Origin of the sequence: Parageobacillus thermantarcticus (assembly GCF_900111865.1) — a bacterium.
In the GTDB taxonomy this organism is placed as follows: domain Bacteria; phylum Bacillota; class Bacilli; order Bacillales; family Anoxybacillaceae; genus Parageobacillus; species Parageobacillus thermantarcticus.
Genome location: NZ_FOJS01000007.1, coordinates 1 through 57,671 on the forward strand (window position 1 = coordinate 1; position 57,671 = coordinate 57,671).

At 46.0% G+C, this 57,671-nt stretch carries 58 protein-coding genes, 1 tRNA gene and 1 other RNA gene (1 of these 60 running past the window's edge); 6 read left to right on the plus strand and 54 right to left on the minus strand.

Annotated elements, in window-relative coordinates; translation table 11 throughout:
• The 5 genes from BM278_RS05810 to BM278_RS05830 all read right to left on the minus strand — a co-directional run.
• A partial coding sequence (locus tag BM278_RS05810) for an IS110 family transposase (protein ID WP_143093421.1) occupies positions 1-237 on the minus strand: 237 nt, incomplete at its 3' end.
• 193 nt (positions 238-430) lie between these two features.
• Entirely contained in the window at positions 431-763 is a 333-nt protein-coding gene (locus BM278_RS05815) for a hypothetical protein (protein ID WP_090948431.1), read from the minus strand.
• Positions 764-781: 18 nt separating this feature from the next.
• Positions 782-2,731 (minus strand): DUF6792 domain-containing protein, encoded by a 1,950-nt coding sequence (locus BM278_RS05820; RefSeq protein WP_090948432.1) that lies wholly within the window; start codon positions 2,729-2,731, stop codon positions 782-784.
• Between the two features lie 24 nt (positions 2,732-2,755).
• Positions 2,756-3,340 carry a hypothetical protein gene (locus tag BM278_RS05825; RefSeq protein ID WP_208601757.1) on the minus strand — a complete coding sequence of 195 codons (585 nt, stop codon included), beginning with the start codon at positions 3,338-3,340 and terminating at the stop codon, positions 2,756-2,758.
• Positions 3,341-3,613: 273 nt separating this feature from the next.
• Positions 3,614-4,903, minus strand: a complete 1,290-nt coding sequence (locus BM278_RS05830; protein ID WP_090948433.1) for an EAL domain-containing protein — start codon at positions 4,901-4,903, stop codon at positions 3,614-3,616.
• A gap of 215 nt (positions 4,904-5,118) precedes the next feature.
• Here BM278_RS05830 and BM278_RS05835 point away from each other — a divergent pair, with 215 nt between their 5' ends.
• Positions 5,119-5,421 carry a DUF3784 domain-containing protein gene (locus BM278_RS05835; protein ID WP_190305558.1) on the plus strand — a complete coding sequence of 101 codons (303 nt, stop codon included), beginning with the start codon at positions 5,119-5,121 and terminating at the stop codon, positions 5,419-5,421.
• Between the two features lie 132 nt (positions 5,422-5,553).
• Here BM278_RS05835 and BM278_RS05840 read toward each other — a convergent pair whose 3' ends face one another.
• The 16 genes from BM278_RS05840 to BM278_RS05915 form a co-directional block, all read right to left on the minus strand.
• Entirely contained in the window at positions 5,554-6,117 is a 564-nt protein-coding gene (locus tag BM278_RS05840) for a 3D domain-containing protein (protein WP_090948434.1), read from the minus strand.
• Positions 6,118-6,398: 281 nt separating this feature from the next.
• Positions 6,399-6,753: a transfer-messenger RNA gene (ssrA, locus tag BM278_RS05845) on the minus strand.
• A gap of 174 nt (positions 6,754-6,927) precedes the next feature.
• A complete protein-coding gene (gene smpB, locus BM278_RS05850) occupies positions 6,928-7,395 on the minus strand; it encodes an SsrA-binding protein SmpB (RefSeq protein WP_090948435.1) in 468 nt (155 codons plus the stop codon).
• A gap of 87 nt (positions 7,396-7,482) precedes the next feature.
• A complete protein-coding gene (gene rnr / locus BM278_RS05855; RefSeq protein ID WP_090948436.1) occupies positions 7,483-9,777 on the minus strand; it encodes a ribonuclease R in 2,295 nt (764 codons plus the stop codon).
• Positions 9,778-9,797: 20 nt separating this feature from the next.
• Positions 9,798-10,538 carry an alpha/beta hydrolase gene (locus tag BM278_RS05860; RefSeq protein WP_143093422.1) on the minus strand — a complete coding sequence of 247 codons (741 nt, stop codon included), beginning with the start codon at positions 10,536-10,538 and terminating at the stop codon, positions 9,798-9,800.
• 79 nt (positions 10,539-10,617) lie between these two features.
• Positions 10,618-10,851: a preprotein translocase subunit SecG gene (gene secG / locus BM278_RS05865; RefSeq protein WP_064552117.1), complete on the minus strand. Its 234-nt coding sequence runs from the start codon at positions 10,849-10,851 to the stop codon at positions 10,618-10,620.
• Between the two features lie 176 nt (positions 10,852-11,027).
• Positions 11,028-12,527 carry a carboxylesterase/lipase family protein gene (locus BM278_RS05870; RefSeq protein ID WP_090948438.1) on the minus strand — a complete coding sequence of 500 codons (1,500 nt, stop codon included), beginning with the start codon at positions 12,525-12,527 and terminating at the stop codon, positions 11,028-11,030.
• A 258-nt stretch (positions 12,528-12,785) separates the two neighbouring features.
• Positions 12,786-14,078 (minus strand): phosphopyruvate hydratase, encoded by a 1,293-nt coding sequence (eno, locus tag BM278_RS05875; protein WP_090948439.1) that lies wholly within the window; start codon positions 14,076-14,078, stop codon positions 12,786-12,788.
• Positions 14,079-14,100: 22 nt separating this feature from the next.
• On the minus strand, positions 14,101-15,636 hold the full coding sequence (gene gpmI, locus BM278_RS05880; protein ID WP_090948440.1) for a 2,3-bisphosphoglycerate-independent phosphoglycerate mutase: 1,536 nt from the start codon (positions 15,634-15,636) through the stop codon (positions 14,101-14,103).
• A complete protein-coding gene (gene tpiA, locus BM278_RS05885) occupies positions 15,629-16,390 on the minus strand; it encodes a triose-phosphate isomerase (protein WP_090948441.1) in 762 nt (253 codons plus the stop codon). The genes gpmI and tpiA overlap by 8 nt, the downstream gene beginning before the upstream one ends.
• 37 nt (positions 16,391-16,427) lie before the next feature.
• The gene (locus BM278_RS05890) at positions 16,428-17,612 is read right to left on the minus strand and encodes a phosphoglycerate kinase (RefSeq protein WP_090948442.1); all 1,185 of its coding nucleotides are present in this window, start codon (positions 17,610-17,612) and stop codon (positions 16,428-16,430) included.
• Between the two features lie 123 nt (positions 17,613-17,735).
• A complete protein-coding gene (gene gap, locus BM278_RS05895; RefSeq protein ID WP_003248107.1) occupies positions 17,736-18,743 on the minus strand; it encodes a type I glyceraldehyde-3-phosphate dehydrogenase in 1,008 nt (335 codons plus the stop codon).
• A gap of 45 nt (positions 18,744-18,788) precedes the next feature.
• Positions 18,789-19,808 carry a sugar-binding transcriptional regulator gene (locus BM278_RS05900; protein ID WP_090948443.1) on the minus strand — a complete coding sequence of 340 codons (1,020 nt, stop codon included), beginning with the start codon at positions 19,806-19,808 and terminating at the stop codon, positions 18,789-18,791.
• 125 nt (positions 19,809-19,933) lie between these two features.
• On the minus strand, positions 19,934-20,179 hold the full coding sequence (locus BM278_RS05905; protein ID WP_090948444.1) for a glutaredoxin family protein: 246 nt from the start codon (positions 20,177-20,179) through the stop codon (positions 19,934-19,936).
• A gap of 6 nt (positions 20,180-20,185) precedes the next feature.
• Positions 20,186-21,499: an RNA polymerase factor sigma-54 gene (gene rpoN / locus BM278_RS05910; RefSeq protein ID WP_090948445.1), complete on the minus strand. Its 1,314-nt coding sequence runs from the start codon at positions 21,497-21,499 to the stop codon at positions 20,186-20,188.
• A 381-nt stretch (positions 21,500-21,880) separates the two neighbouring features.
• Positions 21,881-21,952: transfer RNA gene (locus tag BM278_RS05915), tRNA-Arg, on the minus strand.
• Positions 21,953-22,300: 348 nt separating this feature from the next.
• Here BM278_RS05915 and clpP point away from each other — a divergent pair.
• Entirely contained in the window at positions 22,301-22,891 is a 591-nt protein-coding gene (gene clpP / locus BM278_RS05920; protein ID WP_003248099.1) for an ATP-dependent Clp endopeptidase proteolytic subunit ClpP, read from the plus strand.
• Between the two features lie 51 nt (positions 22,892-22,942).
• On the opposite strand, the gene BM278_RS05925 is transcribed toward clpP, so the two are convergent.
• From BM278_RS05925 to BM278_RS06055, 27 genes are all read right to left on the minus strand, one after another.
• On the minus strand, positions 22,943-23,200 hold the full coding sequence (locus BM278_RS05925; RefSeq protein WP_090948446.1) for an HPr family phosphocarrier protein: 258 nt from the start codon (positions 23,198-23,200) through the stop codon (positions 22,943-22,945).
• A gap of 16 nt (positions 23,201-23,216) precedes the next feature.
• Positions 23,217-24,179 carry a DNA-binding protein WhiA gene (whiA, locus tag BM278_RS05930; RefSeq protein ID WP_090948447.1) on the minus strand — a complete coding sequence of 321 codons (963 nt, stop codon included), beginning with the start codon at positions 24,177-24,179 and terminating at the stop codon, positions 23,217-23,219.
• 31 nt (positions 24,180-24,210) lie between these two features.
• Entirely contained in the window at positions 24,211-25,182 is a 972-nt protein-coding gene (locus BM278_RS05935) for a gluconeogenesis factor YvcK family protein (protein ID WP_090948448.1), read from the minus strand.
• On the minus strand, positions 25,179-26,072 hold the full coding sequence (rapZ, locus tag BM278_RS05940; protein WP_090948449.1) for an RNase adapter RapZ: 894 nt from the start codon (positions 26,070-26,072) through the stop codon (positions 25,179-25,181). The genes BM278_RS05935 and rapZ overlap by 4 nt, the downstream gene beginning before the upstream one ends.
• Before the next feature lie 17 nt (positions 26,073-26,089).
• Entirely contained in the window at positions 26,090-26,548 is a 459-nt protein-coding gene (locus tag BM278_RS05945) for an 8-oxo-dGTP diphosphatase (protein ID WP_090948520.1), read from the minus strand.
• Positions 26,549-26,802: 254 nt separating this feature from the next.
• Positions 26,803-27,768: a thioredoxin-disulfide reductase gene (gene trxB, locus BM278_RS05950; protein ID WP_143093423.1), complete on the minus strand. Its 966-nt coding sequence runs from the start codon at positions 27,766-27,768 to the stop codon at positions 26,803-26,805.
• A gap of 56 nt (positions 27,769-27,824) precedes the next feature.
• Positions 27,825-29,306, minus strand: coding sequence for a tetratricopeptide repeat protein (locus BM278_RS05955; protein ID WP_090948450.1), 1,482 nt, complete (start codon positions 29,304-29,306; stop codon positions 27,825-27,827).
• Between the two features lie 112 nt (positions 29,307-29,418).
• Positions 29,419-30,051 (minus strand): bifunctional phosphoribosyl-AMP cyclohydrolase/phosphoribosyl-ATP diphosphatase HisIE, encoded by a 633-nt coding sequence (gene hisIE / locus BM278_RS05960; protein ID WP_090948451.1) that lies wholly within the window; start codon positions 30,049-30,051, stop codon positions 29,419-29,421.
• Positions 30,048-30,806, minus strand: coding sequence for an imidazole glycerol phosphate synthase subunit HisF (gene hisF / locus BM278_RS05965; RefSeq protein WP_090948452.1), 759 nt, complete (start codon positions 30,804-30,806; stop codon positions 30,048-30,050). Before hisF ends, hisIE begins: the two co-directional genes overlap by 4 nt.
• Positions 30,803-31,540 (minus strand): 1-(5-phosphoribosyl)-5-[(5-phosphoribosylamino)methylideneamino]imidazole-4-carboxamide isomerase, encoded by a 738-nt coding sequence (hisA, locus tag BM278_RS05970; protein ID WP_090948453.1) that lies wholly within the window; start codon positions 31,538-31,540, stop codon positions 30,803-30,805. The genes hisF and hisA overlap by 4 nt, the downstream gene beginning before the upstream one ends.
• Positions 31,540-32,181 (minus strand): imidazole glycerol phosphate synthase subunit HisH, encoded by a 642-nt coding sequence (gene hisH / locus BM278_RS05975; protein ID WP_208601758.1) that lies wholly within the window; start codon positions 32,179-32,181, stop codon positions 31,540-31,542. Before hisH ends, hisA begins: the two co-directional genes overlap by 1 nt.
• The gene (gene hisB, locus BM278_RS05980) at positions 32,178-32,765 is read right to left on the minus strand and encodes an imidazoleglycerol-phosphate dehydratase HisB (RefSeq protein WP_090948455.1); all 588 of its coding nucleotides are present in this window, start codon (positions 32,763-32,765) and stop codon (positions 32,178-32,180) included. Before hisB ends, hisH begins: the two co-directional genes overlap by 4 nt.
• Before the next feature lie 13 nt (positions 32,766-32,778).
• Entirely contained in the window at positions 32,779-34,047 is a 1,269-nt protein-coding gene (gene hisD / locus BM278_RS05985) for a histidinol dehydrogenase (RefSeq protein WP_090948456.1), read from the minus strand.
• Positions 34,048-34,061: 14 nt separating this feature from the next.
• On the minus strand, positions 34,062-34,682 hold the full coding sequence (gene hisG / locus BM278_RS05990; protein WP_090948457.1) for an ATP phosphoribosyltransferase: 621 nt from the start codon (positions 34,680-34,682) through the stop codon (positions 34,062-34,064).
• Between the two features lie 3 nt (positions 34,683-34,685).
• Positions 34,686-35,867 (minus strand): ATP phosphoribosyltransferase regulatory subunit, encoded by a 1,182-nt coding sequence (locus BM278_RS05995; RefSeq protein ID WP_090948458.1) that lies wholly within the window; start codon positions 35,865-35,867, stop codon positions 34,686-34,688.
• A gap of 498 nt (positions 35,868-36,365) precedes the next feature.
• On the minus strand, positions 36,366-36,878 hold the full coding sequence (locus BM278_RS06000; protein ID WP_090948459.1) for an acyltransferase: 513 nt from the start codon (positions 36,876-36,878) through the stop codon (positions 36,366-36,368).
• Positions 36,875-37,522 (minus strand): pyrophosphatase PpaX, encoded by a 648-nt coding sequence (ppaX, locus tag BM278_RS06005; RefSeq protein WP_090948460.1) that lies wholly within the window; start codon positions 37,520-37,522, stop codon positions 36,875-36,877. Before ppaX ends, BM278_RS06000 begins: the two co-directional genes overlap by 4 nt.
• Entirely contained in the window at positions 37,519-38,457 is a 939-nt protein-coding gene (locus tag BM278_RS06010; RefSeq protein WP_090948461.1) for a nucleoside recognition domain-containing protein, read from the minus strand. The genes ppaX and BM278_RS06010 overlap by 4 nt, the downstream gene beginning before the upstream one ends.
• Positions 38,458-38,474: 17 nt before the next feature.
• Positions 38,475-39,284 (minus strand): prolipoprotein diacylglyceryl transferase, encoded by an 810-nt coding sequence (gene lgt / locus BM278_RS06015; protein WP_090948462.1) that lies wholly within the window; start codon positions 39,282-39,284, stop codon positions 38,475-38,477.
• A gap of 18 nt (positions 39,285-39,302) precedes the next feature.
• Positions 39,303-40,238: an HPr(Ser) kinase/phosphatase gene (gene hprK, locus BM278_RS06020; protein WP_090948463.1), complete on the minus strand. Its 936-nt coding sequence runs from the start codon at positions 40,236-40,238 to the stop codon at positions 39,303-39,305.
• A 181-nt stretch (positions 40,239-40,419) separates the two neighbouring features.
• Positions 40,420-40,779 carry a phage holin family protein gene (locus BM278_RS06025; protein WP_090948464.1) on the minus strand — a complete coding sequence of 120 codons (360 nt, stop codon included), beginning with the start codon at positions 40,777-40,779 and terminating at the stop codon, positions 40,420-40,422.
• Positions 40,780-40,832: 53 nt separating this feature from the next.
• Complete coding sequence (locus BM278_RS06030) at positions 40,833-41,057, minus strand: hypothetical protein (protein WP_425272965.1); 225 nt, start codon at positions 41,055-41,057, stop codon at positions 40,833-40,835.
• A gap of 30 nt (positions 41,058-41,087) precedes the next feature.
• Positions 41,088-41,414, minus strand: coding sequence for a magnetosome magnetite crystal formation protein family (locus BM278_RS06035; protein ID WP_090948466.1), 327 nt, complete (start codon positions 41,412-41,414; stop codon positions 41,088-41,090).
• A gap of 94 nt (positions 41,415-41,508) precedes the next feature.
• Positions 41,509-44,373 (minus strand): excinuclease ABC subunit UvrA, encoded by a 2,865-nt coding sequence (gene uvrA / locus BM278_RS06040; protein ID WP_090948467.1) that lies wholly within the window; start codon positions 44,371-44,373, stop codon positions 41,509-41,511.
• A gap of 10 nt (positions 44,374-44,383) precedes the next feature.
• Positions 44,384-46,363, minus strand: a complete 1,980-nt coding sequence (gene uvrB, locus BM278_RS06045) for an excinuclease ABC subunit UvrB (protein ID WP_090948468.1) — start codon at positions 46,361-46,363, stop codon at positions 44,384-44,386.
• A 173-nt stretch (positions 46,364-46,536) separates the two neighbouring features.
• On the minus strand, positions 46,537-46,758 hold the full coding sequence (locus BM278_RS06050) for a CsbA family protein (protein ID WP_090948469.1): 222 nt from the start codon (positions 46,756-46,758) through the stop codon (positions 46,537-46,539).
• A gap of 14 nt (positions 46,759-46,772) precedes the next feature.
• Entirely contained in the window at positions 46,773-47,960 is a 1,188-nt protein-coding gene (locus BM278_RS06055) for a PDZ domain-containing protein (protein ID WP_090948470.1), read from the minus strand.
• Positions 47,961-48,193: 233 nt separating this feature from the next.
• On the opposite strand from BM278_RS06055, the gene BM278_RS06060 reads away from it, so the two are divergent.
• From BM278_RS06060 to BM278_RS06075, 4 genes are all read left to right on the plus strand, one after another.
• Positions 48,194-48,682 carry a MerR family transcriptional regulator gene (locus BM278_RS06060; RefSeq protein WP_090948521.1) on the plus strand — a complete coding sequence of 163 codons (489 nt, stop codon included), beginning with the start codon at positions 48,194-48,196 and terminating at the stop codon, positions 48,680-48,682.
• Positions 48,683-48,847: 165 nt separating this feature from the next.
• On the plus strand, positions 48,848-50,518 hold the full coding sequence (locus BM278_RS06065; RefSeq protein WP_090948471.1) for a DUF6044 family protein: 1,671 nt from the start codon (positions 48,848-48,850) through the stop codon (positions 50,516-50,518).
• 18 nt (positions 50,519-50,536) lie between these two features.
• Positions 50,537-51,529 (plus strand): glycosyltransferase family 2 protein, encoded by a 993-nt coding sequence (locus BM278_RS06070; RefSeq protein WP_090948472.1) that lies wholly within the window; start codon positions 50,537-50,539, stop codon positions 51,527-51,529.
• Positions 51,526-51,954: a GtrA family protein gene (locus BM278_RS06075; protein ID WP_341871181.1), complete on the plus strand. Its 429-nt coding sequence runs from the start codon at positions 51,526-51,528 to the stop codon at positions 51,952-51,954. Before BM278_RS06070 ends, BM278_RS06075 begins: the two co-directional genes overlap by 4 nt.
• Here the strand turns inward: BM278_RS06075 and BM278_RS06080 are convergent.
• The 6 genes from BM278_RS06080 to ftsE all read right to left on the minus strand — a co-directional run.
• Positions 51,948-53,390, minus strand: coding sequence for a S41 family peptidase (locus BM278_RS06080; protein ID WP_090948473.1), 1,443 nt, complete (start codon positions 53,388-53,390; stop codon positions 51,948-51,950). The genes BM278_RS06075 and BM278_RS06080 overlap by 7 nt on opposite strands.
• A gap of 282 nt (positions 53,391-53,672) precedes the next feature.
• Positions 53,673-54,377 carry a pirin family protein gene (locus tag BM278_RS06085; protein ID WP_090948474.1) on the minus strand — a complete coding sequence of 235 codons (705 nt, stop codon included), beginning with the start codon at positions 54,375-54,377 and terminating at the stop codon, positions 53,673-53,675.
• A gap of 27 nt (positions 54,378-54,404) precedes the next feature.
• Complete coding sequence (locus BM278_RS06090) at positions 54,405-54,806, minus strand: DoxX family protein (RefSeq protein WP_090948475.1); 402 nt, start codon at positions 54,804-54,806, stop codon at positions 54,405-54,407.
• 219 nt (positions 54,807-55,025) lie between these two features.
• Positions 55,026-56,330, minus strand: coding sequence for a murein hydrolase activator EnvC family protein (locus BM278_RS06095; RefSeq protein ID WP_167359587.1), 1,305 nt, complete (start codon positions 56,328-56,330; stop codon positions 55,026-55,028).
• Positions 56,331-56,364: 34 nt separating this feature from the next.
• Positions 56,365-57,258 carry a permease-like cell division protein FtsX gene (gene ftsX / locus BM278_RS06100; protein ID WP_090948476.1) on the minus strand — a complete coding sequence of 298 codons (894 nt, stop codon included), beginning with the start codon at positions 57,256-57,258 and terminating at the stop codon, positions 56,365-56,367.
• Positions 57,248-57,671 carry the 3' portion of a cell division ATP-binding protein FtsE gene (gene ftsE / locus BM278_RS06105; RefSeq protein WP_090948477.1) on the minus strand. Its footprint extends 263 nt past the window's final position, so only the last 424 of its 687 coding nucleotides appear in the window; its start codon lies off the right edge, out of view — the gene reads right to left on this strand; the stop codon is at positions 57,248-57,250. Before ftsE ends, ftsX begins: the two co-directional genes overlap by 11 nt.

Consider the following 57,671-nt stretch of genomic DNA (forward strand, 5'->3'; position numbering starts at 1 on the left):
GGTCGGTTCCACGGCGACGATCACCTGTGACTTCCCGAACGCTTGCATCGCCTCCTGAATCGCTTCATTCAGCTGCCGAAATCCCTTCTTCGACTGGAGGAACGGGAAGGATTTTCGAAGCACACGCCCCCGGTCATCCACGAAGCAGGCGTAGTGGGTTCGTTTCGCGATATCGATTCCCACGACAAGCGTTTGTTCGGTGACTTGATTGATTTTATGATTTTGTGTACAATTCATCTGAAGTCCTCCTTGGCATGATGGTAGGTGTTGTTTGACACCCCTGCATCATACCAAGAGGGCTTTTTTTGATCAAGTCCCCGGAAAAGCTCCTAACAGGAATGCTTTCTGTTCTTAAAGGTGCCATCTCATGCACGCCTTCTTCCTTTTCCCCCTCGAAACTGCGCCATTCATTTTCCCACGTATATGCATATTACCTTTTCTGTTCTCGAATAATGACATCATAATACAAAGTGATATTTTGTCCTCTCATCTTATTAATCATGTCTGTGTATAGCGAAGCGACGTATCTCATATCATCCCTAAACGTATAATTAATCGATAGGTTATTTTTTTGATACTGTTTTATCGCTTCATTGGTTTTGTCGATGATTTGCCCTCTGCCATATTTCATTTCATGATGAATCAAATGAACCAATTCCGCATCCAATTCACTCATTCTATTTAATTGTTGAATAAACCTGTTCGCTTTATACGTAAAATCCTGCTCTGGACCAAAATGATAGAGCATATTCAGTTGTCCCATACAGAATATCTCCCCTTATCAATACCGCAAATCAAATATTTTGGACACATTTTGGTCCTGCTCAAAAAACTCCTCAAACGATTTTTTAATAGTTTCAATGAGTTCTTTTCCTCTAGAAATTTCATGTTCATAATACAAAAACATCGCTTCAAAGATATATGGAATCCTCGGATCCAACGGGGGAATAGACTCATGAACATCAATGCGGCGTAACGCATACACTTGTTTTGCATCATCGGTAAAATGCCCCAATAAATGCTGATAGGCCCAGGGGTTTTGTTCCATGTCCTCGATTTTCTTCATCAGTTCTCGTTTTTGCATTTCAAAATCTTCTACATATTCATCGAAATAATACTGCTTCATCTTACGCAATACCGCTTCTTTTTCTTCCATAATTTGCAGTCCCTTTTGATATATTCTTACGGCGGAGGAAAGATTCATCCGGATTTCTTGTTCTCCCACTTTCTTGATGAAGATTAAATTTCCATACTCATCATACGTTCTGCCTTTCGAACGGGCGAGAGCCGTGATGACTTCGTTCAAGGTATGGGCATCCACGCTCATGGTGATGGCTTTTTGAAGATTCGCCGTATTTTCTTGGATGATTTGAAGGCGTTTTAAGATGTCCAATACCTTATCCCGAATCTGGAATAACACCTCAATACTAGCTTTCCATTGAAGAATGTCATCAGTTACCAATGGGGTAAGGAATGGAATGGCCATTCTCCAATTCCATGTTTTGCGAAGCAGTTGTTGAATCGATGCGATATCCTTTTCAATTCCCTTGACTTCGCTCAAAACCATTTTCTTTTCTTCTGGAGTAACATAGCCCAACTCCACAAAAACACTGAATATCGGATCCAAATTTTTATACAAAATCGCCACGTTCTTCATAAGTTCCGGAATTTTCACTTTCATATCGTCGAGCATATGATTCGCTTTCGAGACAATGTCTCCTGCATGCCACAAATAGTCCATAGTATCATAGCCCTGAAGCGACTCGATAAAGGCGATATCAACCCCCATCATCGCCTGAACGACCCCATCAAATCCTTTTTCATTGTAAACATCTGAATATTGCGATAAATACATTTGAATTGCTTTTACATCTTTATCGGATATTTTCGCAATCAAATCTTTGATACTAGTAAAATCCTTGTTCGTATCAATGACCTGACGGCTTCCGATATCAATGAATCCCCGCACCCCGCTCACCGCATACAATAGATCCTCTTCGGCGGTTAGATGATGAATCGAACGCTCGTCGATTTGCTTTTTATAGTATTCTTCCGCAAAGGCTTTGAGCTCGGAAGGGGGAAGGGTGTATATAGAGTTGTAGTTCAAAGGATTTAAGTTAAATCTTTCGGCTAAATCATACCAAAAATCAACATCTATTTTTGCTAATTGATAATAACTAGGCGGAGCATCATTAATTACATATACTTGCTCATACTCCTTTGTTGTTAACTGGATAGTAGCAATTAAGTTTCCACCCAAAGAATGTCCTAGTCCTATTTTCTTTAACTTTACTTTTTTATCACATTTATTCTTTTCCAAGTCTTCATCTATTTTTTTAGTTACTATTTCGTCGAAATGCATGGCATCTCTATATTGGCTTTTGTCTTGCCCCACGAAAATACCAAAAGTATTATAAAACCAATCAAGGGGTTTCCATGTATCTTTCTCTGATGCTTCGCTTCCTCTTGTAATGATATACGCTTGATTGATTCCCTTCTCCTCATCATAAAAATGAATCGCTGTTCCATCAAAACCAGAATCAATATGCCTGAAATCTTTAAAATCATCAGAGCGATAAATAGCAATGTGAGCGGGCGGCTCTTTTCCCGTCTCTTCGATATAAATTCTTTTGATTTCTCTTTTGATTTCTCCAATGGTAAGATTTTGATATTCTACATTCATAATCCGCGCACGCAATATATCCGTATTTAGTACTTCTTCATTTGACACAACTCCTTCGCCCCCCAGGTTCACTTAATGCAGGAATTCAATGGATTTCATTAACTTCTTAGCATTTTTTTCTTCCTTTGTTAGGTCAATATTACATTTTTGTTTAAAATTCAAACATGACACTCCGTAAATAAACTCTATTCCTTGATTACTTTTATTAGACTTTATATAACTAAAAAATGTATAAGCTTTACTTTTTCCATTACTTAGAAGTTTTTCATTTTTAGCATAGTAGAATATCTTATCTTCATATTGAAATTCTGTATAATGCCCATTGTAGTTAACAGAATTAGATAATAATTTTAAATTCGTATCAATGTTATTAGTTATTGCTTTATTTTCATATGTTATCCTTACAAAATAAGCAATATTCTCTTTCTTGTTACTTTCTCCGAAATTAATATCTTCGAAATAATCTTTATGTTTTTCATAATACATTTTGTCCATTATTGCATTTTTCGGATACAGCATCGTAAATCCGCCGGTTTTCGACTTGAATAAGTAATATCCTTCCTTCACTTCTTTTGGAGAGACCATAAATTCCCGAGTAAACTTGTCTTGAAACGCCACCGTGTCCGGCAACTTCTCCGGTTGAGCCTTCGAATCCATCTCACACCCCCCGATCAATATCAACGCCAATAGCAGCAAGTTTCTCCATCTCTTAAGCAAAGGACGCTCTCCTTTCCAAATTATCTCCATTCTCTCTATACGTATCATATGATGGTCACTTATTCAATAAAAAATGTTATTATATCTAAATTTAGGAAAATTGAACTATAAAAATATAAATGTGATATCTTTACTTGCAGAACATCTCAAGGGATGACGCCTTTTTTTATTTCAATGCAAAATAAATAAAAAACATGGGTGAAACCCATGTTTTCAGACTATTGAAGAATGTCTTTCAATCCATTCCATCACCGCATCCGAAACTGGCTGTAGTTTCGGGTGTGGTCTGCCTAACAAATATCCTTGACCGAAATGAACGCCAAGCCGTTTCACTATTTCCAGCTCCTCGAAAGTCTCGATTCCTTCCGCAATAATTTGGCAATTAATTTTCTGCGCAAACACTACCAACGTCTCCAACAAAATTTCTTTAATCTTGTCGCGGTCGATATGATGAATAATCGAACGGTCAATCTTAATGTAATCGGGGCGCAATTCGGCAATTGCTTGTAAAGAAGAATAGCCCGCTCCCGCATCGTCAATCGCAATTCGGTATCCCTGTTTTCGATAGTGGCCTAACGCTTTCGTGAAAGATGCGTAATCATCGATGGACTGGCGTTCTGTAATTTCAAACACAACGTTTTGTGGTGTCAAATTCATCTTTTCGAGGAACGCCAAGGTCTGTCCCGGAGTAAATTGCGGGTCGTGAATCACATTGGCATTGAGATTGATGAATAATTTCCAGTTAGAATCACTTGATAAAAATCCCTCAATTGCCCGTTGCCGCGCCGCTTTTTCCAATGCATACAGCTGGTTTTCTTTTTCCGCAAATTCCCAAAGGCGATTCGGCGTCGCAAAATAACTTTCCTGCGGGCCGCGCGCTAACGCTTCATATCCATAGATGCTCCCAGTAGAAAGAGAGACAATCGGTTGATAATGAGCCGTAATCTTATGCCAAGCAAGTATATCTCGAAATTCCATCTGCAAGCGCCTGAATTCAGCGTCCGTTTTGCTTCTCGCTTCGTGAATCGCTTCTTTGATCGCATCATACAGCAAGTTTTCGGCTGTTCGTCCTGTACTAGGATCCAGCACCGCCGTCCCAGTATAAAGTTCAATTGAATCACCAGACAATACCATCGATTCGTTCAATTGCTTTCCAAAGATGGTACGGATCTCATGTGCTAGGCGAAGCAAAACCGTTTTCACCCAATTCGCATCTCCCTGCTCCGTACGGACAAACAACAATACATCGTCTCCAAACATTCGGTGAGTCAACAGTCCGAATGAACCAGCCATTTCTGCTTCTATGATCAATTGTTTCCACACTTGGAGCAGCTTTCGACAAGCGATTTGCCCATGTTTTTTCTCCATCTCCCCAAAACGTTTTATATCTAAGTATATCAGTCCTATAGGATACTTGTTTAAATGTTTAGCAATTTTTTCCGTGAGATTTTCGCTATTCAAACTATCAGCAAGCAGTATAATGGAAGCGAGCTGATCCGCCATCCTTTGGACTCCTTTCAATAAAAAACAACAAACTCCGTATGATGTTCAACATTATACCATAGCTCATACCGATGAATTTTAAACATTTTGTAAATATTTGTCGAGTTTTTTGTAAAAGAGTGTGGAAAGCTGTTTATCGCCTATCAACGAAACTTATCAGGCATTAAGAACGTATTTACATAAAAATATAAGTTCCTATTTTTGGAGGTGACACAATGTATCTTGCAATTATTATTTGCAGTATTGTTAGTTTATTTATGATTCTAATGGGATATTTAATTTGGGCAAAGAAGAAACTATTTCTCATAGCAGGTTACAATGAGGAAACTTTTGTAGGGAATAAAGAAAAATTAGCAAGAACAATGGGCATATTTTCTATATGCACTGGAATACTTAGTTTCATTCTTCCATTTGCTCTTGAGTATATTGGTTCATTCACAGGAATTATATTTGCAATAATCATCGTGTTAGGGACTATTGTAACAGGGATTTATGTAAATATGCTTAATAGAAAGTGAAAAGAGGGAATCGTTATCTTATTTAAACGATTCCTTTGTTAATGAAATTAATTATAGAACATATTGCAAAACGTAAAACGAATGGCACATAAAAAATTATGAAAAAAAGCCGGTATCACTCCGGCTCCTTGATTATCTATATACTCTAACTTTTACTGTTCTGACGCCCCATTGGATAGCTTTTGCTTTTGTAGGCATGAGCACGTCAATTTTGTTTCCTTTGATTCCGACTCCTTTATCCGCTGCAATCGCATAGCCGTAACCTTCCACATAAACCTTTGAACCTAGCGGAATTACCTTTGGATCAACGGCAATTGCTTTAATCGAAGGGTTTTTCTTTAAATTTAAGCCTGTAGCTGTTATTCCGCTGCAACCTTTGCAGTTTACTGTATAAGCATATGCTTTAACGGTGATTGTTTTGTACGCTGCTGTTTTGGCTGCTGCCTTTTTTACCGTAGTTTTAGCAGGCGCTTTGGTTGCCATTCCTGAAATCTTTAAAACCTGTTTTGGTCTGATCAAATCGCTTTTAAGGTTATTCCAGCTCTTTAGCTGGCTGACAGTCACTTTATACTTTTTAGCTATGCCCCAAAGAGTATCACCACTTTTTACCTGATATGTGCCGGCTGCCGATGCAGCTCCTGAAAATCCGAACGCTAGAAAGATTGATGAAGTAATATATAATAGTAGCTTTTTCAAGATACTACTCCCTCCTTGCTTAAATTCGTAACAATAGAATACTTGCTTGGATTCGTACTAGGATTCGTAACAGTATAATATCAATAAAATATAACAATTATGTTTCATAGAGTTAGTAATTATGTTACAAAATGAAGACATAATTGTATCATCTTGTTCTTTCATATAAAAAAAGCGCACTTTATATCAAGTGCACCCGAACAATTGACATAGAACCAATGAAAAAACGGACTTGCCGATAATGGCAAGTCCGTTAATTTATTTTTGAGCGTATGATTATGTAATGGAGACGGTGGGAGTCGAACCCACGTCCAGAGATATCGCCACTTAAGCATCTACGAGCGTAGTCGGTATATTTCGGTTTCGCTGCATCTTCCGCCTACCGACAGGCCTCCGAGCAGCTAGCCTGATTGTTCTCTTCCCTCGTCCTCAGGCGGCGGACTCGGGCGTAGCCCACTCGTTATGAGCCCCTGCACCGCCACGTGGGCGATGGCGGGAGGAGCTAGCTGCGTTTAATTAGGCAGCTAAAGCGTAGTTTTCTTTGCCAGTTATCTTTAAGTGACGTTTTTTACGAGGACGATCCCCTCGGCTCGCAGCTTAAGCGCGACCTATCCCTGTCGAATCCGTATCGTCCCCGTGATGGAGAAGCGATAACGATAAGCTTAAGCTTTGGATAACTGGCTTTTGCATTATTGATTATAACATAATGCATTTAATTTTCAATGATAAAGTTTTGGAATCATATTTTTTGCCGTTTGTGTTATTCATTATAACATAATGCACTTAATTTTCAATTGTAAAGTCTTGGAATTATAATTTTTGCCGTTCGCGAAAAGCACGTTCGATTTCCCGTTGTGCTTCTCTTCGTTTCATGTCTTCGCGTTTGTCATATTTTTTCTTTCCTTTGCCAACGCCTAACAACACTTTGGCAAAACCGTTTTTAATATATAGCTTTAACGGAACGAGCGTATAGCCTTGTTCTTTTGTGTAACCAATCAGCTTATTAATTTCACGGCGATGAAGAAGAAGCTTTCTTGTCCGCAATGGGTCATGGTTATAACGGTTCCCTTGTTCATACGGACTAATATGCATATTATGAAGAAATACTTCCCCTTTTTCGACCTTCGCAAATGAATCCTTTAAATTAACTTTTCCAGCGCGAATCGATTTAATTTCCGTTCCTTGCAGGACAATCCCCACTTCATACGTTTCTTCGATAAAATAATCGTGATGCGCTTTTTTGTTTTGGGCAATCAGTTTCCCTTCACCTTTTGGCATACAACGTCCTTCCTCCTCATATCGTGCAACTATGATTTTAACAAAAAACGTGAAGAAGGAAAAGTCTCTTGCTATCGAGACTTTTCCTTATCGTTTTTTCTTTTTCTTTTTCTTCTTTTTTGCTTTTAGCTGTGGAACGTCTTCGTAAAATTTCTTTGATTTTTTCGCTTTTCCATTTTGTCTATTTGTTTTTTTCCGCTTTTTCCCTTCAATAACGACAGGTGCACTTTTTGCCTCTTTAGGACGGCGGCCTTTCATGCCGACAATTTCAAAGTCGACGATCCGCTCGTCTTTGTTTACGTTGATGACGCGAACCGTGATTTGGTCGCCGATGCGGTACACTTTTCCAGTCCGTTCGCCAATCATGGCGTAACTCCGTTCATCGTAACGGTAATAGTCATCCGTCAAGTAACTGACATGGACGAGCCCCTCGACCGTGTTCGGCAGTTCGACAAAGAGGCCGAAGTTCGTAACAGAGCTAATAATTCCGTCAAACTCCATGCCGATTTTATCTTCCATAAACTCCGTTTTCTTCAAATCGTCCGTTTCCCGTTCTGCTTCGACCGCGCGGCGCTCCATGTTCGACGCGTGTTCCGCAATATCCGGGAGCTTTTCCGCCCATTTTTGTTGCGTCTGTTCATCCATTTGCCCGTTAATCAAATACGTGCGAATAAGGCGGTGCACAATTAAATCCGGATAACGGCGGATCGGGGAGGTAAAATGCGTATAAAAATCGGTTGATAATCCGTAGTGCCCAAGGCTTTCGGCATCGTAACGCGCCTGCTTCATCGAACGAAGCATCACCGTCGATATAAGCATTTCCTCCGGCTCGCCGCGCACCGCTTCTAAAATTTCTTGAAGCGCGCGCGGGTGAATGTGATTTCCCGTTCCTTTTACGACATAACCAAAGTTGGTAATAAACTCGAGAAAACGCTGCAATTTTTCCGGTTTTGGATCTTCGTGCACGCGATAAATAAACGGGACGTTCAGCCAGTGGAAATGTTCAGCGACCGTCTCATTCGCCACAAGCATAAATTCTTCGATAAGCCGCTCCGCCACCGAACGTTCGCGCAACACAATATCATACGGCTTTCCGTTTTCATCAACGAGCACTTTCGCTTCTTTAAAATCAAAATCAATCGCGCCGCGCTTCATCCGTTTATTGCGCAAAATTTCCGCAAGTTCGGCCATCAATTCAAACATCGGCACAAGCGGGGCGTATTTTTTTCTCAGTTCTTCATCTTTGTCAACGAGAATTTTGTTCACATCCGAATACGTCATCCGCTCCGTTGTGCGAATGACGCTTTGGAAAATTTCGTGGCTCACGACTTCGCCGCGCTCGTCGATTTCCATTTCGCATGAAATCGTCAAGCGGTCGACTTTCGGGTTTAACGAACAAATGCCGTTCGACAAACGATGAGGAATCATCGGAATGACGCGGTCGACTAAATAGACGCTTGTCCCACGTTCGTACGCTTCCCGGTCAATCGGCGAGCCTTCTTCGACATAATAGCTGACATCGGCAATGTGGACGCCAAGTTTATAATGCCCGTTTGCCAATTTCGTGACAGTCACGGCGTCATCTAAGTCTTTTGCGTCTTCGCCGTCGATCGTGACGATCATTTGGTCGCGCAAATCGCGGCGGCCTTGCAAGTCTTTCTCTGTAATCGTATCGGAAATGCGGTTGGCGTGCTCAATGACTTCATCTGGAAATTGGAGCGGAAGACCGTGCTTATGAATAATGGATAAAATATCGACGCCTGGATCGTTTTTATGGCCGAGAATTTTAACAACTTCCCCTTCGGCGCTCATTCGTCCTTGCGGGTACGATGTTAGCCGCACGACGACTTTATGCCCTTCCACGGCTCCGTTTGCCGCATGCTTCGGGATGAAAATATCGTTGACGATTTTTTTATCGTCGGGAATGACAAATCCGAAATATTTGCTTTCCGTATACGTTCCGACCACTTCGGTGACGCCGCGTTCTAAAATGCGCACGATCGTTCCCTCTCTGCGCGCACCTGAGGAATCGGCATGCACACGCACTAATACAGTATCGCCATGCATCGCGTTTTTCATCTCGGAAGGCGGAATAAAAATGTCATCGAGCGCCGGATCGTCCGGCACGACGAAAGCGAATCCTTTCGCGTGCCCGGACACTTTTCCGCGCACTAAGTTCATTTTTTCCGGCACACCGTAGCGGTTGCTTCTCGTCCGTACAACAAGCCCTTGTTCCTCCATCGCGACAAGCGCTTTTACAAACTCCTTAAACGCCGCCGCGTCCGTGATGCCAAACGCTTCTTCCAGCTCTTGAACGGTAAGAGGCTTGTACGCCTCATCTCGCATAAACGTTAAAATTCGCTCGACTAACGACTGATCCATCCTTTTCCCACCTTTCACGGTTACCAATCCAATGACTCTAAAAACTCGTAAATATCCTCGTGCAGCTGTTCTTTTTCTTTATCCAGCGTAATGACGTGTCCTGACTCTTCATACCATTTGATTTTTTTCACTGGCGATTCAATACCGTTATAAATAATATTGGCGCTATCGGGATTAATCATTTCATCGTGACGCGCTTGCACGACAAATGTCGGCGCATAAATCAAATCGATATGATCGCGGACGTCGGCAACAAGTTCCTGTAACGCTTTTAGCGTGCGCATTGGCGTCTTTTTAAACTCTTCCATTTCTTTTTCGATTTGCTCCGGCGTTTTTCCTTCGCGCTTTTTATATTCGCGCGCATACTTTAACACACCTTGATACAGTGCTTCCTCGCTTTTCATGTACATCGGCGCGCACATTGAAATAATTCCTACTACAGGTACAGTGTAACCTAATTTAAGGGAAAATACGCCGCCGAGCGATAGTCCAGCGACCGCAATTTTTTCATATCCTTTATTTTTTAAAAATTCATAAGCGTTCATCACATCTTGCCACCAGTCATCCGGTCCGGTATGTACAAGCTCTTCCGGTGGCACCCCGTGTCCTTTATAAATCGGCGCATGGCATGTATACCCTTTTGCTTCAAGAAAGCGCCCCAACATTCTGACATCCGACGAGTTTCCGGTAAAACCATGCAGCAATAAAACTGCGCGTTCTCCTGCTTCAAACGTAAATGGTTTTGGTGGAACAATCTTCATGATGCAATAACCCCTTTCTCTTTTCCAAACAGAAAAGGCAGCCCTAATAAATGGTTGGACCGCCCCATTGTTTTTAATCTTAAAGTTGCATATACGTCACCGCTATTGATAATACAAAAAACAACACTGCCAGCACAACTGTAATGCGCTGCAACACCGCATCCAATCCGCGCGCTTTCTGTTTCCCAAACAGCTGCTCCGCACCGCCTGTAATGGCGCCGGAAAGGCCAGCGCTTCTTCCCGATTGCAACAAAACGATCACAATAAGCGCGATCGAAACAATAACTAACAATGTGACAAGCAACGCATGCATGCCTACTCCTCCTTTAAAACACGCACTACAATATTTTAAATTTTATCATAAACGAGGAGCTTGCACAATAGCGCAAGGAGCAAGGCATTATTCATTATACCAAATTTTTTCTATAAAACAAAAAATATAGCCATCCTTTTCTCGATGCTCAGGACGGCTTTTTCTTGAAACGCATGTTACCTTTCCTTTTTCCAAATTTCCCTTTCTTTTCTGAACGGATCGATTTCTACGCGGCTTGACATGTTAAAAATGATCGCCGCTCTTTGGTGAAAGTCATAAACCGGCCATTCTTCCGATAGTTGATCGCAGTTAGGGTTTCCATTCCGTGCAAATGAAATCCATGCGTTATGCATTGGTTCGGAAATTTGCTGCAAATTCCGACCGTCTCCAATCAAATTGGCAACCCCCGGCTGATGAAGGTTGGCAAATACAAAAGGTATCTCGAGCGCATGGCACGCCTTTAATTTTCCGCCAAGCACGGGCGTTTCATAGTCAAAGCGGTACATCCAAACGTTTGCCCCATGTTTCGTTTGATAATCAGCAGTGCGCAGCATGCCCTGTGTAAATAGGCGGTAAGTCATGATGCGGATCAATTTTTGCCAAGTCGGCTCCGATTCATCTCCCATATGAAGATAATAATCTATCGCTTGCTGCGGAACCGGTCCGACTTCTTTGTGAATGCGCTTGAGAAGTTCTTGTTCGCCAAGCGCAGTCCATGAAGGATCGGTCATCGTGAATAAGTTGTACTCGTCCTTCGTCACGCCGATGATGATCGGAATATCGCGCGCGGTTCCTTCCTTTAATGCTTCAATCGGATGGTTTGGCAATGCTTTCCCATCTATCACCGGCCCGTAAGACACTTGCGGACCAAGTGACAGCGCGGCTTGAAGCAGCTGTTCTCCCGAAATCGCCAGCAATTGGTCGCGATCTCCCGGACGGATGCCGGCTTGATGAAGTATCTTCTCCGCTATTTCACTTGCTCTTGCGGCAGAATTCAACAAAAGCGCCCCCGAACCGCTCTGTAAAATCGCCCGTTGAAACAACCCTTTTGCTTCAGGCATAGCTAGCAGTGCGCCGACGCTTGCCGCTCCCGCCGACTCACCGAAAATCGTGACTTGTTTTGGATCGCCACCAAACGCCTCAATATTTTCCTGCACCCATCGCAATGCCGCGATTTGGTCAAGGAGGCCGCAATTTCCGGAAACAGCATAGTCTTCCCCAAATAAATCCGCTAAATGGAAAAAGCCAAATACATTCATCCGATAATTGATCGTCACAACAACGACATCGCCGTTAGCGGCAAAAGCTGTTCCGTCATACCAAGGGCTCGAACCGGAACCGAACAAAAACGCTCCTCCGTGAATCCAAACCATTACAGGGCGTTTCTTGCCGTCTGCCCCCGGTGACCAAATGTTGAGAAACAAACAGTCTTCACTGCGAGGTTCCTTGATGCGCCCCAATACCCCTCCAAACAGGAAGTCGTCCGGCTGCATCGCAACAGCTGCAAACTTTGTAGCGTCGCGCACTCCCGTCCAAGGCTCAGGCGGCTGCGGCGGCTGGAAACGAAGTTCTCCCACTGGCGCTTTGGCATACGGAACTCCTTTCCAGTAGTAAACGTCTCCACTTTTGCCCCCTTGCAGTTTTCCATAGCGCGTTTCGATCAATGTGCCAGCCATGAAATCCCCCTTTTTTAAACTAGATTATTGTTCATACATATGATGGAGATATTATGGAAATGTCATTTTTTGAATAAAATAAAAAGCACCTAACCGATCGATCGGTTAGGCGCAATCGACCCAATGAAAACATACGGGAGAAGCAGATCCTTTGAAAAAACAAAAATATCCAAATGATGTAAAAACAAAAACAGGAGGCTGCCCTCAAAAGATGTTTTACCAACCTTTTGGGACAGCCTCTTTTGCTTAAATCCTTCATTATTTTTTCAAGTTGTAGAACGATTTAATGCCGTTGTAAATCGCTGTGTCGCCAAGCTGGTCTTCGATGCGGAGCAATTGGTTGTATTTCGCGACGCGGTCGGTGCGGGACGGCGCCCCTGTTTTAATTTGGCCGGCGTTTGTCGCCACCGCGATGTCAGCGATCGTGCTGTCTTCCGTTTCGCCGGAACGGTGGGAAACAACCGCCGTATATCCGGCGCGTTTCGCCATTTCGATCGCATCGAACGTTTCCGTTAATGTACCGATTTGGTTTACTTTAATCAAAATCGAGTTGCCGACGCCTTTTTCGATTCCTTCCGCTAATTTTTTCGTGTTCGTTACAAACAAGTCGTCACCGACAAGCTGTACTTTTTTGCCGAGACGTTCAGTTAATAGTTTATGGCCTTCCCAGTCATTTTCATCCAACCCGTCTTCGATGGAAATGATCGGATATTTCGAAACGAGTTCTTCATACCATGCGACCATTTCTTCCGACGTTCTTACAACGCCTTCGCCTTCTAAATGGTATTTTCCGTCTTCTTTGTTGTAAAGTTCGGAAGAAGCAACGTCCATCGCCAGCATGACTTCTTCGCCTGGCTTGTAGCCGGCTTTTTCAATCGCTTCAATGATCGTTTGTAGCGCTTCTTCGTTCGATTTTAAGTTTGGCGCGAAACCGCCTTCGTCACCAACCGCCGTATTGTAGCCTTTCGCTTTTAATACCGCTTTTAAGCTGTGGAAAATTTCCGAACCCATGCGAAGCGCTTCGCGGAAGCTTTTCGCGCCGACAGGCATGATCATGAATTCTTGAATGTCGACATTGTTATCGGCATGCGCGCCGCCGTTTAAAATATTCATCATTGGCACAGGCAATGTTTTTGCGTTAAATCCGCCGAGGTATTGGTATAATGGCAGATCCAATTCGTCTGCCGCCGCGCGCGCGACTGCCAATGATACCCCTAAAATCGCGTTGGCGCCTAATTTGCTTTTGTTTTCCGTGCCGTCTAGTTCAATGAGCGTTTTGTCAATGCCGACTTGGTCTGTCACTTCAAAGCCGATAATTGCTGGTGCAATGACTTCGTTCACGTTTTCCACCGCTTTTAATACGCCTTTGCCAAAGTAGCGGCTTTTATCGCCGTCGCGCAATTCCACCGCTTCATATTCTCCTGTTGAGGCACCGCTTGGCACTAATGCGCGGCCAAAGCCGCCATCTTCCGTATATACTTCGACTTCCACCGTCGGATTGCCGCGCGAGTCTAATACTTCACGTGCATATACATCTACAATTGCAGACATGTTCACACTCTCCTTTTATTCATTATTTGATAATTAATGATTTTCCTGTCATTTCTTTTGGCTGTGGCAAGCCAAGCAAATCAAGCATGGTTGGCGCTAAATCCCCTAAAATGCCGTCTTTGCGAAGTTCGATTCCTTTTTTCGTGACAATGACTGGAACCGGATTTGTCGTATGCGCCGTTTGCGGTTTGCCATCCGGCGTCAATACTTCATCTGCGTTTCCGTGGTCCGCCGTAATGATCGCGATGCCGCCTTTGGCTAAAATCGCATCGACGACTTTGCCAAGGCATTCATCGACCGCTTCGACCGCTTTAATGGTTGGTTCGAGCTTACCGGAATGGCCAACCATATCCGGGTTCGCATAGTTTAAAATGATTGCGTCATATTTATCTGCTTCAATTTCTTTCAGGAGCGCATCCGTTACTTCATAAGCGCTCATTTCCGGCTTTAAGTCGTATGTGGCGACTTTTGGAGAATTGATTAAAATGCGGTCTTCACCCGGAAACTTCTCTTCGCGGCCGCCGCTCATAAAGAACGTCACGTGCGGATATTTTTCCGTTTCCGCGATGCGAAGCTGGCGCAATCCATGTTGCGATATGACTTCGCCGAGCGTATTATCCAAATTCGTCGGTTTAAACGCGACATAGCCTTTGACCGTTTCGCTAAAGTGCGTCAAACATACGAAGAACAAATTTTTCGGATGTTTCGGGCCGCGGTCGAATTCGCGGAAGTCTTCGTTCGTAAACGTGTTCGAAATTTGGATCGCCCGATCTGGACGGAAGTTGTAGAAAATAATCGCGTCTTCGTCTTTAATCGTCGCTACTGGCGATCCATCTTCACGCACCATAACCGATGGAAGCACGAATTCATCGTAAATGCCATGTTGATAAGAGTCTTCAATGCACTCAAGCGGATCGCGATATGTCGGGCCCTCGCCGTATACCATCGCACGGTACGCTTTTTCGACGCGCTCCCACCGTTTGTCGCGGTCCATCGAGTAATAGCGGCCGGATAATGTCGCGATTTCGCCGACGCCATACTCTTTTATTTTTGCTTGCAATTCTTTAATATATTTCGGCGCCGTTTGCGGACCGACGTCGCGACCATCTAAAAAGCCGTGGATGTAGACGTTTTTGACGCCTTCTTTCGCGGCTAATCTTAACAGCGCATATAGATGGTTAATATGGCTGTGCACGCCGCCGTCGGAGAGAAGACCGAAAATGTGCAAATTCGTTCCTTTTTCTTTGACATGGTTCATTGCCGCTAAAAACGTTTCATTGCGGTCAAATTCCCCTTCGCGAATCGCGATGTTGACGCGCGTTAAACTCTGGTAGACAATGCGGCCAGCGCCGATGTTCAAATGGCCGACTTCCGAGTTTCCCATTTGCCCTTCCGGAAGCCCGACCGCTTCGCCGCAAGCGGTGAGCGTTGCGTGTGGATATTCGTTCCAATAGCGGTCAAAATTCGGCTTTTTCGCTTGCGCTACCGCATTGCCGTATGTTTCTTCGCGAAGCGCAAATCCGTCTAAAATAATCAACGCTACCGGTTTTTTACTCATGTCGTCCAGCCTCCACTAATTGCAAAAATGATGTCGGATCGAGGCTTGCACCGCCGACAAGGGCGCCGTCAATATGTTCTTGCGCTAAAAATTCGCGGATGTTTTCCGGCTTGACGCTGCCGCCATACTGAATGCGTACGGCTTCGGCCACCTCCGGCGAAAAGATTTTGGCGATGACCGAACGAATATGGCCGCACACTTCGTTGGCATCTTCAGCAGTCGATGATTTGCCGGTGCCAATCGCCCAAATTGGTTCATAGGCGATCACCGCTTGTTTCGCTTGTTCCGCGGTTAACCCGGCAAGCGCTTTTTCGACTTGCGCGCCGACGATGTCATTCGTTTTGCCGCTTTCCCGTTGTTCCAGCGTTTCACCGCAGCAGACGATCGGAATTAATCCATGCTTGAAGGCAGCATGCACTTTTTTATTGACGGTTTCATCCGTCTCGGCAAACATTTCGCGGCGCTCGGAGTGGCCGATAATGACATACGTCACGCCGATATCTTTCAGCGCAACAGGGCTGATTTCGCCAGTAAACGCTCCTTTGTCTTCAAAATGCATATTTTGCGCGCCGATTTTTAAATCAGAGCCTTGCACGTTTTGGACAAGGCGGTCTAAAAACAAGAAAGGGGCGCAAATGACAGAGTCTACTTGTTCTGCCGGCGGAACAAGCCGTTTTACTTCTTCCACGAAGCTTACTGCCTCCGGCAATGTTTTATGCATTTTCCAGTTTCCTGCGATAATTCGTTTTCTCATTATTGATCCCTTCCTTTCCCAGAAAGGAGTGAGTGCGTTATTTATCGTTTAACGCCACCACTCCAGGAAGTTGTTTTCCTTCCATAAATTCCAGCGATGCACCGCCGCCGGTGGAGATGTGATCCATTTTGTCCGCTAAGCCGAATTTTTCTACCGCCGCTGCGGAATCTCCACCGCCGATGACCGAATATGTATCGGCAGCGTCCGCTAACGCTTGGGCAACCGCTTTTGTTCCTTCGGCAAAAGCGTCTATTTCGAAAACGCCCATTGGGCCGTTCCAAACAACCAACTTCGATTTCATAATGACATCACGGTAAAGTTCGCGCGTTTTCGGACCGATATCAAGCGCTTCCCAATCGCTTGGAATCGCATCAATCGCAACGACTTTCGTGTTGGCGTCGTTCGCAAACCGATCAGCTACGACAACATCAACTGGCATATAGAAGTTAACTCCTTTTTCTTTCGCTTTTTCCATAAATGATTTGGCTAGTTCGATTTTATCTTCTTCAAGCAGCGATTTGCCGACTTCATGGCCGAGCGCTTTCACAAACGTATACGCAAGGCCGCCGCCAATAATCAAATTGTCCACTTTATTCAGCAAATTTTCGATGACGCCGATTTTGTCTTTCACTTTCGCGCCGCCGATGATCGCCGTAAATGGACGGTCTGGATTGGACAGCGCTTTTCCTAACACTTCGATTTCTTTTTCCATTAAAAATCCGGCAACCGCTGGCAAGTAGTGGGCGATTCCTTCCGTCGAAGCATGGGCGCGGTGAGCGGCACCAAACGCGTCGTTCACATAAATATTCGCTAATTCAGCAAATGCTTTCGCCAGTTCTGGATCGTTTTTCTCTTCCCCTGGATAAAAACGGACGTTTTCGAGAAGCAATACATCGCCTTCATTCATTTTTGAAATTGCTTCTTTTACTGCATCACCGTATGCTTCATCTGTTTTTGTCACATGTTTTCCAAGCAGCTCGCTTAAACGCTCAGCAACCGCATTTAAGCGCAATTCTTCGACGACTTTTCCTTTTGGACGGCCGAGATGGCTCGCCAAAATCACTTTCGCGCCTTGCTCGATTAAATAACGAATCGTCGGAAGTGCCGCGCGAATACGCGTGTCATCCGTAATCGCGCCGTTTTCCATCGGCACGTTAAAATCGACGCGGCAAAACACTCGTTTTCCTTTCACATCGACGTCCCGAACCGTTTTTTTGTTCATGGCGCTATGCCCCCTTTTTGATCGTGTCATTTTCACAAACGAAGAGGAGTGGGGATCACTCCCCGCTCCCCTCCCCATTTTCTTATTATAGACTTGATTTGGCGATAAACACAATCACCATCATTATAAGCCTTTGGATGCGATATACTCAGCAAGATCGACAACGCGGTGAGAATATCCTGTTTCGTTATCGTACCAAGATACTACTTTCACCATTGTTCCTTCAATAACCATTGTGGAAAGCGCATCGATCGTCGAAGATACAGTAGAACCGTTATAATCGCGCGATACAAGCGGCTCTTCGCTGTAAGCTAAAATGCCTTTTAATTCGCCTTCTGCCGCTTCTTTCAATGCTGCGTTGACCTCTTCTACCGTTACTTCTTTTTCAAGTTCCGCAACAAGGTCGACAACAGATACGTTTGGCGTTGGCACACGCATTGCCATGCCGTTTAGCTTTCCTTTTAGTTCAGGCAGCACAAGCGCAACTGCTTTTGCCGCACCTGTTGTCGTCGGAATGATCGACTCCGCAGCAGCGCGTGCGCGGCGCAAATCTTTATGAGGCAAGTCCAAAATTTGTTGGTCGTTCGTATACGAGTGAACGGTCGTCATCATGCCGCGAACGATGCCAAATTTTTCATGAAGCACTTTCGCGAATGGCGCCAAGCAGTTTGTCGTACAAGAAGCGTTGGAAATAATGTGATGGTTTGCTGGATCGTATTTATCTTGGTTGACACCCATCACGATCGTAATATCTTCGTTTTTCGCCGGTGCGGAAATGATGACTTTTTTCGCGCCAGCTTCCAAATGTTTTGCCGCGTCTTCGCGTTTCGTGAAGCGGCCTGTCGATTCGACGACAATATCGACGCCTAATTCGTTCCATGCTAATTGAGCTGGGTCACGCTCTGCCTTTACCACGATTTCTTTTCCGTTTACAACAATATTATTGCCATTCACCGATACTTCCGCGTCTAATTTTCCGTGAACAGAGTCATATTTCAAAAGATGTGCCAATGTGTTGGCGTCCGTTAAGTCGTTTACCGCCACTACTTCAATGTTTGGATTTTTTAATGCCGCGCGAAAGACATTGCGCCCAATACGACCAAAACCGTTAATACCAATTTTTACAGCCATGAATAGCTCCTCCTTTAGAATAGTTGTTATTTATATTAAGGGATGTTACTCCCCTAGTAACGCTTTTGCTGCACCTTCGTCGGTAATAAGAATCGAATGATGTGCCCGTTTCATGTATGCCTGAATGGCTTTTGCTTTGGAAGATCCACCAGCCACTGCAATGACATGTTCGACGCGCGGAAGGTCTTCAAGCTGAATGCCGACCGTCTTCACTTTATGGACTACTTCGCCTTTTTCATTAAAGTAATAGCCAAACGCTTCAGCAACCGCATGCCGCGCCTGAATTTTCTCCATATCTTCATTTGGGGTTTTTCGGCGTTCTGCCATTGTAATAGCATCCCCGATTCCATGCACGACCATACGGCATGATTTAATAAGTTCCAACACTTCTTTCACGGTCGGTTCTTCAATTAAAGATTCATACGCTTCGCGGCTTAAATGGTCGGGAACGTGAAGAAGGCGATAATTTCCTAACGATTTTTCCGCCATCTTTGCGCAAATCGTATTGGCTTGGTTTTCGACATTCTCCCCTAGGCCGCCTCGTGCGGGCACAAATAAAAGATCGTTTAGCTTCGCATCCGGCGTCATCATCTCGGCCACCGCAGCCATTGTGGTTCCTCCTGTCACCGCTACGATGTCGCCGTTTGCCAGCCGTTCTTTCATGCACGTCGCACAAGCTCTCCCCATTTCTTTTTTTACCCAAGGAGAAAGGTCGCTATCCCCGGCGACAACGATCACTTCTTCCACATGAAGTTTTTGCTTTAATTTTGTTTCTAAATCTTTTAGGCCCAACACTTCCCTCATAACATCTTCCAGCGTATGCAGCAATCCTTTTCCTTCCTGCGTCAAGCTCATGCCAGCGGAACTGATGGTGAGCAAGTTTTGCTTTTTTAAAAACTGCACTTCCGAACGAAGCACGCGTTCGCTTATTCCTAAGCTGTTCGACAGCACCCTTCGCCCGACTGGTTGCATGAGAGAAATGTAACGCAAAATGCGATAGCGCTTTTGCATAACTTCAAGAAGGTCGGGCAATAATTTTTTTTGCGCCTCAATTAATGACTGCATCGATTCCCTTCTCCTTATGAAAATACATGGACATAAAATGTCCCGGTATGACTTATTATGTCCCGATTGTACGTAAAAAATTCCCTCCTGCGTCAATTTTATTGTAACAGGAGGATTGACAATGTTCAACTATTTCGCGCCTCAAGCAAGCGCTTTCTTATGACATCTTTTTGAATCATGCCGAAAGCGACTTCTTCGCCATCGATTTCGATGACCGGAATCATCAATTGATATTTTTCGAGCAACGCATCATCTTGATAAATGTCAATTTCCTTGATTTGAAAAGTGAATTCCTTTTGCAGTTCCTGTAGCACTTGTTTTGCTTTATCACATAGCGGACAGTTTGTTTTCGAATATAAATGGATGATCACTTGTTGTCACTTCCCTACATACTGCTTTCGCTTTGCCGATGACGGAATATGCAACTGCTCTCGATATTTTGCGACCGTTCTGCGCGAGATGGCTACGCCATATCGCTCATGCAATAAGTCGGCGAGTTTTTGGTCGGAAAGCGGTCGCTGTTTATTTTCCTGTTCTATTAACTGCTTAATAAACATTTTCACTTTTACCGAAGAAGCTGCGTCTTCATCCGCATAAACGGAAGAAACCGCGTTGGAAAAAAAGCGGCGAAGTTCCACGGTACCAAACGGCGTTTGCACGTATTTGTTTTTCACGGCACGGCTGACAGTAGATTCGTGAATGCCGAGCTCTTCCGCCACTTCCCGCATCGTAAGAGGCTTTAAGGCGGCAAATCCTGATTCCAGACATTGCTTTTGTTTATCAACAATGACATGCATGATGTTTAGCAACGTTTGTTTACGCTGTTCTAAGCTTTTGGCTAACCATAAAAATTGCCGATATTTATCTTTTATAAACGATTGAACTTGCCCGTCGTGATAACCGGAGAGTTTTTGTTCGTATGCCCGATTCCAAACAAGTTCCGGATGCACATCATCATTGCAAAAAATGTACCAATCCCCTTCATCGCTACGTTCAACAATGATATCAGGAACGATGAAATGGGGCATCTCTTTCGTATAATGGATGCCGGGGCGCGGCTCAAGCGTGCGGATTAAATCCCATACACGCTGCAATGAAGCAATATCCACGTCAAGTTGTTTCGCCAATGTTTTCCAAGCTTTTTCGACAAATAGCGAAAAATGGTGTTGCACGATTTGTTCCGCCAACGCATCGCGACGCGGCAAACGCTTTAGCTGCAAATATAAACATTCTTGCAAACTGCGGGCGCCAACGCCAGCTGGCTCTAACGACTGAACGATCTGTAGCGCTTTTTCCGCTTCCTGTTTGGAAATAGCAAGCCGTTCCGCGATCTCTTCGATTTCTACTCGCAAATATCCATCTTCGTCAAGGGAAGCGATCATATAACGCGCTACACGTTCTTCGCGCTTCGAAAGAGACAGGGCTGGAAGCTGTGCGGTTAAATGCGATGAAAGCGTTTCTGAATGAGTGCTTATATTTTCGATCCACCGTTGCTTTTCCTTATCCGACGAGTCGCGATCGCTACGCTTCAACCGATAGTTGCGAATTTCAAGAAACGGATTATCCAACGACTGTTCATATAAAAATGACTGCAACTCCACAGCGGAATATTGCAATAATTCAATTGCTTGCGTCAGTTCTTTTGTCAGCGATAACTTCAGCCGCTGCTCTTGCCATAATTCCGCCCTCATCGTCAAGCCCCCTTTTTTTTATTGTACACTACTGTCGCCTCGACGGTATATAGAAAAATATATAAAACAGGCTGTGGGGGCTTAGCACAATTAGCTCAGGAATGCGCTATCGTCCGGCACAGCGCGGCTAACGAAAAGCAGAAACGTTTAGTTATATATATGCGATTACGCAAAAAACCTGCCGCGTCTCGCAGCAGGTTTTCCTTTATACGCCCCGAATCTCGGCAAGTGGATCTCGCAATGGAGATCTCTACAACGCCAAATAACCGTGCAAAATTTTTTCAAAATCTATATCGAGTTCTTGAAAAATAAAATACGACTGCAAACGCAGTCGTATCAAGGAGTTGATGAAACTCAATCCGAACCTGTCGGATGTTGGAACGCCCTCGGCAGGATTCGAACCCACGCTAAGAGAACCGGAATCTCTCGTGCTATCCACTACACTACGAGGGCATTATGTTCAGTTGCATATTCAATTATATTGAAAACAGCTTTATATTGCAAGAGGGAAAATGGATCAAGTCCGCAAAATTGTGTAAAAACAAAACGGTAAAAAGCGATTTTATTTTCCCATCATCTTATTTACTGTGCTAGTAATGGAATTTTACACAATAATTTGGACTTGACCGGAAAATGCGTTTAAAAAATGGAAAAGAGGTTATGATGAAAAAAGGGATGTCTAATACCGATAGCGAATAATAATTAAGAGTAAGGGCGGTATTTTTTGTTTGACCTTCATTGACCATTTATGTATGATAGAGATACATACGATTTTAAGCGATTGGTAAAGGAGGAAGCTTCATGAATTTAATTCCTACAGTTATTGAGCAAACAAGCCGCGGGGAACGTGCATATGACATTTATTCTCGTTTATTGAAAGACCGCATTATCATTCTCGGCAGCCCAATTGACGATCAAGTGGCAAACTCGATCGTTTCGCAATTGCTATTTTTAGCAGCGGAAGATCCGGAGAAAGACATTTCGCTTTATATTAACAGCCCGGGCGGTTCGATCACTGCTGGCTTGGCGATTTATGATACGATGCAATTTATTAAGCCGGACGTTTCAACGATCTGCATCGGCATGGCCGCTTCGATGGGGGCGTTTTTGCTTGCTGCCGGGGCAAAAGGAAAACGGTTTGCCTTGCCAAACAGCGAAATTATGATCCATCAACCGCTTGGCGGTGCGCAAGGTCAAGCGACAGAAATCGAAATTGCCGCAAAACGAATCCTTTTCTTGCGCGATAAGTTAAACCGCATCCTTTCGGAAAACACCGGCCAACCGATCGATGTGATTGAACGCGATACGGACCGCGATAACTTCATGACGGCGCAAAAAGCGCAAGAATACGGAATTATCGACCGCGTGTTAACGCGCGTAGATGAAAAATAAACCGAGTAAAATGATAGGCTGCTTCGATTTACGCAGAAGCAGCCTATTTGTTTATTTTTCATTTTCCACATAACTTGCTAATTTTTCAATCGCTTCGTTTTCATCCGGGCCGTCCGCGATCAATTTAATGACAGAACCGGTGCTGATCGCGAGGCTCATTAGCCCCATAATGCTTTTTGCGTTCACTCTCTTCCCGTCTTTTTCCAAATAGATGTCGGAAGAAAAGCGATTCGCCTCCTGAACAAATAACGCCGCTGGGCGCGCTTGCAATCCCGTTTTCAACCGCACTTCTACTTGTCTCTCAACCATGCTCCATCTCCCCTTTTTATAATGATTTATGAAAATCAACAGGCTTGCCAGCCCGCAGTCGTTCGGCAATTTCATCAATTTTCCGCAGGCGGTGGTTGATTCCTGACTTGCTAATCTTTCCTCCGGACACTAATTCTCCTAATTCTTTTAACGTTACATCCTGATGCATCATTCGCAATTCGGCAATTTCCCGCAGTTTATCAGGAAGGGCGCTCAATCCGATCGTTTCATCAATATAGCGAATGTTTTCCACTTGGCGAAGGGCAGCGCCAATCGTTTTATTTAAGTTCGCCGTTTCGCAATTGACAAGACGGTTTACCGAATTTCTCATATCGCGCACAATGCGAATATCTTCGAAGCGCAATAACGCTTGATGGGCGCCGATGATATTTAAAAACTCGGAAATTTTTTCAGCCTCTTTCAAATACGTAATAAACCCTTTTTTTCGTTCCAGCGTTTTGGCATGAAGAAAAAAGTGGCTGTTCATTAATTCACATAATGAATCGTTATGTTCTTCGTAAAGAGAAAAAATTTCCAAATGATAGGATGACGTTTCCGGATTGTTTACCGATCCTCCGGCAAGAAACGCGCCGCGCAAATAAGAACGCTTACAGCACTTTTTTTTCACTAATTCCGGCGAAATAACCCGAATTAGTGAAAAGTCCTCCTTCAATATTTTTAAATCCTTTAATAGTTCGTGAGCGCCGTCAACGATTCGCACGATGTACACATTATTTTTTTTCAGGCGCATTTTTTTTCGAACTAACAGTTCGACCGTGACTTCGTATCCTTTCTTTAAAAGAGTGTAAATTCTCCGCGCGATGGCAGCGTTTTCCGTTTGCACATCGACAATCATTTTTTTATTGGAAAAAGATAGCAAACCATTCATGCGGAGAAGCGCGGATAATTCCGCTTTTAAGCAACAAGGTTTCACTTCTAAATTCGTTAGTTCTTTTTTCGTTTCTGACGCAAATGACATGGTTAGTCACCTCCGTAGTTCGTTCATGCCATTAGGAAGAAGGAGGTGCTGTAATAAGCGAAATGAGCAGCGACGCCACTTTTTTCGTGTCATGACGGATGACGTGGTCTTCATAGCTGACGATATTATCGCGAATCACTTTAATCCCCAGCTCCGCAAGCCGATCGCCATCATCCTTCACCGGTTCGGCCAACTCTTCTGCGTAACGCCGTTGAATCTCTTCTGGAATGTGCCCGCTATTGACAACGACGACATCAAGAAATAAGCATCCCATATGGTCATGGAGCGCTTTAACATGATCGCTTACCGTATAGTGCATCGTCTCGCCCGCCTGGGTCATCACGTTGCATATATACACTTTTTTCGCCTTCGCTCGGCAAACCTCCTGACCGATTTTCGGCACAAGCAAGTTTGGCAAAATGCTCGTATATAAACTTCCCGGACCGATGACAATCAAATCCGCGGAACGAATTGCGTCGATCGTTTCCGGAAGCGGCTCAACATTTTCCGGCGTCAAAAATACTTTTTTAATTCTTTTTCCGGAATAAGGGATTTTTGATTCACCGGAAACAATTGCGCCGTCTTCCATCTCCGCATGAAGAACGACGCTTTTATTCGCCGCCGGCAGCACTTGTCCGTGCACGTTCAACACTTTGCTCATCTCGCGAATCGCTTTCACAAAATCACCGGTGATCGACGTCAACGCCGCCAAAATTAAATTCCCTAACGAATGTCCCGACAATCCGTTGCCGTTTTGAAACCGATGCTGAAACAATTCGACGATAAGCGGCTCGACATCGGACAGCGCCGCTAATACGTTGCGCACATCTCCTGGCGGCGGAATGTGCAATTCATCACGCAATCTCCCTGAACTGCCGCCATCATCGGCAACAGTGACAATCGCCGTAATATCAACAGCATACTGCTTCAAGCCGCGCAACAAGACAGGGAGCCCTGTTCCACCGCCGATGATGACAATCTTCGGTTGACTTTTCGCACTCATTTATACTTTTCCTTTCTCCTCTCCATGTCGCGGTGGGACACATGAGTTTTATAATCGTTCGCAAAATGGCGGGCAATATATTCGGCAATCGCCACCGATCGGTGCTGTCCTCCCGTGCAGCCGATGGCGATCACAAGCTGGCTTTTCCCTTCCCGCTTGTAATGTGGGAGCATAAATGTCAATAAATCGATCAATTTTTCAAGAAATTTTTGCGTTTCGCTCCACTTGAGCACATAGGAAGAAACTTCCTCATCCAATCCTGTTTTCGGACGCATATGGTCAATATAGTGAGGGTTTGGTAAAAAGCGAACATCAAATACTAAGTCGGCGTCAATCGGAACACCGTATTTAAAGCCAAACGACATTACGTTGACCGTAAACGTTTGTTGCGCGTGGGAAGAAAACTGTTGCAAAATTTTTTCCCGCAATTCGCGCGGCTTTAAATCGGACGTATCATAAATAATTTGCGCTCTTCCTTTCAATTCCTCGAGCAGTTTGCGCTCTAAACGAATTCCCTCAAGCGGCAATCCGTTCGGCGCGAGCGGGTGCGTGCGTCTCGTTTCTTTATATCGCGCCACGAGCGTCGAATCTTTGGCGTCCAAAAATAAAATTTGCGGCGTTACCCATGACTGCTCCGCCAAGTCGTCAAGCGCGGTAAACAAGCTGTCGAAAAAGTCACGGCTTCGCAAATCCATCACTAACGCCACTTTATTCATTTTATTCCCCGACTCTTTCATCAGCTCCAAAAATTTTGGAAGCAACGTCGGCGGCAAATTATCGACACAAAAAAAGCCCAAGTCTTCAAAGCTCTGAATCGCAACCGTTTTCCCAGCGCCGGACATCCCCGTAATAATCACCATTTGAATCTTGTTAGCCGAACCTTTGCTCATTTTCCCCCTCCTCTTCATCAACTGGGGTCTAACCGATAGGAAAGTAGCTCAAAATCTTCCGTATATATAAACGTTCCGTACATAACATCTGATCCTTTTAGCGCATAATCTAAAATATGGTAATCACCTGGCGCCATTGGTAGCTGGTGGATCGTTTCCAACGGATGCCATTCCAACTTTCCTTCTTCACAATGCGGAACATTTTCGCCAGCAAATTGATCGGCAAAAAAAGTAAACATCATCCATTCAGAAACGGTGTGCTCTTGATCTTTGATGACAATTGTAAAAACTCCTCTAAGCTTCGGGTTTTTTAAATAAATTCCCGTCTCTTCGCGATATTCGCGAATGCATGCTTCACGGACGGATTCTCCTTGTTCCATTTTGCCTCCCGGGGCAACCCACCAGCCCCGCTTCGGCTTTTGTAATAACAATACTTTTCCGTCTTTTACTAAAACGCAATTTGTCACGCGCTGCAACACGCTCACCTCAACATAACTCCATCGAAAATGGTTAAACTTCTATTTATTTTATTATACTATTTCTTACAATTCACTACAACGAAGAAGCCCGATCCGTGCACTTGTCCACGTATAAAAAAGAAGCACGGGAAAGGGTACCCGTGCTTAACAAAAAGATCTATATATAAAAGGGGGTCAATTACTTACTTTTATCATACAAAAAAAATATTTCACACGTGTTACAGCTCGGTTAAGCCTCGATTACGATTTCATTACTTTATGTTTAATTTTTCCTTTAACTCTTCCACATAGTGCTGCGCGCTTTGCGCCGCAATGCTTCCGTCTCCTGTCGCCGTTACGATTTGCCGCAACGATTTTTCACGGACGTCTCCTGCCGCAAAAATGCCCGGCACTTTTGTTTCCATGCGCTCATTCGTCACGATATATCCGTTTTCGTTTGTAATGCCAAGGTTTGCAAACGGCTTTGAAAGCGGAAGCATGCCGATATAAATGAACACGCCATCGCACGGAAATTCTCGTTCTTCGCCTGTTTGCGTATGAACGAGCGTCACGCTGCCAACTTTTCCGTCTTTTTCGTTAATTTGTTTGACGGTATGGTTCCAAATGAAGTCAATTTTCTCGTTGGCAAACGCGCGGTCTTGCAAAATTTTTTGCGCGCGCAATTGGTCGCGGCGGTGAACGATCGTTACCTTATTGGCAAAGCGGGTTAAATATACTCCTTCTTCCACCGCGGAGTCGCCGCCGCCGACAACGACGAGATTTTTTCCTTTAAAGAACGCGCCATCGCAAACGGCGCAATAAGAAACGCCGCGGCCGCCAAGTTCTGCTTCGCCAGGCACGCCGAGCTTTTTATATTCCGCGCCAGTCGCAATGATGACGGCGCGCCCTTTATATTGCTTATCGCCGACGACAACCGTTTTATACGCTTCGCCGTCGATGATTTCTTTGACTTCGCCGTATGCGTATTCCGCGCCAAATTTTTTCGCATGTTCAAACATTTTCGTCGCTAATTCCGGACCTAAAATTTGCTCATATCCCGGATAGTTTTCCACTTCTTCCGTATTTACCATTTGTCCGCCTGGTACACCCCGCTCAATCATCAACGTGGATAAATTCGCGCGAGATGTATAAACAGCGGCAGTCATCCCTGCTGGTCCGGCTCCCGCGATAATGACATCGTAGATTTTTTCCTCTGACACGTCGTTCCACTCCTTCATTGATAGTCTTTCACCATTATCGTATAGAAGTTGCGAATGGGCGTCTATTAATTTGCTCACGATAATAGTTCTTTCACTTTCTTTATATATTTTTTCACCGTTGATAATGAAACATGATATTTATCTGCCATCGATTTTTGCGTTACGCGCTGCCCCTGCCGCTGCCGCCATACATACTCCAGCGCCGCCGACCAAGCAGAATGGTTAGAAAATCGCTCGTTTGTCGAAAACGCGTTCACGACGACGGAAAACCACGCAATATACATGCTCTCATCGGCCCAATCATTTTTCGCCGATAACTCATTGATAATGATATGGCTATTGACGATATGCGAAGGAGACTTCTCCGCCTCGCGAAGCAGAAAATAATCCGCGAATTGGCTAAGGAGCGGATGATCAGCTAAATAACGGCGAATCGCAATGGAAACGGCAGGGTCATTTTTATACGGCGATTCGCTAAACAAATAAAGCCCATATAACATTTCGGCTATATTCGTCCGGTCAAACCAGCGAATAATTTTTTGCAGCTCCGGATCAACGGACGGGCCGGAAAACGCCCACGGTTCTTCTCCACGCTTGTTAGGATTTGCCTCTATGACCTTCTCCCAAACATTTTTCGCTAATTCTTCGCGGCCGGTGTAATAGGCTGCATAAGCAAGCCAATAATAAAAGGCATCATCTCCGTCATAGCGGATTTTATACAAATGGTATAGCCATTTGAAAGCGAGGTCGAAACGGCCGACAAGCGCGAATGTTGCTCCGAGCTTATAACGATGCTCGATAAAAAACGGATGCACGCATGCCAACTGGTCAGAAAGGCGTTTTACTTGCCGTTCGTCGCGCAAATAATAATAAAAGACAAGGCGGTTGCAAAGCGCGTGTAAATTACCTGGGTTTCGCTCCAGCACCTGTTCGATAATTTCTTGCGCCTTTTGCACGTTTCCGTTATAAAAGTAGGCGAGCGCCAAGTTGTTGTGCGCTGACCAAAATTCAGGATAGTTGGCAACGATCGTTTCCAACAGGTGAATCGCTTCCGGAAACTTTTCTTTTTCCAATAAAAACCGCGCCCGCTCTTGCAACGTAATTAAATCGTCTTGTTCATCGCTGTTTTCATCTTCTTGATCGATTTTCAGCAATTCCATCAAATCCTCTGTATCCTCGGCAAAATAGCCGTCTGGATCGTGCGCCAAATACATTTCCGCATACTTCATCGCTTCGCGGAACAATCCAAGATGGGCAAAGTTATTCGCCAAAAAATAAAAACATTCGTGCATCGTTTCATCCAACTCGTGAACGATTTTGAACAACCATTGATTCGAGGCTTGGTATTCTCCAAGCTCGGCGAGCACAGAGGCGAGCTGCAATACACATGTAGCATCGTTTCCGTCATATTGAACGGCTCGTTCAAAATATTTTTTTGCTTTATACAAATCGCGATGTTGATACGCTTGCATTCCCTTTTTGAAATAGTATTCGCCGTTTCGAATAAATGGAATAATTTTTGTTTTTCGCTGTTTCGGCCCTAGTTGTTTTCCCATCGAATCCTCCATCTATGTTGAATTTACCGAAAAAAGTATACCACATTCTTTGCAAAAGCAAACAATAAAAAATAAAAGCTGGCTCAAGAAAAAGCCAGCTCGACGCCATTGTTTATTGTTTGGCGTTGTGCCGCTCCGTTAATACTTGCAACACTGCATCAAGCGGAAGTTTTTGTTCTCTTAGCAGCACAAGCAAATGATACAATAAATCGGCAACTTCCCATTTCAGTTCGTCATGACTGCGGTTTTTCGCGGCAATAATGACTTCGGCCGCTTCCTCGCCGACTTTCTTTAAAATTTTATCGACGCCTTTCTCGAATAAATACGTCGTATACGCCCCTTCAGGTCGTTCGGCATCCCGTTTCGCGATAATTTCCTCTAACGTGTTGATAATCGCAAAACGGTTTGGCGAAGCTTCGCGTTTTTCTCCGTTAATGCGGTTGGAAAAACACGAATAGCTTCCCGTATGGCAAGCTGGCCCAGCCGGCTCGACAAGCACAAGGAGTGCGTCGCTGTCGCAATCATAGCGCATGTCGACAATGCGCTGCGTATTGCCGGAAGTAGCTCCCTTATGCCAAAGCTCCCCGCGCGAGCGGCTATAAAACCATGTTTCTCCTGTTTCCAACGATTTTTTTAACGATTCTTCATTCATATAGGCAAGCATCAACACTTCTTTGCTTTGCACATCTTGGACAATCGCCGGAACGAGCCCTTTTTCGTCAAATCGGATGTTTGCGAGGTTCATCGAACATTTACCCCTCTTTCTTTTAAATACGCTTTTACTTCTTTTACCGATGTTTCTTTATAATGAAAAATCGATGCCGCCAGCGCCGCATCAGCTTTTCCGTCCACGAACGCTTCGAGAAAATGTTCGGCGCTGCCAGCTCCTCCGGAGGCGATGACGGGAACGGAAACCGCTTCGCTTACCGCTCTTGTCAGCGCAATATCAAAACCACTTTTTTCGCCATCGCAATCCATGCTCGTCAGCAAAATTTCACCCGCGCCTCGGCGGACCGCTTCTTTCGCCCATTCGACCACTTCCAAATCCGTCGCGTTCCGTCCGCCGTGCGTATACACGCGCCACGAACCAATCGTCTCGTCATATTTCGCGTCAATCGCAACAACGATGCATTGCGCCCCGAAAAAGTCCGCTCCTTCCGTAATCAGTTGCGGATTGCGGACAGCGGCCGTATTGAGCGATACTTTATCGGCGCCAGCCCGCAAAATCGTCTTTATATCATCCAGCGAATGGATCCCGCCGCCGACCGTAAATGGAATCGCCAATTGTGCCGCAACTTTCTCGACGACTTCCACCATCGTCCTGCGTCCCTCGTGTGAGGCGGAAATATCCAAAAAGACAAGCTCGTCCGCACCTTGCTCGTCGTAAAACTTCGCCAGTTCGACCGGATCGCCGGCGTCGCGAAGCTGGACGAACTGCACTCCCTTCACGACGCGCCCATCTTTTACGTCCAAACAAGGAATAATGCGCTTTGTAATCATTCTTCTTGCACCACCTTCAGCGCTTCCGCAACCGTAAATTGCTTCGTGTAGAGCGCTTTGCCGACGATCGCGCCGACAACGCCGTCACCAACATGTTTTCGCAGTGCTACTAAATCCTCGAGCGAACGGACGCCGCCGGAAGCGATCACATGCTTTCCGGTTGCGCGCGCCATTTCGACGGCCGCTTGAATATTCGGACCTGACAACATTCCGTCCGTCGCAATATCCGTAAAAATAAACGTTTGCGCCCCAGCTTCCGCCAGTTCTTTTCCAAGGTCTGTCGCTTTGACATTCGATGTGTTAAGCCACCCTTCCGTCGCAACAAATCCATCTTTCGCATCAATGCCGATGGCGATTCGTTCGCCATATTTTTTCAACATTTCCTTGACAAACGAAGGGTTGGCGATCGCAGCGCTTCCTAAAATGACACGGGCAACGCCGTTTTCCAAATAATAGACAATGTCGTCTTCTGTGCGAATGCCGCCGCCGATTTGCACTTTTACCGGCAGCTGTTTCGCCGTTTCGACGACGAACCGATCGTTGACTCGTTTTCCTTCTTTCGCGCCGTCTAAGTCGACCATATGAATCCATTCCGCTCCTTGTCCGGCGAACAAGGCGGCCATTTCGACCGGCGAATCGCCATACACCGTTTCTTTATTATAGTCGCCTTGCAAAAGACGGACGCATTTGCCGCCGCGCATATCAATCGCCGGATAAATCGTAAACGCCGCCATCACATCCTCCCCTTTCCTTCGACGATCGCCGCGTAGTTTTGCAAAATTTTCATGCCGACTTCTCCGCTTTTTTCCGGATGAAACTGCGTGCCGTACACGTTGCCTTTTCCAACGACAGCAGGCACCTCGACGTCGTAAAAGCTGCTGGCAAGCACTATGCTGTCATCGTCTGTCACCACATAATAGGAATGAACGAAATAAACATGCCCTTCTTCCACGTTTTGCAAAAGCGGGGATGGGTGACGAAAAACGAGGCGGTTCCAGCCCATATGCGGCACCTTATATTGCTCGCCGCTCGCCGTCACTCCGGGAATGCGGACGACGCGGCCGCGAAGAAGCCCTAATCCTTCCGTCAAACCGTTTTCCTCGCTTTCCTCAAACAACAGCTGCATGCCAAGGCAGATGCCAAGCAATGGCGTTCCTTCACTTACCGCTTCGCGAATAAACTTGTCGAGCCCTGTTTCCCGCAAAATATGCATCGCGTCTTTAAATGAACCGACACCCGGCAAAATAAGCCCCTTCGCTTGTCTCAGTTCATTTGGCTGCTCGGAAACGACGTACTCGTAGCGAAGCCGCTCTAACGCCTTGCTGACGCTGTATAAATTCCCCATTCCATAGTCAATAATGCCAATCATCGTCACAACATCCCTTTCGTTGATGGAACGCCTTTGACGCGCGGATCGATCATCGTCGCTTCGTCGAGCGCGCGCCCTAACGCTTTAAACACCGCTTCGATCATATGATGCGTATTGCGCCCGTAATGGACGATGACATGCAAATTCATGCGCGCTTCGAGCGCCAATTTCCATAAAAACTCATGGACTAATTCGACATCAAACGTTCCGACTTTTTCGCTTGGAAACTCGCCGCGAAACTCAAAGTGCGGACGGTTGCTTAAATCGACGACGACTTGGGCGAGCGCTTCATCCATCGGGACAAACGCGTTGCCGTAACGTTTAATCCCTTTTTTATCGCCAAGCGCCGCGCGCAGCGCCTGCCCGAGACAAATGCCGATATCTTCGGTCGTATGGTGGTCATCCACTTCCGTATCGCCTTTGGCGGTCACGGTTAAATTAAAATGGCCGTGCTTCGTAAACAAATCGAGCATATGGGTTAAAAATGGCACGCCGGTATGAAGCTCCGCTTTTCCTTCTCCGTCGATCGCAAATGTCAGCTGAATATCGGTCTCGTTCGTCTTTCGCGAAATCGAAGCATATCTTTCCATAAAAACGTCCCCCTTATTTTTTGAAACGTTCCTCAACGGCGCGAGCATGCGCCTCGAGCCCTTCGAGTCTGGCAAACGCCGCGATTTTTTCGACGTTTCGTTTCAGCGCCGGTTCGCTATAAAAAATGATGCTTGATTTTTTCACAAACTCATCCACGCTTAATCCACTCGAAAACCGAGCCGTACCGTTCGTCGGCAGCACGTGGTTCGGACCGGCGAAATAATCGCCGACTGGTTCGGAGCTGAAGCGCCCTAAAAAAATCGCCCCCGCGTGGCGGATTTGGCCAAGAAGCTGCATCGGTTCGGCCGTCATCACTTCCAGATGCTCCGGCGCCAATTCATTGACGACTTCGACCGCTTCCGCAAGCGTTTCGGTGACATAAATGGCTCCGTAATTTTTGAGCGCCGAAGCGGCAATCGCTTTGCGTGGCAGCGTTTCGAGCTGTTTTTCGACCTCGCTTGCGACCGCGAGCGCCAATTTCATCGACGGAGTGACGAGAATCGCCGAAGCGCGCTCATCATGTTCAGCTTGCGACAACAAGTCAGCGGCGATTTCGTTCGCGTTTGCCGTTTCATCGGCCAACACGACGATTTCGCTCGGTCCAGCGATCATATCAATCGCCACTTGCCCGAACACTTCCCGTTTCGCAAGCGCTACATAAATGTTGCCCGGTCCGAAAATTTTATCGACCGGCCGAATCGTTTCCGTTCCGTACGCCAGTGCGGCAATCGCTTGAGCGCCGCCGACTTTATATATTTCTTTTACGCCTAATTCGTTAGCCGCGACTAACACGCCGGCCGGGAGCGTCCCGTTTTTATTCGGCGGGGATGTGATCACGATTCGTTTGACCCCCGCCACTTGGGCAGGAATGACGTTCATAAGCACTGATGACGGATACGCGGCCGTCCCACCTGGAACGTACAGTCCAACCGCATCGAGCGGCGTTATTTTTTGTCCAAGCATCGTGCCGTCTTCTTTCGCGGTGATCCATGATTCCTTCTTTTGCCGCTCGTGGTAATCGCGAATGTTTTCCGCCGCTTCGCGAATGATGCGAAGCGCTTCTTCGCTTACATGTTGATACGCGGTTTCGATTTCTTCGTCTGTCACGCGCAGCGAATCGAGGCGCACGCCATCAAATTTCTCCGTATAGCTTTTCAGCGCCTCATCGCCGCGGGCGCGCACAGCGGCAATAATCTCCAACACCGCGCGCCGCTGTTCCTCCGTCCCCGATTCAATCGTGCGGCGCAATGACACACGGCTTATCACTCGTTCGACTTTCACGTTTTTCCTCCCCTTCATTGCGGAATGACTTCTGACAAACGGCGAACTAACACGTCGACTTCTTCGTCTTTCATTCGATAACTAACCGGATTAACGATTAATCTTGATGTGACGTCAGCGATTTTCTCAAACTCCACAAGCCCGTTTTCTTTCAGCGTCCGCCCGGTCGAGACGATATCGACGATGCGGTCGGCAAGCCCAATGAGCGGAGCGAGCTCGATGGAGCCGTTCAACCGGATAATTTCGACTTGCTCTCCTTGTTCGCGAAAGTAACTCGAGGCGATGTTCGGGTATTTCGTCGCCACGCGCGGCGCGATTTGCGGCATGCGCCCGTTCGGCAAGCCAGCCACCGCCAAATGACATTTGCTGATTTTTAAATCTAAAAGTTCATATACGTCACGTTCTTCTTCCATCATGACATCTTTGCCGGCGATACCCAAATCGGCCACCCCATGTTCGACATATGTGACGACATCCATCGGCTTGGCGAGAATAAAGCGCATGTTTTCTTCCGGCACTTCGATCATTAGCTTTCTTGACTCGGCGAATTCCGCCGGGAGCGTATATCCCGCTTTCCGCAATAGCTCAAGCGCCTCAGCGAAAATCCGCCCTTTCGGCATCGCAATCGTCAGCACCGCTCACTCCCCCTTTCCGTCGCTGCCGAGCAAATACGTAATCGGCTGATATTTTTTGCTGTATGCGTCAATATCATGAATGCCTAAAATATGCTGAAGCACGACGCGCTTTCCTTCCTGCCGCTTCGTTTTCGCAAGCTCAAGCGCTTCAGCGAACCGCTCTTGGCTAAACACGATGCACTCGATCGCCACTTCTTCCTCCGTTTCCCCGAGCGCTTCGATTAATCGATCGACGCGAATGCCAAACCCAGTCGCCGGAGCTTTTCGCGAAAATTTCTCCAGCAGCTCGTCGTAGCGGCCGCCATTTCCGATCGGAAAGCCGACATGTTCGGCATATACTTCAAATAAAATGCCCGTATAATAACTCATATGGCTGACAAGCGTCATATCGATTTTCACTGCGTCGTTCACACCGTACAGTCGCAGCGCGCTAGAAAGTTCGCAAAGCTCGTCGACCGCGCGCTTTCCTTCTTCGCTATGGACAAGCTCTCTGGCGTTTTCCATCGTCTGGTCGTTGCCGCGCAACTGCAATAATTGCAGTAAACGTTTTTGATCGATGGAAGAAAGAGGAAGAGACTTGACATGTTCCCGATAGCCGACGTAATTTTTTTCGTATAAAAAGCGGCGCAATACGCTGGCGCGCTCTTCGTTTCCTAAAATTTCTAAAAATAGAGCGTTGACGTAGCCGATATGGCCGATCGCCACTGTAAAATGCCGCAGCCCGGCTTGCTTGAGCGCCGCGATCATGACGCTGATGACTTCTGCATCGGCCGCGACTGTGCCATCCCCGATGCATTCGACGCCGATTTGTTCAAATTCCGCCGGACGCCCGCCTTCGCGCTGCTGGGCGCGGAACACGTTCGCGTTATACGCAAGGCGGAGCGGATTGCCGTCCTTATAAAGACGGGAAGCAGCCAGCCTTGCGATCGGAGCAGTCATATCGGGGCGAAGGACAAGGGTATGTCCTTGTTGGTCAAGCAGCTTAAACAGCTGATGATCGTCAATCGCCGAGGCGGCGCCGACCGTCTCGTAATATTCCAACGTCGGCGTTTCGATCAATTCATATCCCCATGTTTCAATTTCGCGAATCATCGCCTGGCGAACGCGTTTTTTGATTTCATATAAAAACGGCAATGTATCGCGCATGCCGAGAGGTTTTTCAAACATAAACAATTTTTTCGACATATCCCACACGTCCTTTATGGCAAATACTTTAGTTTGCTAATATGGTAGAGAAGTGAAGTTATTAGTAGTTTACTCCTCATTCGCTCGCGCGTCAACTATAAAACTTTCCAATGATAGAGGAAAAAAGAAAGGCTGTTTCGTTTCATACAAATATCTTATTCTCATGTTCATGGTTGTGAAAAATCGTTTTTTGCCAACTGTTGAATGGCGGTAACGATCACAGATACGATAAGACTGATCATTAACGGAACCGTACGATTTTATTTCCTTGTTCATCATCCCCTTTTATATAGAAAATTCCTTTTCTGATTTTTTGATTCCTTTCTAAATCAATTTGGTGGATAAAAATTATCGTTATACTAATGCGGTCACCGTTGCCGATAAAAAACACGAAGAACGTGTTTTGCCGTTCTCTTCCTCCTTTTGTTTCGTTAGCATAACGAATTTTTTGATATTTACGCCTATAAGAAAGAGCACCATGCTGAAAAGGTGCTCCTTCTATTGTTCGTTCTGACGCCGCTCCATTTCTTCTTTCGTATAGACGATGCGCATCGGATTGCCGGCGACAAACGCCCCCGCCGGCACATCTTTATGAACGACCGTGCCGGCGGCGACAACGGCGCGATCGCCAATGACGACGCCGGGAAGCACGGTCGAATTGGCGCCGATCATCACTTCGTCGCCGATCACGACATCGCCGAGACGGTATTCATCAATTAAATATTCATGCGCCAAAATCGTCGTATTGTAGCCAATCACGCAATTGCGGCCGATTTGGATTTTTTCTGGAAACATAATATCCGGCATGACCATAAAGGCAAGCGCCGTTTTTTCCCCGATTTTCATGCGCAAAAACGTGCGGTACAGCCAGTTTTTCACCGCTAAAAACGGCGTATAGCGGCCGATTTGAATGACGATCACGTTTTTGAGCACTTTCCAAAACGAAACGGTCTTATAAATTTGCCACAAGGAATTTGCGCCTGACACCGGATATTTTGTCGTCCGTCTCACCCGTTTTTCACTCCTACAATCGCCAATAAATCGCTCATTTTTTCAAGCATAAAATCTGGCTCGTACTGTTCCAAGTACTCCCGCCCTTTAATCGTCCACGCCACTCCTGCCGTTTTCGTGCCGGCGTTTTTGCCAGCCAAAATATCATGATAATTATCGCCGACCATTAACGCTTCATCCGGCGTGGATCGCAGCAAATCGAGCGCTTTATAAATCGGCTCCGGATCCGGCTTCGCATGTTTGACGTCATCAAGACCGATGACGCAGTCAAAAAACGGTTCTAGTCTCGTTTTCTTTAATCCCATCACTGCTGTTTGATGAATTTTTGTCGTCACGACGCCGAGGCGAAACCCGTTTTTGTATAGCGTTACGATCGTTTCATACACCGTTTCAAATTCGCGGATGAGCGCGTCGTGCTGCGCGTGATTGAAGGAGCGATATGTATCGATCATTTCTTGCGCGCGCGCCGGATCCAATGCGTTGAACGTTTCATCAAGCGGAGGGCCAATAAACGGCAGGACATCCTCGCACGTATATTTTCCCGGATAATATTTTTCCAACGTATGCAAAAACGACTGAATAATTAATTCGTTTGTATCGATCAACGTTCCATCGAGGTCAAATAATATCGTGCGAATATTCATAACGTCGCTTCCTTCCTTTTTGCTTCCTCCACGCGATTCCAAATAAAGCTGACAAGCATCGTTAATAAAATGGCGGTAGTCAAGCGGATGATAAGCAGCGGCCACACTGGAATCCCAAGCGGCACAAACACTAGCGTGTCTTCGACAACCGCATGGCAAGATACGAGAAAAATAAACGCCAGCGTCAAATCACGCTTTGATACCCCGTCTTCTTTTACCGCCTGAATCATAACGCCTGCGCCGTACGCTAGACCGAACAGCAAACCAGCCGCCAATGTCAACGAAGTGTTTTCTTTCATGCCGAGCGCTTTTGTCAACGGCGCCATCCAGCGCGAAAAAACATGAATCCACTTTAACTCTTTCAATATTTGAATTCCGATCATCAGCGGAATCACGATCAACGCCAACTGCAAGATCCCAAGGCACGCTTTTTTCACCCCGGCAAGCAAAATAGCGCCCCAGTTCGTCAGCTGTTCCGAAGAATTGGAAACAAAGCCATATTGCGCCGGCTCACTTCCTCCTTGCCAAAGATGATGAATCAGCAGCGCGGCAATGATCGCCAAACTGAGGCGAACGACGACCGTTAACGCAATGCTCATTCCCGTTCTTGAGGCGACGGTCGACTCGATAAGCAAATTGTGGGAAAACGAAAGCATTACCGCTAAAATCAATACTTCTTTTACCGTTAAATCCAACGTTAAAATCGCGCCAATTGCCGCGTACAAGTTTAATAAGTTGCCGATCACAAGCGGGATCGCCGCGTCTCCCGGAAGCCCGATCCATTTCATCAACGGAGCGACAAGCTGAATGATCCATTGCAATACAGGAGTATGCTGCAAAATGGACACGATGAGCGTTATAGGAAAAATCACTTTTCCAAGCGTCCATGTCGTTTGCAGACCAACGGCAAGCCCCCGCCGTAATATTCCAACCATGTCTCTTCTCCCCTTTTCTAATCGTTATACCGCTCCTTTGCCAATCCTTTCTTTCTGCGAAATATCCATAAACATACCGAAAGGATAATAAGCATAACGGAAACGACTTGCGCGATGCGAAGATCGTTTGTCAGCATCAAACTATCGGTGCGCATTCCTTCAATGTAAAACCGCCCGATCGAATACCAAATTAAATAGCTGAGAAACAATTCGCCGCGCCGCAGATTGACGCGCCGCAGCCACAGCAGCAGCAAAAACCCGGCAACATCCCAAAGCGATTCGTATAAAAACGTCGGATGGTAATATTGACCGTTAATATACATTTGATTAATAATAAAATCCGGCAAATGCAAACTTTCCAAAAACTCTCGCGTCACCGGGCCGCCGTGCGCTTCCTGATTCATAAAATTGCCCCAGCGCCCGATCGCCTGCCCTAAAATAATGCTTGGCGCCGCAATGTCCGCGAGTTTCCAAAACGAAAGCCCCCTCGCTTTCGCAAAGACGATTCCTGTCGCGACTGCGCCAAGCAATCCGCCATGAATGGCGAGACCGCCTTTCCAAATTTTCGGGATTTCCGATAAATGTTTCGAATAATAACTCCACTCAAAAATTACATAATAGGCGCGCGCGCATAAAATCGCGATCGGCACCGCGAACAAAACGAGGTCGACAAACGTTTCTTGCGGGAGTCCGCGCCGCTTTCCTTCCCTCGTCGCCAGCCACAATCCGATCAACACACCCGTTCCGATAATGACACCATACCAATAAATCGTGATCGGGCCAAGGTGCAAAAAAACACGGTCTAGCGGTTGAATCGTCGACTCCATCGATTCTCCTCCTAACTGTTATTCATAATCATGCTCGCCATCTTCAATCGCATCGGTCAGGCGCGCGGAAAACTCCTCCGCCGCGTTCACTCCCATTCGTTTCAAGCGGAAATTCATCGCCGCCACTTCGACAATCACAGCTAGATTTCGTCCCGGACGCACCGGTATCGTTAATTTCGGCAATTCCGTGTCCAAAATTTTTACTTTTTCTTCGTCCAACCCGAGACGATCGTATTGTTTATTCGGATCCCAAAGTTCCAAATCGATCACTAATGAAATGCGTTTATGCGTCCGCACCGCTCCGGCGCCAAACAATGTCATCATATTAATAATGCCTAATCCGCGAATTTCCAGTAAATGCTCAATCAGCTCCGGCGCGCTGCCAACGAGCATCCCTTCATCTTCTTGGCGAATTTCAACACAATCGTCCGCGACGAGACGATGACCGCGTTTTACTAATTCAAGAGCCGTTTCGCTTTTGCCAACTCCGCTTTTTCCGGTGATTAATACCCCGACGCCGTAAACATCAACCAACACACCGTGAACCGCCGTTGTCGGCGCCAATTTACTTTCTAAATAGTTCGTCAAACGGCTCGCAAGACGTGTTGTTTTCATCGTCGAGCGCATTACCGGCACCGATTGCCGCTCGGAAGCTTCAATCAATTCCGGCGGAACTTCCAGCCCGCGCGATACGATAATTCCTGGAGTAATATCGGTACAGAGCCGCTCCATTCTTACTTTTTTCTCCTCTGGGCTTAACGTTTCATAAAACGAAAGCTCCGTTCTGCCTAACAGCTGAATCCGCTCGGCCGGATAATACGCGAAATAGCCCGCCATTTCAATGCCGGGACGGGACAAGTCGCTCGTCGTAATCGGACGGTAAATTCCTTCCGCGCCGCTCACCAATTCCAGCTGGAACTTTTCGATAATATCTTTTGTGCGCACTTTCGGCATGTCGGCATTTCTCTCCTTTCTTCGTCTTTTTCCATTTTAGCACTTTTCTTTCTTGCATTGAAAGGAAAACATCGACCCGAATAAAAAGAGGCGGATGCCTTTGTTCCGCCTCAAACGTTTATTTGTGCCGCAATTTGATTGCTACATTAATAGGCGTCGTATCGTCCACTCGACTCAAACATTATTTTTGCCGCAACGGTTCAATGATCGCTTTTTGAATGAGCAAATGGAAAAAGGAAAGAACGATCGAAGCAAGAAGCGCCGTGCCGAATCCGTCAATTTCGAAAGCATCACCCATTAACGCTGCCGTCATCAGCAACGTAATAGCGTTAATGACGAACAAAAATAATCCGAGCGTCAAAATCGTCACAGGCAATGTTAACAAAATGAAAACGGGGCGCACGACAACATTTAAAATGGATAAAATCATACTCGCAATAAAAGCGGCGCCAATGCTGCTAAATCGAACGGAATCAAAATATCCGTCAATGGCCATCAATAAAACGGTATTCACAAATACGCCAATTAACCAATTAATCATCTACTATCACCGTCTTTTTCATAATGATCTTCGATTTGCTCATAACCCTTCTTCTACATTTGCAGAGAACAGAGCCCGCTTTCGAATCCGCGCATTACGGTCGTATCTAAAAATTTCAGCAAATCCATTTTTGCGGAATGCTGTTTCTCGTTCGAATGAAACTCGGACATATGAAGCCGATCAAGCAAGCCGATGTTGCTTTTTTGTTCGTCTAACCGCTCGAACATCGTAAACGCCTCTTCAACTGTAAGTTTCCCTTCTTGCACCATTTTTAATATGCGTTTTTTTCTCTTCCATCGGTGCTTTTTTTATTTTAACACGCGAATTCCTTGAACAATATTCCAAACTACGATGACCAAGTTAACGATTCCTGCGATGGCAAAACCGATCCATACAAGCCCGCCTCCTACGAAAAAAGAAACATCGCTATATTGCTGCATAGCCCCCATAGAAATGCCCAAAATAATAAAAAAGGCAATCGTGGCAGCCGGAATGCAATGGGAAAGAAACGCTCTTTTTGCATGTTTTTTCACTTCTTTATCATCGGTAACAAAATAAACGATAATTGGAAAAATAAAACCGGCAAAAAGAATGCTGAAATAACATAATGACGCGAGCACTTTGCTGGAATTCACGAAAAATTCCTCCTTTTGTTTTTATATACGACCGCGGTCATGAAAAGTTTCATAGGAAGTCATCACGCTTTAGAGAAAAACAAAACGGCAAAGGCTATGCCCTTGCCGTTTCATACAACGCCCGCATTCGTTCGCGGTCGCGCTCCAAAATCGGTTTTAAATAGCGGCCGGTGTAGGAGTTTTCTGCTTCGGCAACTTCTTCCGGCGTTCCCGTTGCCACGATTTGCCCTCCTTGTTCGCCGCCTTCTGGCCCAAGATCGATAATGTAGTCCGCCGTTTTAATGACATCGAGGTTATGCTCGATGACAAGAACAGTATCTCCGTTATCGACTAAGCGCTGTAGCACTTTCAACAACCGGGCAATGTCGTCGACGTGAAGCCCGGTCGTCGGCTCGTCTAAAATATAGAGCGTCCGGCCTGTCGAACGGCGGTGCAATTCGGCAGCTAATTTGACACGCTGCGCTTCCCCTCCCGACAATGTCGTCGCCGGTTGTCCAAGTTTCATGTACCCTAAGCCAACATCATACAGCGTCTGCAATTTTCGTTTAATTCTCGGGATATTTTCGAAAAACTCCAGCGCGTCTTCCACCGTCATCTCGAGCACTTCCGCAATATTTTTTCCTTTGTATGTCACTTCCAACGTCTCGCGGTTATACCGTTTGCCATGGCACACTTCACACGGAACGTACACATCAGGCAAAAAGTGCATTTCAATTTTAATAATGCCGTCACCACGGCACGCTTCACATCGCCCGCCTTTGACGTTAAAGCTGAAGCGGCCTTTTTTATACCCGCGCACTTTCGCTTCGTTCGTCGCCGCAAACACTTCGCGAATATCATCAAACACGCCCGTATATGTCGCCGGGTTGGAGCGAGGCGTGCGGCCGATCGGCGATTGGTCAATGTCAATGACTTTGTCTAAATGTTCAAGCCCTTTCATCGTTTTATGCTCGCCCGGTTTCGCCTTGGCGCGATGCAGTTTTTGCGCAAGCGCCTTATATAAAACTTCGTTCACAAGCGTGCTTTTTCCGGAACCGGATACGCCGGTGACCGCGACAAACGTACCGAGCGGAATTTTGACAGACACGTTTTTTAAGTTATTTTCTTTCGCACCGACGATCTCGATCCAGCGCCCATCTGGTTTGCGGCGCTCGCTCGGAATCGGGATAAATTTTTTCCCCGATAAATATTGCCCGGTGAGCGAGTCCGGGTTGTTCATCACTTCTTGCGGCGTTCCTGCAGCAACGACTCGGCCGCCATGAATGCCCGCGCCCGGCCCGATATCAATTAAATAATCGGCGGCAAGCATCGTATCTTCGTCATGTTCGACGACAATAAGCGTGTTGCCGAGATCGCGCATGCTTTTTAACGTCGCGATCAAACGGTCATTATCGCGCTGATGCAGCCCGATCGACGGCTCGTCCAAAACGTAAAGCACCCCGGTCAATCGCGAGCCGATTTGCGTCGCAAGGCGAATGCGCTGCGCTTCTCCGCCGGAAAGCGTTCCGGCGGAGCGGTTTAATGTTAAATAGTCGAGGCCGACGTTCTTTAAAAAACCGAGGCGCTCGCGGATTTCGCGCAAAATGAGATGGGCGATTTTCTGTTCTTTTTCGCTTAGTTGCAAGTTTTCAAAAAACGCAAGCGCCTCCGTCACCGACAGGGCCGTCACTTCGCCGATATGTTTGCCGCCGACGAGCACGGCGAGGCTTTCTTTTTTCAAACGGTTCCCTTTGCACGTCGGACATGGCTGCTGCGCCATATATTTTTCCATTTGTTCGCGAACATAATCCGAACTTGTTTCACGGTAGCGGCGCTCCACGTTCGGAATAACCCCTTCAAAAACGATATATTGCTCGCGAATTTGCCCGAAATCGCTCTGGTAACGGAAGTAAATTTTCTCACCGCCGCTGCCGTATAAAATTTTATCGAGCTGCTCCTTCGGTAAGTCTTTTACCGGCACATCCATGTCGATGCCGTAATGGTTGCACACCGCTTCCAACAGCTGCGGATAATATTGCGAGCTTTGTGGCTCCCACGGAGCAATCGCGTGTTCGCGTAATGTCAGCTCATCATTTGGAATGACTAAATCGGGATCGACTTCAAGCTTCGCGCCAAGGCCGTCGCAATCCGGACAGGCGCCGTACGGGCTGTTAAACGAAAACAGGCGCGGCTCAAGATCGCCAATCGAAAAGCCGCAATACGGGCATGCATGTTTTTCGCTAAACAGCAGTTCCTCCTGGCCAATGACATCAATCAGCACTTTTCCGTCCGCAAGCTTTAAAGCGGTCTCTAACGAATCCGCCAAACGCGAAGCAATCCCGTCTTTGATGATAATCCGGTCGACGACGACTTCAATCGAATGTTTTTTATTTTTCTCAAGCTCAATATTTTCCGTAAGCTCCCGCATTTCCCCGTCGACGCGCACGCGCACATACCCTTGTTTGCGAATATCTTCCAGCGTTTTCGCATGCGTCCCTTTCCGGCCGGAAACGATGGGAGCGAGAATTTGCATTTTCGTCCGTTCCGGATAGGCAAGAAGCCGATCGACCATTTGTTCGATCGTCTGCGATGTAATTTCGATGCCGTGCTCCGGACAAACCGGGCGGCCGATGCGGGCGAACAAAAGCCGCAAATAATCGTAAATTTCCGTGACTGTTCCGACGGTCGAACGCGGATTGCGGCTCGTCGTTTTCTGGTCGATCGAAATCGCCGGCGACAGCCCTTCAATCGCATCGACATCCGGCTTATCCATTTGTCCTAAAAACTGGCGAGCGTACGCTGAAAGGGATTCAACGTAGCGCCGCTGTCCTTCCGCGTAAATCGTATCAAACGCAAGCGACGATTTCCCCGAACCGGAAAGCCCCGTTAACACGACGAGCTTATCGCGGGGAATTTCGACGTCGATATTTTTTAAATTATGGGCTCTCGCGCCTTTGACGATGATTTTATCAGTTGCCATAGATCCACAATCATCCTTCCGCTTTTAACTCGAAAATAATATCGCGCAATTGGGCAGCCCGCTCGAAATCGAGCGCCTTTGCTGCCTCTTTCATTTCTTTTTCCAAATCGGCGATCAGCTTTTCCCGTTCTTTCTTCGTCATCTTGCCGTAAGACGGTTTCGCGTCGTATGTTTCTTTTTCCTCCGCCGCATATGTCGCGCGGATGACATCGCGGATTTCTTTTTTCACCGTCTGCGGCACAATGCCGTGCTCACGGTTATACGCCTCTTGAATCGCGCGGCGCCGTTTCGTTTCATTAATCGCAATTTCCATCGATTTCGTCATCGTATCGGCGTACATAATGACATGACCATTCGCGTTTCTTGCCGCGCGGCCGATCGTTTGAATGAGCGAACGTTCCGAGCGCAAAAATCCTTCTTTATCCGCATCCAAAATCGCGACAAGCGATACTTCCGGAATATCCAGCCCTTCCCGCAACAAGTTGATCCCGACAAGGACATCATATTTGCCAAGCCGCAAATCGCGAATGATTTCAATGCGCTCGAGCGTTTTAATTTCCGAATGCAAATACGCGACTTTAATGCCGACTTCTTTCAAGTAATCGGTTAAATCTTCCGCCATTTTTTTCGTCAGCGTCGTCACGAGCGTCCGTTCATTCCGCTTTACGCGCTCCTGAATTTCCCCGATTAAATCGTCGATTTGCCCTTCAATCGGGCGGACATCGATCGTCGGATCCAAAAGCCCCGTCGGACGAATAATTTGCTCGACGACTTCCGGGCTATGTTCGAGCTCGTACGGACCAGGAGTAGCGGAAACATAAATGATTTGGTTGATTTTTTGTTCAAACTCCTCAAACGTCAACGGGCGGTTATCAAGCGCAGACGGCAGGCGGAAGCCATGGTCGACAAGCACTTGCTTTCTCGCCCGGTCTCCGTTGTACATGCCGCGGAGTTGCGGCAACGTCACATGCGATTCATCGACGATAATTAAAAAATCGTCAGGAAAATAATCAAGCAGCGTATACGGCGTCGAGCCTGGCGGACGGAGCGCCAAATGGCGGGAATAGTTTTCAATTCCCGAGCAAAATCCCATTTCCCGCATCATCTCCAAATCGTAGCGCGTCCGCTGCTCAAGCCGCTGCGCCTCCAGCAGTTTCCCTTGTTCCCGCAATTCGCGCAACCGCTCTTCTAGCTCTTTTTCAATATTTTCGATCGCTAAACGCATTTTTTCTTCCCGCGTCACGAAGTGGGAAGCCGGAAAAATCGCGACATGCTCTCGTTCCGCGATGATTTCCCCCGTCAACGCGTCGACTTCGCGAATGCGATCAATTTCATCGCCAAAAAATTCAACGCGAATACAATGCTCGTCCCGGGAAGCAGGAAAAATCTCAACGACATCTCCACGAACCCGGAACGTTCCGCGTTGAAAGTCAATGTCGTTCCGTTCATATTGGATATCGACAAGACGGCGCAGCAAAACGTCGCGCTCGATTTCCATGCCGACGCGCAGCGACACGACAAGTTCGCGGTATTCTTCCGGCGATCCTAACCCGTAAATGCATGATACGCTGGCGACAATAATGACATCGCGTCGCTCAAACAGCGCCGATGTCGCCGAGTGCCGCAGCTTGTCAATTTCGTCGTTGATCTTCGCGTCTTTTTCAATATACGTATCCGTCTGCGGCACATACGCCTCCGGCTGATAATAGTCATAATAGCTGACAAAATATTCAACGGCGTTGTTCGGGAAAAACTCCTTCAGCTCGCTGTACAATTGCCCCGCTAACGTTTTATTGTGGGCAATGACAAGCGTCGGTTTGTTTACTTCTTTAATAACGTTCGAAATCGTAAACGTCTTTCCCGTCCCTGTTGCCCCTAACAGCGTTTGGTGTTTTACTCCTTTGCGAATGCCTTCGACCAATTTGGCGATCGCTTGTGGCTGGTCTCCTTGCGGCTTATACGCCGACACTAACTCAAAACGGTCTCCCACCGATTCGACCTCCTGTTTCATTTCATCCTTATTTTTCATTGTAGCACATCAGCAAAAAAGATGCATAAAAAAGCGAACTTATATTCGTTCCAAAATAGAAAACGACTTCCAATGAAAAAACGAACGGCATTGTTGCCGTTCGCCGCGATCGAACATAACCGTACGTTGTGCGATTATTTTTTTAACCGCTTTACCATTTTTTCCGCATACAAAAACCCAACCGTCGTTGATACGATATCCGCCAAAATTTCATGCAGCTCGTCCGTGTATCCTCTAAAATAGGAAGCGACGAGCAACGCGACTGTCAATAACGTTCCGATATAATGATTGTACGTCACGCGGGTAAACAACAGCACAAGCAAACATGGCACAATTAACGCAATCATAAACCACATATGAAATCCCCTTATTAGACGGCTTCTAACGCCCATTTTTCCCGCTCTTTGACAAACAATAGCCCAAGCTCATGATGTTCGTCTTCATATAACGCCCCTTGGACGAAGCGAACTTCTTCGTTTTCATCCACTACTTCTAATTTACAAAATGCCCGGTTTCGTTGCAACGCTTCGTAAAATTCCGTTTCCGTTTTTACCGGCATCCCGTTCACTTTCGTGATCACTTCGCCAATTTGCAGTTCCATTTTTTCCGCCTTCGAGTGCGGAAGAATGCCTAAAATGACAAGGCCATGTTCACGTTTCGAAAAATGCGGAGGTTTCAAACGGTCTTGCCGATGCACATAGAAAGCAAGCCATTCCCTTCCGATCAAGGCAAGCGCCGCCGCAACTATGGAAAGCGGCGCATACCAATATCCGCCTACGGCAAACAAGCTAACGATCGATGCGAGCATCATCACTTTTTGGCCGGTAAAATGAATCGACGCTTTCGGAAGCGTTCCTTGCACGCGCTGGGAAAATCCGATGAAAAACGGCACAAGCATCAACGAATAAGCATCCCCGTCATAAGGAAACAACGGCCACCATGAAAATGGGGGCGGAAGTTCCCCGGCAACCGGAAGCAATACGGGAACGAACCAAAGCCGCTGTGACCAATGCTCTCCAACAACAAATCCGCGCTTGCTTTTTGCCAGCTGCGGAGACGTTTCGATGGCGCCGTTACGCAAAATAAGCCACGCTTCTACAAAAAGCAATAAAGCGAGCAAAATCGCGAGCGCCGCCATATTCGTCTCGCCAAGCTCGGGAAAAAAGCGTTTCAAAGCTGGGAAGACTTCTTTGTTATTTGCTAGAAAACTAACAATCAACAACGCTGTGCCTACCGTATACGCTGGAGAAAGCAGCCGCATTTGCAACGTCAATCCAAACGCGATCGTCACAAGCGCAATGAGCGAAACGGCATCGCGCGGAAACGCGACGCCGGCAGCGACAGCCACTAGCGATAAAATCAGCCCGGCGGCAAGGCCGCTTCGCCAAAAAAACTTGCTTTCATGAAACGGACTGTATACGCGAATATGAAAATGTTTTCTTTCCCGTTTTACACGCTGCCATCCGGCGACAAGCGCCAGCACTATTCCATAGTAAAACAACGGCTGCACAAATAGCCGCAAAACGCCTTTGAGCACTTCCAACACCCATATGGACATACCGCCATCACCTCGCTATATTCGCGATCCTTTATTTTTTATTCTATCAAATCGTTGCCATAAATCCTATGATCGCACGCATATTTTTTTCAGCATCTTTTGCCAATGGATGCCGAACGGTTCCGCATCACGACTTTCTTTGCCGAATCCGCACTAGTTTTGTCAAGCTGAAAGGAATTTCCGCCGCGGTGGAAAATGATATAAAACAAGATGAAAAAGGAGGAATCGTGTATATGGAATTAAAAACAAGCAATGTCGCGAAACGCCTTGGGGTATCGCCGAAAACGATTCAGCGCTGGGTAAAAAAATACCATATCCCATGCCAAAAAAACGAAGCGGGCCACTACGTATTCGACGCCGAAGCGGTCTCTTTGCTCGAACAAATTAAATTTGAACAAGGAGCGGCATTGGAGCAACGCGACAGTCAAGATCCGCCAAACCAATTCTCCGCTGAAGCGCTAGTTGCCGTTTACAATCAGCTTGCCTCCCGCCTCCAGCACATCGAACACACGCTTGACCAAAAAGCCGATGATGTCGTTTCCGTTCAGCTTCTCCAGCATCGTCAAGAAATCGAAGAATTAGCTTCCCATCTTCACACACTCGAACAGCGCATTGCCAAATTAGAAGAAAACGCGAATAAAGAACAAGCGGGCGCAGCGGAAAACGCCAAACAAAAACCGAAACGCCGCAGACTCGGCCACTTTATGAGTTTGTTTCCGTAATTCTCATCATTTCAAAAAACTCCTTTCTCTTTTCGAGAACAGGAGTTTTTTTGTGGGCAACATTCCTTTACATTTTCTTCATTGATTTTTTATTATTTTTTAATGATCGTTATTTATAATGAACGATGCTTTACTGAAGCTGCATCAAAAAGGAGCGGAACAATAATGGAGCGAAACGAACGAACGGCGATCGGGATCGCTTTGCTTCTTTTAGCTGTTTACCTTTCTCCGCTTTATATACTAGGAGAAAACGCGCATATCCGGGTACATGACAATATGGATTCAAACATCGCTTGGTATAAAGTGCTGACGCGAAGCGGTGAGCTGTTCGGCCCGATTAACGCGACGATTCCGCAAGTGATTAACGGGCTTCCGCGCAACGCGTTTGGCACAGAATTCAGCGGCATCGTTTGGCTCCATGCCCTGTTTCCTTCGATGGTCGCATATGCGCTTAGCCAGACGATCACCCGCGTTTTCGCGTTTATCGGCATGTATGTGTTGTTAAAAAGGCACTTCCTTCCAAATAAAGAGTCTTATCTTATTCGCGTCGGCGCGTCATTGGCATTCGCTCTCACTCCGTTTTGGCCGTCGGGGATGTTGAGCACACTCGGCATGCCGCTGGCGCTATGGGCGTTTTTAACGATCCGGAAAGGCGAAGCGACATGGAAAGAATGGCTTGTTCTTGTGCTGTTACCGTTTTACGCAAGTTTCGTGCTCGGATTTTTCTTCTTTCTTGCCGCAATGGGACTGCTATGGCTGCGCGACGTCATCGTCCAAAAACGGTGGAACTGGCCGTTTTTTGGTGCGATTGCGTTGATGACAGGCATTTTTTTGGCAATTGAATATCGTCTCGTTTATTCGCTCGTATTTGGCGAAGAACCGACAAGCCGAAACGAATTTCTTTCTTCGCGGCTCAGTTTTCTTCATTGCGTGCGGCTTACGTTCAAAAACTACTTGCTTGGCCATACGCATGTGATGACCGTGCATACGTTTGTCATTCTTCCTATTTTATGGATCGCTTTCTTTTTCGCTTTGGCAAAACGAAGCGAAACGCTCGAAAAGCGATTTCTTTTCTTGTTTGTGCTGAATTTTGTCTTGTCGACATGGTACGCGTTTTGGTTTTACAAAGGATGGCAGCCGTTAAAAGAACACTTTTCTTTGTTAAATACGTTTAACTTTGCCCGGTTCCATTTTTTGCGGCCAATGGTCATCTATTTAGATTTTGCGTTGGCGCTGCAAATTCTTTGGAAACGGGGAATCCGATGGCGGCGCGTTGTTCCTGTCGCCTTGGCGCTGCAGCTATTGATTCTTGGCGGCTTTAACGAAGAGATTCGCTACCGCCTCATCGGGACGCCTTCGTTTAAAGAATTTTACGCAGAACATTTGTTTAACGAAATCAAACAATATATCGGCAAACCGCAAAGTTCCTATCGCGTCGCCAGCGTCGGACTCCATCCGGCGATCGCGCAATATAACGGGTTTTACACGCTTGATACGTATAACAATTTTTATCCGTTGTCTTACAAACATCAATTTCGCAAAATTATCGCCAAAGAGCTCGATAAAAGCCCTGTTCTTAAAGATTACTTTGATCATTGGGGCAATCGCGTCTACCTGTTCTCCGCCGAGCTTGGCAAGCATTATATGTTCCGCAAAACATCGCATAAAAAAATTCATCATTTCGATATCAATACGAAAGTGTTTAAGCAGATGGGAGGACGCTATATTTTCTCTTCCGTTCCAATCATGAACGCGAAGGAAATTCATCTCCGATTGTTGAGAACGTTCGAAGATTCACAATCTGTTTGGAAAATTTATTTATATGAAGTGGAGTAAGGAAAGGAGGAGAAAACGATGCAAAAACCGATTTTGACGATCGTCGTTCCTTGTTATAACGAAGAGGACGTTTTGCCGGAAACGATCAAACAGTTAACGAACGTCTTGGAAAATTTATTGGAAGAGCATTTAATCGCGATCGGAAGCAAAATATTGTTTGTCGATGATGGCAGCCGTGACCGTACGTGGGAGCTGATTGAACAAGAAAGCGAACGGAACCCGTTTGTCACCGGCATTAAGCTGTCTCGCAACTTTGGCCACCAAAAAGCGCTGCTCGCCGGACTGGAAACGGCAAAAAATGATTCCGACTGCGTCATTTCCATCGACGCGGATTTGCAAGACGATGTTTCCGCCATCCGTGAATTTGTCGTGAAATATTGGGAAGGCTATGATATCGTTTACGGGGTGCGGCGCAGCCGCGACACCGATACATGGTTTAAAAGAGCGACCGCGCAATGGTTTTACCGCTTCATGCAAAAATTAGGCGTTCAATTAGTGTACAATCACGCCGATTTTCGCTTAATGAGCAAGCGCGCTCTGGAGGAATTGAGCCGCTACACAGAAGTGAACATCTTCTTGCGCGGAATCGTGCCGCTGCTTGGTTTTCGGTCAACGGAAGTGTTTTATGACCGTAAAGAACGTTTTGCTGGGCAATCGAAATATCCGCTAAAAAAAATGCTGGCGTTTGCGTTTGATGGGGTTACTTCTTTTAGCATCGCTCCGATTCGTTTCATTACCTTCATTGGCTTTCTCGCTTTTCTCCTTAGCAGCATCGCCGGCATATACGCGCTAACCGTCAAATTGCTTGGCCATGCCGAATCGGGTTGGACATCCATCATCATTTCAATTTGGTTCATCGGCGGCTTGTTGCTAATGGGAATCGGCCTTATTGGAGAATACATCGGTAAAATTTACCAAGAAGTAAAAAGACGACCGCGGTTTACGATTGAAAAAACATTGCGTTCCCCATCGCTTTCGCCACTTTCCAAAAAAGAAAAGGTGCGGCTATGAATCAGTCATTTTTTCGATTTTTGCTTGTCGGCATCATCCACACTGCGGCCGGATTATCGATAATGTATCTTCTTTACCATCTCTGCCACGTTTCGTATTGGTGGGCAACGTTAGTCGGCAATGCGATCGGCGCGGTCGCAAGCTACATATTGAATCGAACGTTTACGTTCCGAAGCAGCGTTCCCATTATCGAAAGTGTGTTCCGCTTTATCGCGGTCATGATCGTGTGCTATTATTTTTCGTACCGTCTAAGCAAACAGCTCGCTGATTGGGTGGCGCTGACGGTCGGCATCATTTCTCGATGCTGCGATTTTGCTTGGCGCGGGATTTTATACGATGTTGAATTATATTGGACAAAAACGATTTGTATTTTCTCGTTAAAAAAACGGGCAACGCTTGAGGCGCTGCCCGTTTCGCTTTATTGAAACAACACTTTCATCGCTGTCTTCAGCTGAACATCATTGTTTTCGTCGCGAATCGCGTCCATCACTTTCGCCTGCAATACGTCGGCGGTGTTTTTATCGATTTTTCCGGTTGGCGGAAGTTTATTCGCCTTTTGGAACGCTTTTACGGCCGACTCGGTTTCTTTGCTGAAGTAGCCGTCAGTGCGGCCCGGGTCAAATCCAATCCCTTTCAACATTTGCTGGGCGTTTTTCACTTGTTCGTTGTTCATATCAAACACGAGCGCTTTTTCGATATGAAGCGGACTTGCGTGGAAGTAATCCGGTTGTTTGACTTCAACGTCCGGCTTGACTCCTTTCTTATGAATCCAATGGCCGTCCGGCGTCAACCATTTATAAAGCGTTAATTTTATGTTGCTGCCGTCCCCCATCGGAATCGCTTGCTGCACCGTTCCTTTTCCGAACGATGTTTCGCCGACGAGCTTGTATCCCCCCGCTTCTTTCATCGCGCCAGCCAAAATTTCCGAAGCAGACGCGCTACCTTTGTCAATTAACACGACGATCGGGTACGGCTTTTTCACGGTCAAATCGGAATAAAAGCGCTGCTTATCGCCATCGCGCTCTTCAATTTGCACGTACGGTTTATCTTTCGGAATGAATTGTTTTAAAATTTCCTCCACGCTTTGCAAATAACCGCCTGGATTGCCGCGTACATCAATGATTAAACCATCGATATGGTCATCTTCCAATTTCGCTAATTTCTCTTTAAAATCTCGTGCTGTATTTTCGGAAAACGATGTTACTTCTAAATAGCCGACTTTTTTCCCATTATACGTTTTTACCGAATCATAAACCGTTTCAATCGGAATTTCGTCGCGGACTACTTTTACTTTAATGATTTCTTTTACGCCAGGACGAAGAATATCCAATTGTACCGTCGTCCCTTTTTTTCCGCGAATCTTCAACACGGCTTCATATAAATCAAGACCTTCTAAACTTTCACCATTTACTCTTAAAATTTGATCATTCGGCTTTAATCCCGCTTTTTCCGCCGGTGAATTTTTAATTGGCGCGACAATCGTCACTTTTCCGTCAATCATGCTGACTTCGGCGCCGATTCCTTCAAACGAAGAATCGAGCGACTCGTTAAATTGTTCGGTCGTTTCTTCGTCCATATAAACAGAATACGGATCGTTCAGCGTGCTGATCATTCCTTGGATCGCGCCTTGAATTAATTTGTCGTCATCGACTTTTTCCACATAGCGGTTTTTAATCAGTTCGTAAGCTTGTTCGACTTTTTTCAGTTCTTTCTCATCATTGTTCGTTAACGTTTTATCCGGCGCAACAAACGCTACGTCATGGTCGTCATTAGAAGCCGCAAACTGCATGCCTGCGTACGTACCGCCGGCGCCGACTAACATCGATAAAGCCATAAGCATTGCTGTTGTTTTTTTATTCACAATTTCTCCTCCTCACCCTATGCCATACAGGAAAGGCACCACACAATGTGCCGTGCGATGCCTTCTATTTTCATCATATGACCAGCTTGTACACCGTATGATCGCATTCTGTCTCCTCTGCATTACTAGTTTACACATTTCCCGCCGTTTTCTCAACCTAGATAGGTTTTCAAAAAAAGTGCAGGGTGTCCCATAAACATAGTGGAACACCCTGCAACACACTACTGTATATACAGAATAAACCTATCTATCGTATTCTGTTTTGGTCTATCTCCGTGTTCGTTACGGTAAATCAATTAGCATAAAGCGCGCACCATTTTCTGATGCGATATGAAGCGTCGGCGTTTCCGTAATCCGCGCCGAATCGCGCTTGCGCAACGCCGTTTCTCCGTTTAATGTAACATCGCCTTCAATCACAAAGAAAAAGATTCTTCGTCCTTCTTGCTGCGTAAATGTAAGTTCGCGCCCCGCTTCTAAATCGGAAAGATAAATCGTCAAGTCTTGATGGATATGGGCAATTTCCGAAGAAGAAGGATTTTTCGTCACAACCGGAAGCAACGCGTTTTTCATTTTCTCCACATTAAACGTCGTCCGCTCATATGATGGGGTTAACCCGCGAACTTCAGGCAAAAACCATAGCTGCAAAAAATTCACTTCTTCCGTTGGCGATGGGTTCGTTTCCGAGTGGACGATCCCCGTCCCTGCCGACATCCGTTGCACGCCGCCAAACGTTGTCGTCGCGGTATGCCCCGTGCTGTCTTCATGTTTTAAATGACCTTTTAGCACAATCGAAACGATTTCCATTTCTTGATGAGGGTGGGCGCCAAATCCTCTAAGCGGTGCGACAAAATCGTCGTTTAATACGCGCATCGGACCAAACTGGATATTATTCGGATCATAATAGTCGCCAAAAGAAAAACTATGGTACGTCTTTAACCAGCCATAATCGGCATGATAGCGAGATTGCGCGGGATATACTTGAATCATGCGTACACTCTCCTCTTTATGTTAAGTTTACCCAAAAATAACCGCATCAAGTGCATACTGTCCCGGACCGATGAGCGCCACCCCAATGGCAACGATGATGATTGCAAGGTTGTACTCATATCCGTTTTGCGTCGCCCAATATCCATTTGGCCCATGCACTTTCGCGATTGCTACGATCATCGACACAACCATCAATAAAGCAGCAAGCGGAGTCCATAAACCAACGGCAAATAAAATGCCGCCGACTAGTTCACTCACCCCCGCGGCAATCGCCATCGCCTTTCCTGGTTTTAATCCAATTGACTCCATCCAGCCGGCCGTGCCCTTAAGTCCGGGCCCGCCAAACCAGCCGAACAATTTTTGGGCGCCATGCCCCGCGAATGTAAGTCCAAAAACTAAACGGATTAATAACAATCCGATGCTTGCCATCACTAACACACTCCTTTTGTCATTATCTTTATTTCATAAATCTCGAATTCAAGATAAAAGTATAAAACTATCATCCGGATCTGTCAACCAAAAATGATTGCCCCCGATTAAAAATAGATTTCATTCACCGGACTGCAAACGGAATTTTATGCACGGCTTTGCGATCCGTCCAACATACAGGCAAAAAACCGAGCAGTGCCTCACTGCTCGGTTTCACATTTAAAAATTAATATAATCCAGCGGATTTACCGCATTGGATTTTGCCGGATTCCATTGGCCGCGATGCAGTTCGAAGTGAAGGTGAGGCCCTGTCGAGCGGCCTGTGTTGCCCATATAGCCGATGATTTGTCCTTTGCGAACCGTTTGTCCTTCACCGGCAAGACGCGCTTCAAGATGAGCGTATACCGTTGTGTATACTTGTCCATTAATCATATGAGTGATAAAAATGACGTTTCCATAGCTGCTCGAATAATACGAACGGAACACATACCCGTCCGCTACCGCAACAACAGGAACGACGGCACCTCGTTTGCCAATATCGATTCCCGGATGAAAATCACTTCCGCCAAAACGGTAACCGAATCCCGATGTAATCGGGCCATTCGCCGGTCTCATAAACGCACCGCTTGTAACAGCCGGAACGTTCGATGCGCCTCGAGAACTAGACGAGCCTCCGCTATAATTGTCGCTACTTCCGTATGAATATGTATGCGCTTGGCGTTTTGCTTCCTCTTCCGCCCGTTTTTTCTCCATCAGCTGTTGAAGCTGATATTTTACAGCCGCTTCCTGTTTTCTCAACAATTCCTGTTCTTCCGCAAGCGCCATTTTCATTTCATGATGTTCTTGCTCTTTTTGTTTCAAATTCGCCATTAATTGATTCTTTTTGTTGATTTGCTCATTTAATTTTTGTTTAAGCTGCTCTAGTTCTTTCAAATCAGCTTGGAGATTATTTAGTTTATCGGTAAGTTCCTTTTCTTTTTTCTCTTTCAACGCTTTATCGGCCTGTTGTTCGCGGATAATTTGCTTGTCCGCCTCAAAAATGGTTGTCACTGCGCTGATGCGGTCAATGAAATCGCTGAAGCTTTGCGACCCAAGCAACACTTCAAGATAGCTGATCACTCCGCCGCTTTCTTGCAGCGAGCGAACGCGTTCTTTTAAAATCTCGTTCCGCTTTTCGATGCGTTCTTGCACTTCAGCGATTTCGCGCTTCAATGTTTCAATATCTTGTTCTGTTTTTTGAATGTCCGCCGACAAATTGCGGATTTTTCCGCTCGTCTCTTCCACCGCTAAATCAAGCTTTTTAATCTCGGAAGAGAGCGCTTTTTGCTGTGTTTGCAATCTTTGAATTTGTTGATCAGCGTTGTTTATTTTACTTTGAACCGCAGACTGTTTGGAGCGAATGTCGTTAATCGCATCCTGTTTTTCTTGAATTTCTCTGTCGCTTACCGCATTTGCCAAATGCGGAAAAACGCTAATGCCTAACGCCGTCACCGCAGCAAGCGCCATCGCTTTCCTTCTTTTCATCAATACATTCTCCTCTCTCCCATTGTTTTTTCTATTAAACTTTTAAAAATCTGCGGACAGACATCATGCTTCCCCAAACGCCGATGCACGCTCCAAAAAGCAGCAAAATCAAGCTGATTTGCCACATAAACGGATTAAACGGTAGAAGTTCTATAAACGGAACCGTAATTTTTGGCTCCAAAAATTTGTAAATGTTATAATAAACGACCAAGATCGAAACAATCGGAAAAATCGCGCCAATGACGCCTAGCCACAATCCTTCCAAAAAGAACGGCCAACGAATAAATCCGTTCGTCGCTCCTACTAATCTCATAATCTCAATCTCGCGCCGCCGCGCAAAAATTGTAATTTTAATCGTATTCGAGATTAAAAACATCGCCGTGAACAACAGGCCGATAATCAGCACAATCCCGATGTTTCTCGCCACTTTCAACGTGCTGAACAACTTTTCTACTTGACCTTGGCCGTAGTTCACTTTGTGCACAAATTGGAACTTTTCAATTTGTTTGGCCACTTTGATCGTATCTGTCGGTTTTTCCGTCTTGACGACATACACGTCGCTTAGCGGATTATCTTGCTCAAACAAACGGAACGAAGAACCTTCTTCTCCGAAACTTTTAATTAAATTTTTCAATTCTTGTTCTTTCGAAGAATAGCGTATTTCCTTCACTTCAGGAATTGCTTCAATCTGCGCGCGAAGCGCTTGTTTATCTTGCTCGTTCGCCGTCACATCAATATGAACGCGAATTTCAACATCGTTTTCGATCTTTTTCGCGAAATGGTTCATATTAAACATGACGACTAAAAACACGCCGACTAGTAGCAACGTAACGGTCACCGCACTGATGGAAGCAAACGTCATCCATCCGTTTCTGCCAAGACTTTTCACGCTTTCCCGCATGTGGCGCTTTAGGGTGTTAAGCCTCATAGCCGTATTCTCCCTTCGCCTCATCACGGACGATTTTCCCGTTTTCCATTGCGATGACGCGCCGCCTAATCGTATTCACAATTTCACGATTATGTGTCGCCATCACAATTGTTGTGCCGCGATTATTAATTTTTTCAAACAATTCCATAATTCCCCATGATGTTTCCGGATCTAAATTTCCCGTCGGTTCATCAGCGATAACAATTTTCGGAGAGTTTACAATCGAGCGAGCGATCGAGACACGCTGCTGCTCCCCTCCGGAAAGTTCATCCGGATATGAGCGCACTTTATGCTTTAGACCGACTAATTCGAGCACTTCCATCACTTTGTTGCGAATCACTTTTGGCGATTCTTCAATTACTTCCAAAGCAAACGCTACATTTTCATATACCGTTAGCTTAGGAAGCAATTTG

Coding starts and splice junctions, on each gene's coding strand:
- BM278_RS05870 (WP_090948438.1), bottom strand. CDS start 12,527: ATGGCTGGCACATTGATCGAAACGCGCTATGGAAAACTGCAAGGGGGC.
- BM278_RS05830 (WP_090948433.1), bottom strand. CDS start 4,903: ATGGCGGATCAGCTCGCTTCCATTATACTGCTTGCTGATAGTTTGAAT.
- BM278_RS05815 (WP_090948431.1), bottom strand. CDS start 763: ATGGGACAACTGAATATGCTCTATCATTTTGGTCCAGAGCAGGATTTT.
- BM278_RS05955 (WP_090948450.1), bottom strand. CDS start 29,306: ATGGGAAAACAACTAGGGCCGAAACAGCGAAAAACAAAAATTATTCCA.
- eno (WP_090948439.1), bottom strand. CDS start 14,078: ATGTCTGCAATTGTAGATGTATATGCACGTGAAGTATTAGACTCGCGC.
- gap (WP_003248107.1), bottom strand. CDS start 18,743: ATGGCTGTAAAAATTGGTATTAACGGTTTTGGTCGTATTGGGCGCAAT.
- clpP (WP_003248099.1), top strand. CDS start 22,301: ATGAATTTAATTCCTACAGTTATTGAGCAAACAAGCCGCGGGGAACGT.
- secG (WP_064552117.1), bottom strand. CDS start 10,851: ATGCATGCGTTGCTTGTCACATTGTTAGTTATTGTTTCGATCGCGCTT.
- hprK (WP_090948463.1), bottom strand. CDS start 40,238: ATGCCGAAAGTGCGCACAAAAGATATTATCGAAAAGTTCCAGCTGGAA.
- BM278_RS05935 (WP_090948448.1), bottom strand. CDS start 25,182: ATGAGTGCGAAAAGTCAACCGAAGATTGTCATCATCGGCGGTGGAACA.
- BM278_RS05835 (WP_190305558.1), top strand. CDS start 5,119: ATGTATCTTGCAATTATTATTTGCAGTATTGTTAGTTTATTTATGATT.
- smpB (WP_090948435.1), bottom strand. CDS start 7,395: ATGCCAAAAGGTGAAGGGAAACTGATTGCCCAAAACAAAAAAGCGCAT.
- whiA (WP_090948447.1), bottom strand. CDS start 24,179: ATGTCATTTGCGTCAGAAACGAAAAAAGAACTAACGAATTTAGAAGTG.
- BM278_RS05995 (WP_090948458.1), bottom strand. CDS start 35,867: ATGTCGAAAAAATTGTTTATGTTTGAAAAACCTCTCGGCATGCGCGAT.
- BM278_RS05825 (WP_208601757.1), bottom strand. CDS start 3,340: ATGGATTCGAAGGCTCAACCGGAGAAGTTGCCGGACACGGTGGCGTTT.
- rapZ (WP_090948449.1), bottom strand. CDS start 26,072: ATGAGCAAAGGTTCGGCTAACAAGATTCAAATGGTGATTATTACGGGG.
- BM278_RS05890 (WP_090948442.1), bottom strand. CDS start 17,612: ATGAACAAAAAAACGGTTCGGGACGTCGATGTGAAAGGAAAACGAGTG.
- rnr (WP_090948436.1), bottom strand. CDS start 9,777: ATGGATCAGTCGTTAGTCGAGCGAATTTTAACGTTTATGCGAGATGAG.
- BM278_RS06070 (WP_090948472.1), top strand. CDS start 50,537: ATGCAAAAACCGATTTTGACGATCGTCGTTCCTTGTTATAACGAAGAG.
- hisB (WP_090948455.1), bottom strand. CDS start 32,765: ATGGAAAGATATGCTTCGATTTCGCGAAAGACGAACGAGACCGATATT.
- trxB (WP_143093423.1), bottom strand. CDS start 27,768: ATGAAGGAGTGGAACGACGTGTCAGAGGAAAAAATCTACGATGTCATT.
- BM278_RS05925 (WP_090948446.1), bottom strand. CDS start 23,200: ATGGTTGAGAGACAAGTAGAAGTGCGGTTGAAAACGGGATTGCAAGCG.
- hisIE (WP_090948451.1), bottom strand. CDS start 30,051: ATGAACCTCGCAAACATCCGATTTGACGAAAAAGGGCTCGTTCCGGCG.
- BM278_RS06055 (WP_090948470.1), bottom strand. CDS start 47,960: ATGTCCATATGGGTGTTGGAAGTGCTCAAAGGCGTTTTGCGGCTATTT.
- hisA (WP_090948453.1), bottom strand. CDS start 31,540: ATGGCGGCGTTTACGATTTATCCGGCGATTGATATGCGCGGCGGCAAA.
- rpoN (WP_090948445.1), bottom strand. CDS start 21,499: ATGAGGGCGGAATTATGGCAAGAGCAGCGGCTGAAGTTATCGCTGACA.
- BM278_RS06050 (WP_090948469.1), bottom strand. CDS start 46,758: ATGTGGTTTATGATTGCGTTAATTGTGCCATGTTTGCTTGTGCTGTTG.
- BM278_RS06010 (WP_090948461.1), bottom strand. CDS start 38,457: ATGGTTGGAATATTACGGCGGGGGCTTGCCGTTGGTCTGCAAACGACA.
- BM278_RS05900 (WP_090948443.1), bottom strand. CDS start 19,808: ATGCAGTCATTAATTGAGGCGCAAAAAAAATTATTGCCCGACCTTCTT.
- tpiA (WP_090948441.1), bottom strand. CDS start 16,390: ATGAGAAAACGAATTATCGCAGGAAACTGGAAAATGCATAAAACATTG.
- BM278_RS06095 (WP_167359587.1), bottom strand. CDS start 56,330: ATGAAAAGAAGGAAAGCGATGGCGCTTGCTGCGGTGACGGCGTTAGGC.
- gpmI (WP_090948440.1), bottom strand. CDS start 15,636: ATGAGTAAAAAACCGGTAGCGTTGATTATTTTAGACGGATTTGCGCTT.
- uvrA (WP_090948467.1), bottom strand. CDS start 44,373: ATGGCAACTGATAAAATCATCGTCAAAGGCGCGAGAGCCCATAATTTA.
- BM278_RS06065 (WP_090948471.1), top strand. CDS start 48,848: ATGGAGCGAAACGAACGAACGGCGATCGGGATCGCTTTGCTTCTTTTA.
- BM278_RS06085 (WP_090948474.1), bottom strand. CDS start 54,377: ATGATTCAAGTATATCCCGCGCAATCTCGCTATCATGCCGATTATGGC.
- hisF (WP_090948452.1), bottom strand. CDS start 30,806: ATGATTACAAAGCGCATTATTCCTTGTTTGGACGTAAAAGATGGGCGC.
- lgt (WP_090948462.1), bottom strand. CDS start 39,284: ATGGAGTCGACGATTCAACCGCTAGACCGTGTTTTTTTGCACCTTGGC.
- BM278_RS06090 (WP_090948475.1), bottom strand. CDS start 54,806: ATGGCAAGCATCGGATTGTTATTAATCCGTTTAGTTTTTGGACTTACA.
- BM278_RS06075 (WP_341871181.1), top strand. CDS start 51,526: ATGAATCAGTCATTTTTTCGATTTTTGCTTGTCGGCATCATCCACACT.
- BM278_RS06060 (WP_090948521.1), top strand. CDS start 48,194: ATGGAATTAAAAACAAGCAATGTCGCGAAACGCCTTGGGGTATCGCCG.
- ppaX (WP_090948460.1), bottom strand. CDS start 37,522: ATGAATATTCGCACGATATTATTTGACCTCGATGGAACGTTGATCGAT.
- ftsX (WP_090948476.1), bottom strand. CDS start 57,258: ATGAGGCTTAACACCCTAAAGCGCCACATGCGGGAAAGCGTGAAAAGT.
- BM278_RS05860 (WP_143093422.1), bottom strand. CDS start 10,538: ATGAAGATTGTTCCACCAAAACCATTTACGTTTGAAGCAGGAGAACGC.
- BM278_RS06025 (WP_090948464.1), bottom strand. CDS start 40,779: ATGATTAATTGGTTAATTGGCGTATTTGTGAATACCGTTTTATTGATG.